General features: G+C 39.4%; 50 protein-coding genes and 1 tRNA gene (2 of these 51 cut by a window edge). 28 read left to right on the top strand and 23 right to left on the bottom strand.

Translation table 11 applies throughout. The features are described from left to right. The 3 genes from ACAY00_RS00500 to ACAY00_RS00490 form a co-directional block, all read right to left on the bottom strand. Window positions 1-380 carry the 5' portion of a sulfotransferase family protein gene (locus tag ACAY00_RS00500; RefSeq protein WP_371375745.1) on the bottom strand. 568 nt of this gene lie to the left of the window's left edge, so the window shows 380 of its 948 coding nt (coding positions 1-380); its start codon is at window positions 378-380; the stop codon falls past the left edge of the window. Window positions 381-414: 34 nt separating this feature from the next. After that, window positions 415-1,764: an O-antigen ligase family protein gene (locus tag ACAY00_RS00495; RefSeq protein WP_371375742.1), complete on the bottom strand. Its 1,350-nt coding sequence runs from the start codon at window positions 1,762-1,764 to the stop codon at window positions 415-417. 277 nt (window positions 1,765-2,041) lie between these two features. Continuing rightward, the gene (locus ACAY00_RS00490; protein WP_371375739.1) at window positions 2,042-3,541 is read right to left on the bottom strand and encodes a lipopolysaccharide biosynthesis protein; all 1,500 of its coding nucleotides are present in this window, start codon (window positions 3,539-3,541) and stop codon (window positions 2,042-2,044) included. A 251-nt stretch (window positions 3,542-3,792) separates the two neighbouring features. On the opposite strand from ACAY00_RS00490, the gene ACAY00_RS00485 reads away from it, so the two are divergent. After that, window positions 3,793-4,650, top strand: a complete 858-nt coding sequence (locus ACAY00_RS00485) for a glycosyltransferase (RefSeq protein WP_371375736.1) — start codon at window positions 3,793-3,795, stop codon at window positions 4,648-4,650. Between the two features lie 24 nt (window positions 4,651-4,674). Beyond that, window positions 4,675-5,778: a hypothetical protein gene (locus ACAY00_RS00480; protein ID WP_371375733.1), complete on the top strand. Its 1,104-nt coding sequence runs from the start codon at window positions 4,675-4,677 to the stop codon at window positions 5,776-5,778. A 25-nt stretch (window positions 5,779-5,803) separates the two neighbouring features. Here the strand turns inward: ACAY00_RS00480 and ACAY00_RS00475 are convergent, their stop codons facing one another. The 4 genes from ACAY00_RS00475 to ACAY00_RS00460 all read right to left on the bottom strand — a co-directional run bounded on the left by ACAY00_RS00475 (window position 5,804) and on the right by ACAY00_RS00460 (window position 10,118). Continuing rightward, window positions 5,804-6,601 (bottom strand): sulfotransferase family protein, encoded by a 798-nt coding sequence (locus tag ACAY00_RS00475; protein ID WP_371375729.1) that lies wholly within the window; start codon window positions 6,599-6,601, stop codon window positions 5,804-5,806. 109 nt (window positions 6,602-6,710) lie between these two features. Then, complete coding sequence (locus ACAY00_RS00470) at window positions 6,711-7,700, bottom strand: endonuclease/exonuclease/phosphatase family protein (RefSeq protein WP_371375726.1); 990 nt, start codon at window positions 7,698-7,700, stop codon at window positions 6,711-6,713. A gap of 89 nt (window positions 7,701-7,789) precedes the next feature. Further along, complete coding sequence (locus ACAY00_RS00465; RefSeq protein WP_371375723.1) at window positions 7,790-8,716, bottom strand: glycosyltransferase family 2 protein; 927 nt, start codon at window positions 8,714-8,716, stop codon at window positions 7,790-7,792. Between the two features lie 16 nt (window positions 8,717-8,732). Continuing rightward, window positions 8,733-10,118 carry a TIGR03013 family XrtA/PEP-CTERM system glycosyltransferase gene (locus tag ACAY00_RS00460; protein WP_371375720.1) on the bottom strand — a complete coding sequence of 462 codons (1,386 nt, stop codon included), beginning with the start codon at window positions 10,116-10,118 and terminating at the stop codon, window positions 8,733-8,735. Window positions 10,119-10,343: 225 nt separating this feature from the next. Here ACAY00_RS00460 and ACAY00_RS00455 point away from each other — a divergent pair, with 225 nt between their 5' ends. The 5 genes from ACAY00_RS00455 to ACAY00_RS00435 are packed head-to-tail and all read left to right on the top strand — an operon-like array spanning window position 10,344 to window position 16,204. Beyond that, the gene (locus ACAY00_RS00455; RefSeq protein WP_371375717.1) at window positions 10,344-11,003 is read left to right on the top strand and encodes an XrtA/PEP-CTERM system exopolysaccharide export protein; all 660 of its coding nucleotides are present in this window, start codon (window positions 10,344-10,346) and stop codon (window positions 11,001-11,003) included. A 17-nt stretch (window positions 11,004-11,020) separates the two neighbouring features. Next, window positions 11,021-12,598 carry an XrtA system polysaccharide chain length determinant gene (locus tag ACAY00_RS00450; RefSeq protein ID WP_371375715.1) on the top strand — a complete coding sequence of 526 codons (1,578 nt, stop codon included), beginning with the start codon at window positions 11,021-11,023 and terminating at the stop codon, window positions 12,596-12,598. 1 nt (window position 12,599) lies between these two features. Next, window positions 12,600-13,595, top strand: a complete 996-nt coding sequence (locus tag ACAY00_RS00445; RefSeq protein ID WP_371375711.1) for an XrtA-associated tyrosine autokinase — start codon at window positions 12,600-12,602, stop codon at window positions 13,593-13,595. Then, window positions 13,576-15,168 (top strand): TIGR03016 family PEP-CTERM system-associated outer membrane protein, encoded by a 1,593-nt coding sequence (locus ACAY00_RS00440; RefSeq protein ID WP_371375708.1) that lies wholly within the window; start codon window positions 13,576-13,578, stop codon window positions 15,166-15,168. The genes ACAY00_RS00445 and ACAY00_RS00440 overlap by 20 nt, the downstream gene beginning before the upstream one ends. Window position 15,169: 1 nt before the next feature. Next, the gene (locus ACAY00_RS00435; RefSeq protein WP_371375705.1) at window positions 15,170-16,204 is read left to right on the top strand and encodes an XrtA/PEP-CTERM system-associated ATPase; all 1,035 of its coding nucleotides are present in this window, start codon (window positions 15,170-15,172) and stop codon (window positions 16,202-16,204) included. A 29-nt stretch (window positions 16,205-16,233) separates the two neighbouring features. Here the strand turns inward: ACAY00_RS00435 and ACAY00_RS00430 are convergent, their stop codons facing one another. From ACAY00_RS00430 to ACAY00_RS00410, 5 genes are all read right to left on the bottom strand, one after another. Beyond that, entirely contained in the window at window positions 16,234-18,180 is a 1,947-nt protein-coding gene (locus ACAY00_RS00430; protein ID WP_371375703.1) for an acyltransferase family protein, read from the bottom strand. 15 nt (window positions 18,181-18,195) lie between these two features. Then, the gene (gene prsR / locus ACAY00_RS00425; RefSeq protein WP_371375701.1) at window positions 18,196-19,569 is read right to left on the bottom strand and encodes a PEP-CTERM-box response regulator transcription factor; all 1,374 of its coding nucleotides are present in this window, start codon (window positions 19,567-19,569) and stop codon (window positions 18,196-18,198) included. An 11-nt stretch (window positions 19,570-19,580) separates the two neighbouring features. Continuing rightward, the gene (gene prsK, locus ACAY00_RS00420; protein ID WP_371375697.1) at window positions 19,581-20,945 is read right to left on the bottom strand and encodes an XrtA/PEP-CTERM system histidine kinase PrsK; all 1,365 of its coding nucleotides are present in this window, start codon (window positions 20,943-20,945) and stop codon (window positions 19,581-19,583) included. Further along, on the bottom strand, window positions 20,867-21,631 hold the full coding sequence (locus tag ACAY00_RS00415) for a hypothetical protein (RefSeq protein WP_371375694.1): 765 nt from the start codon (window positions 21,629-21,631) through the stop codon (window positions 20,867-20,869). Before ACAY00_RS00415 ends, prsK begins: the two co-directional genes overlap by 79 nt. A gap of 247 nt (window positions 21,632-21,878) precedes the next feature. After that, window positions 21,879-21,953, bottom strand: a tRNA-Arg gene (locus tag ACAY00_RS00410). A 422-nt stretch (window positions 21,954-22,375) separates the two neighbouring features. Between ACAY00_RS00410 and ahpC the strand changes: the two genes are divergently transcribed. Further along, window positions 22,376-22,939: an alkyl hydroperoxide reductase subunit C gene (gene ahpC, locus ACAY00_RS00405; RefSeq protein WP_371375691.1), complete on the top strand. Its 564-nt coding sequence runs from the start codon at window positions 22,376-22,378 to the stop codon at window positions 22,937-22,939. A 73-nt stretch (window positions 22,940-23,012) separates the two neighbouring features. After that, window positions 23,013-24,569, top strand: a complete 1,557-nt coding sequence (gene ahpF / locus ACAY00_RS00400) for an alkyl hydroperoxide reductase subunit F (RefSeq protein ID WP_371375687.1) — start codon at window positions 23,013-23,015, stop codon at window positions 24,567-24,569. Between the two features lie 80 nt (window positions 24,570-24,649). On the opposite strand, the gene ACAY00_RS00395 is transcribed toward ahpF, so the two are convergent. Next, window positions 24,650-25,948 (bottom strand): hexokinase, encoded by a 1,299-nt coding sequence (locus ACAY00_RS00395; protein WP_371375684.1) that lies wholly within the window; start codon window positions 25,946-25,948, stop codon window positions 24,650-24,652. Between the two features lie 401 nt (window positions 25,949-26,349). Between ACAY00_RS00395 and ACAY00_RS00390 the strand changes: the two genes are divergently transcribed. Both ACAY00_RS00390 and ACAY00_RS00385 read left to right on the top strand, forming a co-directional pair. Further along, window positions 26,350-27,018 (top strand): single-stranded DNA-binding protein, encoded by a 669-nt coding sequence (locus ACAY00_RS00390; RefSeq protein WP_371375682.1) that lies wholly within the window; start codon window positions 26,350-26,352, stop codon window positions 27,016-27,018. Window positions 27,019-27,155: 137 nt separating this feature from the next. Next, entirely contained in the window at window positions 27,156-27,734 is a 579-nt protein-coding gene (locus ACAY00_RS00385) for a TVP38/TMEM64 family protein (protein ID WP_371375679.1), read from the top strand. 198 nt (window positions 27,735-27,932) lie between these two features. On the opposite strand, the gene ACAY00_RS00380 is transcribed toward ACAY00_RS00385, so the two are convergent. From ACAY00_RS00380 to ccoG, 3 genes are read right to left on the bottom strand one after another with little or no spacing between them, the layout of a single operon-like run. Then, window positions 27,933-28,568 (bottom strand): thiol:disulfide interchange protein DsbA/DsbL, encoded by a 636-nt coding sequence (locus ACAY00_RS00380; protein WP_371375676.1) that lies wholly within the window; start codon window positions 28,566-28,568, stop codon window positions 27,933-27,935. 42 nt (window positions 28,569-28,610) lie between these two features. Then, window positions 28,611-29,594: a serine/threonine protein kinase gene (locus ACAY00_RS00375; protein WP_371375674.1), complete on the bottom strand. Its 984-nt coding sequence runs from the start codon at window positions 29,592-29,594 to the stop codon at window positions 28,611-28,613. Continuing rightward, window positions 29,594-31,036 (bottom strand): cytochrome c oxidase accessory protein CcoG, encoded by a 1,443-nt coding sequence (ccoG, locus tag ACAY00_RS00370; RefSeq protein ID WP_371375672.1) that lies wholly within the window; start codon window positions 31,034-31,036, stop codon window positions 29,594-29,596. The genes ACAY00_RS00375 and ccoG overlap by 1 nt, the downstream gene beginning before the upstream one ends. A 246-nt stretch (window positions 31,037-31,282) precedes the next feature. On the opposite strand from ccoG, the gene ACAY00_RS00365 reads away from it, so the two are divergent. Then, complete coding sequence (locus ACAY00_RS00365; RefSeq protein ID WP_371375669.1) at window positions 31,283-31,639, top strand: hypothetical protein; 357 nt, start codon at window positions 31,283-31,285, stop codon at window positions 31,637-31,639. Between the two features lie 52 nt (window positions 31,640-31,691). Here the strand turns inward: ACAY00_RS00365 and ACAY00_RS00360 are convergent, their stop codons facing one another. Beyond that, a complete protein-coding gene (locus ACAY00_RS00360) occupies window positions 31,692-33,065 on the bottom strand; it encodes a formimidoylglutamate deiminase (RefSeq protein WP_371375666.1) in 1,374 nt (457 codons plus the stop codon). 20 nt (window positions 33,066-33,085) lie between these two features. Then, a complete protein-coding gene (gene hutG, locus ACAY00_RS00355; RefSeq protein WP_371375663.1) occupies window positions 33,086-33,883 on the bottom strand; it encodes an N-formylglutamate deformylase in 798 nt (265 codons plus the stop codon). A gap of 175 nt (window positions 33,884-34,058) precedes the next feature. Here hutG and ACAY00_RS00350 point away from each other — a divergent pair, with 175 nt between their 5' ends. Both ACAY00_RS00350 and glmS read left to right on the top strand, forming a co-directional pair. Beyond that, the gene (locus ACAY00_RS00350; RefSeq protein ID WP_371375660.1) at window positions 34,059-34,829 is read left to right on the top strand and encodes a DeoR/GlpR family DNA-binding transcription regulator; all 771 of its coding nucleotides are present in this window, start codon (window positions 34,059-34,061) and stop codon (window positions 34,827-34,829) included. A gap of 19 nt (window positions 34,830-34,848) precedes the next feature. Further along, a complete protein-coding gene (glmS, locus tag ACAY00_RS00345) occupies window positions 34,849-36,696 on the top strand; it encodes a glutamine--fructose-6-phosphate transaminase (isomerizing) (RefSeq protein ID WP_371375658.1) in 1,848 nt (615 codons plus the stop codon). Between the two features lie 161 nt (window positions 36,697-36,857). On the opposite strand, the gene ACAY00_RS00340 is transcribed toward glmS, so the two are convergent. Both ACAY00_RS00340 and ACAY00_RS00335 read right to left on the bottom strand, forming a co-directional pair. Continuing rightward, entirely contained in the window at window positions 36,858-38,396 is a 1,539-nt protein-coding gene (locus tag ACAY00_RS00340) for an AbgT family transporter (RefSeq protein ID WP_371375655.1), read from the bottom strand. A 337-nt stretch (window positions 38,397-38,733) separates the two neighbouring features. Beyond that, window positions 38,734-40,887 carry a S46 family peptidase gene (locus ACAY00_RS00335; protein ID WP_371379469.1) on the bottom strand — a complete coding sequence of 718 codons (2,154 nt, stop codon included), beginning with the start codon at window positions 40,885-40,887 and terminating at the stop codon, window positions 38,734-38,736. Window positions 40,888-41,156: 269 nt separating this feature from the next. On the opposite strand from ACAY00_RS00335, the gene zwf reads away from it, so the two are divergent. The 3 genes from zwf (at window position 41,157) to ACAY00_RS00320 (ending at window position 45,546) form a co-directional block, all read left to right on the top strand. After that, entirely contained in the window at window positions 41,157-42,659 is a 1,503-nt protein-coding gene (gene zwf / locus ACAY00_RS00330; RefSeq protein WP_371375652.1) for a glucose-6-phosphate dehydrogenase, read from the top strand. A gap of 63 nt (window positions 42,660-42,722) precedes the next feature. Beyond that, window positions 42,723-44,177: a decarboxylating NADP(+)-dependent phosphogluconate dehydrogenase gene (gene gnd / locus ACAY00_RS00325; protein ID WP_371379465.1), complete on the top strand. Its 1,455-nt coding sequence runs from the start codon at window positions 42,723-42,725 to the stop codon at window positions 44,175-44,177. Window positions 44,178-44,397: 220 nt separating this feature from the next. Next, a complete protein-coding gene (locus tag ACAY00_RS00320; protein ID WP_371375649.1) occupies window positions 44,398-45,546 on the top strand; it encodes an iron-containing alcohol dehydrogenase in 1,149 nt (382 codons plus the stop codon). A 112-nt stretch (window positions 45,547-45,658) separates the two neighbouring features. Here ACAY00_RS00320 and yeiP read toward each other — a convergent pair whose 3' ends face one another. Next, window positions 45,659-46,231, bottom strand: a complete 573-nt coding sequence (gene yeiP / locus ACAY00_RS00315) for an elongation factor P-like protein YeiP (RefSeq protein WP_371375646.1) — start codon at window positions 46,229-46,231, stop codon at window positions 45,659-45,661. A 222-nt stretch (window positions 46,232-46,453) separates the two neighbouring features. After that, window positions 46,454-46,660: a hypothetical protein gene (locus tag ACAY00_RS00310; RefSeq protein ID WP_371375643.1), complete on the bottom strand. Its 207-nt coding sequence runs from the start codon at window positions 46,658-46,660 to the stop codon at window positions 46,454-46,456. Between the two features lie 290 nt (window positions 46,661-46,950). Here ACAY00_RS00310 and ACAY00_RS00305 point away from each other — a divergent pair, with 290 nt between their 5' ends. The 9 genes from ACAY00_RS00305 to ACAY00_RS00265 all read left to right on the top strand — a co-directional run bounded on the left by ACAY00_RS00305 (window position 46,951) and on the right by ACAY00_RS00265 (window position 54,755). Next, entirely contained in the window at window positions 46,951-47,340 is a 390-nt protein-coding gene (locus ACAY00_RS00305; RefSeq protein WP_371375640.1) for an HIT family protein, read from the top strand. 259 nt (window positions 47,341-47,599) lie between these two features. Then, complete coding sequence (locus ACAY00_RS00300; RefSeq protein WP_371375636.1) at window positions 47,600-48,328, top strand: glutathione peroxidase; 729 nt, start codon at window positions 47,600-47,602, stop codon at window positions 48,326-48,328. Window positions 48,329-48,485: 157 nt separating this feature from the next. Beyond that, on the top strand, window positions 48,486-48,713 hold the full coding sequence (locus ACAY00_RS00295) for a VF530 family DNA-binding protein (protein WP_371375633.1): 228 nt from the start codon (window positions 48,486-48,488) through the stop codon (window positions 48,711-48,713). Between the two features lie 64 nt (window positions 48,714-48,777). Beyond that, window positions 48,778-50,583, top strand: a complete 1,806-nt coding sequence (locus ACAY00_RS00290) for a M61 family metallopeptidase (protein ID WP_371375630.1) — start codon at window positions 48,778-48,780, stop codon at window positions 50,581-50,583. Between the two features lie 163 nt (window positions 50,584-50,746). Further along, window positions 50,747-50,941 (top strand): hypothetical protein, encoded by a 195-nt coding sequence (locus tag ACAY00_RS00285; protein ID WP_371375627.1) that lies wholly within the window; start codon window positions 50,747-50,749, stop codon window positions 50,939-50,941. A gap of 240 nt (window positions 50,942-51,181) precedes the next feature. Beyond that, window positions 51,182-52,798: a hypothetical protein gene (locus tag ACAY00_RS00280; protein WP_371375624.1), complete on the top strand. Its 1,617-nt coding sequence runs from the start codon at window positions 51,182-51,184 to the stop codon at window positions 52,796-52,798. Window positions 52,799-52,922: 124 nt separating this feature from the next. Continuing rightward, window positions 52,923-53,792: a glutathione-dependent disulfide-bond oxidoreductase gene (yghU, locus tag ACAY00_RS00275; protein ID WP_371375621.1), complete on the top strand. Its 870-nt coding sequence runs from the start codon at window positions 52,923-52,925 to the stop codon at window positions 53,790-53,792. Between the two features lie 57 nt (window positions 53,793-53,849). After that, on the top strand, window positions 53,850-54,476 hold the full coding sequence (locus ACAY00_RS00270; protein ID WP_371375619.1) for a YjaG family protein: 627 nt from the start codon (window positions 53,850-53,852) through the stop codon (window positions 54,474-54,476). Window positions 54,477-54,539: 63 nt separating this feature from the next. Beyond that, complete coding sequence (locus tag ACAY00_RS00265) at window positions 54,540-54,755, top strand: dodecin (RefSeq protein WP_371375616.1); 216 nt, start codon at window positions 54,540-54,542, stop codon at window positions 54,753-54,755. A gap of 100 nt (window positions 54,756-54,855) precedes the next feature. Here ACAY00_RS00265 and rsmD read toward each other — a convergent pair whose 3' ends face one another. Then, window positions 54,856-55,440, bottom strand: coding sequence for a 16S rRNA (guanine(966)-N(2))-methyltransferase RsmD (gene rsmD / locus ACAY00_RS00260; RefSeq protein WP_371375614.1), 585 nt, complete (start codon window positions 55,438-55,440; stop codon window positions 54,856-54,858). Window positions 55,441-55,585: 145 nt separating this feature from the next. On the opposite strand from rsmD, the gene ftsY reads away from it, so the two are divergent. Further along, entirely contained in the window at window positions 55,586-56,947 is a 1,362-nt protein-coding gene (ftsY, locus tag ACAY00_RS00255; protein WP_371375611.1) for a signal recognition particle-docking protein FtsY, read from the top strand. 186 nt (window positions 56,948-57,133) lie between these two features. After that, a protein-coding gene (gene ftsE / locus ACAY00_RS00250) for a cell division ATP-binding protein FtsE (RefSeq protein ID WP_371375608.1) crosses the window boundary here: on the top strand, window positions 57,134-57,671 show its 5' portion. 149 nt of this gene lie beyond the right edge of the window; 538 of the gene's 687 nt are visible here — the first part of the coding sequence; its start codon is at window positions 57,134-57,136; its stop codon lies beyond the right edge, outside the window.

Genomic DNA, 57,671 nt, shown 5'->3' with positions numbered 1-57,671 from the left:
GGATTAATGTGACTCTTACTAAATACATTCTGCCAAAAAGGTAACAATATGGTAGTCCTAGGATCCTTCATCCCCCAAAGCAATTTGTTTGCATATTCTTGCTTTATTAGGGCTTGGCCAAGTTCAACAAAATCTGAACAACTATTTTGTTGCTCTATATTTAGGTGTACAGGATTATCCCAACTCGACTTTAATCCATCCAAAATCAAGTCATTTAATTTGACTACTTGGCTGTTTTCCCAAAAGCCTTTTTCATTTACTCCTGCTTGTGCTTTAAACAACTTTCTTCCCATGAATACCCCAAAGCGTGATAGCTCCCCTGACAAAGCAGACGTACCACTTCGGTGCATTCCAATAACGATGAGAGGGCGGCTAAACATATGAACTCCTAGGGGTTGTCGCAACGAGCATATATTACAAACCTAATTTTAATGAAAGGTAGACCATGATAATAATAACCCAGGCTAGTAACATACTATGCAATATGTAATTACCGAGGAAAAACTTAGCAAGCTCTGGCACCCGTTTAATGATGCGATAATTGGCAGCAACACACATCCCCATAAAAATGGCAATTAAAACCGTATCAGAACGACTGATAAAGAATGCGGTAATGAAATAGCCAATCATCGAAAATAGTAGAGTTTTATTTAATAAAATTTCATCTTTTTGTTCTTGATTAAGGTTATTAACTAAATCTGTATGTTTCTTTAAATGGTTAATAATAAGATATGAAGGTAAAATACTAGAAACTAATGCTCCGCACCATAAGCTATAACCAGGAACGCCAAGTTCGGCGGCAACTTGTATAAAAGAGTTGTGTGCTACACGGCCATGATGTTCAAAAAATTGATATTTACCAACCCCAAAAATAGGATTATCAATTAACATCTGAAGTCCATGATACCAAGCCCAAAGTCTTTGGTTAGCAGAGAGATCAATACTAGATTGTAAACTTGCAATCGCTATCATGCCCAATGGGGCAATAATAATACACCATAAAAAAAACTTAGCCCCTGCCCGAGTAACTAAATAATAAGACATAACAAGTCCAGCTAAACCTACAGCTGTCCCCCTTGAGCCAGTTAAATATACGCCATAGCACATACCGCTTAAAGCGATCAGCATGATGGTCTTTGTTATCGCTCCACCTTTAATAAAGAAATAAAAAATAAAGGGGATATTCATAATCAAAAATTGACCAATATCATTTGGATCTCTAAAGAAACCAAGATAAGTGATCCTTCTTTCATCAAGCTCAAATTTCCCAACGGAATAAGTGCCAAGAGCCCAGCCAGAGCCATCTGATGTAATTTGTTGAACGTATCCATTATGTACCATCAAAGATGCAGCAATTAATGACACCAACATAATTAACTGTTGTCGTTTAATTGTTGAAAGGCATAAGCTAAACATAAAAAACGGGATTACAAAGGATATGAAAAACACTTGAGCAAAAGCTAATCCCAACATCCCTGAACCATTCAAAAAACCAGAAAAAACAATGAAAGGAAAGAGCACTAAAAGCATAAAATGCTGAGGAATAATTTTAATCGGCCTTTGAAAAGCTGCCATAAAGACGAGAGCTAAAATAGCAAAAACCTTTATTGCGATCCAGAACCTGGTCTCAATAAACATTTCATGTGGCCTAATTAACACTGATACGGTATACAAAAATAAAAACAAGTAAGCTAACAAAGAATCGTTTGTGCGTACCTGTTTATGAATGCCTTGATGTAAGATGGTTGAACTCTCTGTTTGCATGTTAATCCCTTGATAACATTACAATAGTGAACTAATACTCATATTCACACTTAACTTGTTGATATTCATTTTCGTTATCAAAACATTTGAAATCAGACACTTCTATACTCCCTTCTAACAAGTCACAGTCAATGAAAAACTTTATTATCTATTGGGAATTGTTGTATCAAAAAAATTAAAAAATAACAGATGATGGTTCTGATCACTTAATTATTATTGTTAACACTTTCAACCTAGCAAAAAATATCTACTTTTCAACCTAATAGTGTTATAAAAATCAATAAATTGCTCTAAGACAACGATGTATTTGCTTATTAAGCATTTGTTTTAAAGATTGATTTAATAGTAAAAAGTAACATGGCAATATGTTGGCTAAAAATACTCCTATGCTAACGAAAAACAAATTTCCCCAAGTTTTAATTAGGGCATTGAGTTGTATGTATTGAAAAAACAGAAAGAAAAATAGGATCAAAAAAAATGCCATAGCTAATGTCTTGCATAAACTTGCAATAGCAAACCCCGTGAACTTTTTAATTAACAAAAGGCTAACGCCAAATTCAAACAATAAAAAGCTTACACTAGCAGCAAAAACAATACCTTTTAGGCCGAAGTGGCTTCCTAAAAATATCGCTGAGATAATAGAGACAATAGCTGAAAATAAATTGGTGCGAGCAATCAACTGATGCTTGGCTTGTGCGAGTAACACCTGATTTATTGGAATACTAATGGATTTAAGTAACAAGACAAATGCAGAAAAGTACAGAATATAAATATGCTCAGAAAATGCACTACCAAGCCACAATAAAACAAAACTTTCCCCTAATAACACCAAAGGTAAATAAAACAAGGTTGCGCAAAATATATTGACTCTGACATTTAAATCAAACAATGACTGCAAGTCTTCCTGTTGCGCGAATTTTTTATTAAAGACGGGGATCAGAGAATCATTCAAAGCATAGATAAAACTAGAAACGTAAACGGCCAAATTATTTAGTACGCTGTACACTCCCACCAATGACACATCCAATAGCTTAGTTATGACTATTGGCATACTTTTAAGGTTTAATGTTCGGGCAACAATATCGAGCCAAACATGTTTAGCAAAATGAAACAGATGGTTCAGTTTCTGTCGATTAGCCAACAGAATATTAAAAGAAAGTGCTGGAAAAGCGTTTTTAATCCATAAAATTTTAATGGTATTGCTAATAAAATCAGCTCCCAAAGAAGCGATTAAAGCCCCCCACAATCCCAATTTAGGGATTAAAATGAACATTGCGATTGTTTTCAAAAGAATATTAAGGGTAGATAATTTATGATCTATATCCAATCGTAAAATAGACATCAAAAAGGCATGATAGGAATTGAAAAGAAAGTCATAGAGCAATTTAAGAGATAAGAGTAGTAAACATGTCTTTATGATCTTTGCATTACTGTATTCAGATAAAGCCAAAACATCGGTCACAACCAATAAAACCACAACAAAAATTGCCAATACGCTTAGAGCTAAAAACAACAATAAGCTGGTTGAAAATAAACTTTGAAGCTCGGTGCTATCTTCTTTCACCATAGCGATGGCGACTTCTCTTTGTAACGCTTCAGGAAAGCCGAATTCTAGAATGAATAACCAAGAAATCACCGATAATGCCAATACCCAAAGGCCATAATCTTCCATACCTAGGTGAGTCACTAAATAGGGCGTAAGAAACATCGACGAAGCAAATAAACATGCGACTTCTATGGTCTTGTAAAACGAGCTTGAGACGACTTGTTTTTTCATGCTTTTTTCTTATGCTTTTTACTTGGTAGATGATTTTTTAAATTTATTAAAAAGAAAAGTCATATAAAAATAACAGGTTAACCTACTGTCTTATTAACCTTATTATTTTCTAAATGCTCATTAGCATACTAGACTATAAAAATAAAAAATAAAAAGTTACGGCAATTTCAATGTCTCATACACAAATCCACGCGACGATTGCAGTCATTACTTACAAGAGGCCTTTATGGTTGAAAAGGCTTTTATTTGCATTGCAAAAACAACAAACAAAAGCCGATATCTTGCTAGATATTTTGGTAGTAGATAACGCCTGTGATCCAGATTGTGAAGCGGATATCGCCGCCATGAATAAAACAGCAACCCTACCTATTTATTATGTTACTGAAAAGCAAACCGGCATTGTTGCAGCGCGCAATAAATGTGTGCAGCATTTTTTAACAACATCTGCGCAGTATCTACTTTTTATTGATGATGATGAATGGCCAAAAGATAACGACTGGGCCCTTAAGTTATTGGATACAGCAAAAAATTATCAAGCCGACGTTGTTACCAGTCATGTGATATCTGTGGCTGGCAAAAACACTCCCCAGTGGGCAACCGAACTAATATATGGCGAGAATCATTTTAAATCAGGTCAAAAGCTACCGACATTTTATACCAATAATGTGTTAATCAAACGACCAGTACTTGAACGTTTTTACCCTCCTTTTGATTTTCGTTTTGCTAAAACAGGGGCTAGCGATTTTCATTTCGCCCTGAAATGCGCCAAACAAGGGATTTATGCCATTTATGCTGATGCTCCTGTACTGGAAGAGTTTCCAAATTCAAGAGCCACACTGAGTTGGTTTTTAAAGCGGGGCTTACGTTCAGGTATCGGTTATACCCGCAGTCATTTGTTTGAAGATAGCCTGTTAAGGGTACTCATTAGAGCGGTTGTATTTAGCATACTTAGAAGCATTCGTGGTCTTGGGGATGTTCTTTTGGGCACTTTATCACTAAAAAAATCAAGGCTTTATCGAGGGCTTTTTCGCATCAGTTCTGCTCTTGGTACTCTTTTAGGCTTATTTGGTTTTAAACACAATGAATACGTAAAAGTACATGGCCAATAACCATCATATCAATAACTTAATACTATGAACGAGAGCAATAAAAACAATTCGACTATTTCATGCCAATTGCAAATTGTCAGTGACAGCATTCATTTGCAGCAACTTTATACTGGTTTTGACTTACTGGACAAGCAAGGCCTTATAAACCTAACACAAAATATCAACAGTCAGTCTAGCCACTATCAAAACAATAAATACAAGGTGGCAGGGGTCCACACAGGAGGGTTAAGGGCTATCGTCAATCAAAACATAAAAGTATTTTACGATGCCGTTGACGCCCATGCCCTTGATCATCAGGCTTTAGCTTGGTGCGATATCTATTTTAAAAGAAGTTTCAATCATTCCATTCACCAACAAATGTCGGACAAAGTCGCACCTCTTGATCTTAACTTCATGGTTCATAACGATTTTACAACATTAAACTCGATTCAAAGGCGATGGGCCTTTGGTAATGTCAAAGACAAAATTAAAGCCGTTATTCGAGAGCTGGATACAGCAAGTCACTTGTCTTATCTCCCTAGATTAAAAGAGCTACATTGCCCACCACAACCTGAGTTGCCGTTTAATATCCTATTTATCACCCGCTTATGGGAACCGCAATTTGATCAAGATTATGACCTAACGCCGAAACAAATAGCCGACAGAAAAGCGATAAATGATATGCGCATTGACTGCATCAGAGCTTTGAAAAAAGAATATGGGGCACTCTTTACAGGGGGCGTGATTAACAGTGCATATGCGCAATCCATTTGTCCTGATATCGTCTTTAGCCAAAGCCAGCTTACCCAAAAGAGACAATACCTCAATTTTCTGAGGCAATTTTCAGTCTGCATAACGACAACGGGCTTAGCGGGATCAATTGGATGGAAGTTTGGCGAATATATCGCGCTCTCTAAAGCGGTGGTGAGTGAAGAGCTATTATCGCAAACCTTTGGTCAAATACAAGAAGGTAAACATTACTTGGCCTTTAACAATACTGAGCAGTGTTTAGAGCAGGTGAAAAGCTTAATGAACGATGAAAAAAGGTACGCCATGATGCAAAATAACTATCAGTATTACTTAAAGTTCCTAAGCCCTGACAAGTTAGTGCTTAATTCATTAAAACGGGTATTATCAATGCCAAGATAACACCTACAATTCCAATAATTTGATTTTAAACCAAATCCATTTCTTGGTTTGGCGACAATACCTGTTGGTTTTTAGTCAGATAATGATAGACCTGTTCAAATACCTGCTGCCCTTTTTGTCGTTGTGATTCAGGCAAGCTGATCTCAGGATAACCTTGGGTTTTCTTGATCTCGCCCCGCAAAATTTCTGCCGACGGATCGCCGTAGCCGATTTTGCCCGTCTTATCAAATTTCTTATATTGTTTTACTAAAGGTTTTTTCAATTCTAACCACTGGCTTATCTTGGGAAGAATATCGTCCGTGTTATCGACAAGCTGTTCGGAGTCTAAGACATAATAACCCCCATTCAACCACTGCCCATACTCCTTGAGTTGCATTAAACGAGAACAGTAATATTCTGTCGCCATCTTAGGATCCTGATACCAATCAACATTGGTTTTTCGCCCCATATTGATAATACTTTTGATCGTACTTTCTGGCTCTCTCAGTAAAAATATTACTTTAGGTTCAATAAAATCAAGCATGTTTTTAGTCATGACCAATCTATTGTGCAAAATTTTATCGAGAAAATATTGCTCATTAAAATCACTTTCAAGCTCTTGAACTAAAGCGGTTTTAAATTTAATTAGGTCATAATAAGACTGATAACTATTGTGTGATTCGCTATAGCCGCAAATACCTTCATTGCTGCCTAGCACATGTGAAAGCAACGAAGAGCGACTTCGCATATGGCTCAAAATAAATAAGCATTGGGGTTTATTGGCAAAAATTTTCGGATTTAACGCCAAAGTTGTTAGTTTTTTGATTTTACTTTTTATTGTCACGAGAAATCCCACTACTAATTTATAAAATTATTAATGACCATATGTAATCGATTTAAAACTTTTAAAAATAACGCAAAACATTGTTATAGTTGCCATTTTCAAAATGAACTTAATTATTATATATCAGTTCAGCATACACTGCTTTATGATCACTACCAAAGTTATCACCGACATTAGCAACGACGGCTTGAAAAGAATGATCATACAAAATATGGTCTATTCTGAGCCCGTGAAATCGAGTAAATTTAGTTCTACCAAAACCAAAACCAAGTTGACTAAAAGCATTATTAAATCGACCAAATGCGTTTCTGTATATGGAACTTTCTACAGTCATATTAAAATCACCAACAATAATTAAAGGGGCTATCAACTGAGCCCAATTTGACACAATCTTGGCTTCTAAAAATCGGTTTTCACTGCTTTCCAATAAAGACCTGAAGTTTAGTTTTGACCATTGGAACTGCTCAAAACCTTTTCTTGGTGTTTCTAAATGCACATTCATTATATAAAGCGTTCTTTGTTGCCATTTTAGTTGATATAACAACCCTAAATTTCCCCAACCACCCAATGATTTTCTCGCTATGCCATCAACAAAAGTAAAATTATACATACTGCCTAAGCACATTTGACCTCGGCAATGTAAATACCAATTTTTTGGGATAAGTTGACGAGCAACTTGGCCCGGTGTTTCCTGAAAAGCGATGATTGATGGTCTGTTCTTGGCGATTTCAGAGATGATCTCCGGATTATAATTACCACCGCCCATATTAACGCTCATCAAACTCAAGGCTTCTGGCTTTCGCTCTGGAGTTGATAAATCATATGCAGGAAGTTGAAAATCCAAATAACTAATTAATATTAATAGACTAACAAAAACAATCTTGTGCCTTTGCTGAAAAAAGAAACTTGGATAAAAAACACCTGACAACACCAAGGGTAACCAAATAAGCCACCTTGGCATATACAAAAGTAAATCTTCAATCAACGACCAATATTTAGACCAAGGCAAAACCCAACAGGTTAGCGTAGCAACAAAGAGTAAAAAGAAAGTTCCCAAGAAAAACTGAGAAAGCTTTTTGCAAACAGAGCTAGTACTCATAAAAAAGATACCAACGCAATTTTATCGCCTTTGCATATAATGACTTAAAATTTATTAGGTAAAAGTATATTGATATCATCAATTTAAAATTAACAAACTCTGCGATATATCGATTGAAGTTGTGTAAGTAGGGGCACAGGTGTTGTTCTGTAAATTATTGCCTTAAATAGTGCATATGTATCAGAATAACATTCATGAGCCTGCCAAAATGACATAGCTCCAAGCCTAAAGTTACCATTATTTATATATGAACTGGCATAACGTTTATGAATTTGATTTTTTAACTTGGGGTAATTAACTTTGTGATGGTAATTAGCAGATAATGTCTGTATTTTATCAATACAGGTAATTTCGGCCTGATGCATTTTTTCTTCAATTAATGAGTAATTATCACCGTGTATAGTTCTTACAGCTAAATAGTCTTGAACATAACCGACCTTACAAGCTAAAGAAATTTTTAACCAAGCAAGCCAATCATCAACCCCCATAATCGATTTATCTCTGTCAAAAGCATTACATTGTTGTAACAATGATTTACGAGTTACAACAGTGCAACTGACGATACGATTTTTTTGAACCAATTGGTCAAAAATCTGCCCTTGTAATTCAGGGTGTAACTTAGGCCTAAATGCAACCCCTAAATTAATATCATCCTTAATTGCACCACAATGAACCAACCCCACATTTGGGTCTTCAAATAAAGGCATTTGCCGACTTAACTTATCCTTCGTCCATAAATCATCTTGATCACAAAAGGCAATAATATCGCCTTTAGCTCGCTTAATTCCGAACAAACGTGCGTCAGCAACTCCCCCATTTGATTTATGGAAACACTTAATTCTTTTATCCATTGCCGATATCTGTTCAATAATAGTTCCGCTATCATCAGGACAACCATCATTAATCAATAGCAATTCAAAGTTTTTATAGTCTTGCTCTAGGATGCTATTTACAGTTTTTGTAATAAAACGCTTCCCTTTATAAATAGGTATAATAATGGATACTAGCCCACTCATTTCTGTGCACACCTTGCTAACGCCCTTTACCAAACAAAACAATTTCTGCTGTTTGCAGTAATATTAATATATCCAAAATAAAGCTTCGGTGCTTAATATAGTAAAGGTCATATTTCAGCTTTTCTTGAGCATCTTCCATACTGGCGCCATATGGATATTTTAGCTGAGCCCAACCGGTAAGCCCTGATTTAACTTTATGTCTTTCATTATAATAAGGAATCTTTGCGTTGAACTGATTCACAAATTCTGGTCTTTCAGGTCTTGGTCCTACAAATCCCATATCACCAGAAAGCACATTGAAAAGTTGAGGTAGCTCGTCTATGCGATATTTTCGGATAAAACCTCCAACTTTAGTCACTCGACTATCACCTGTTTTTGCCCATTGGGCACCATTTTTTTCGGCACCTTGAATCATACTGCGAAATTTAATGATCTGAAAGACTCGCCCATTTTGACCAACTCTGTTTTGCACATAAAAGCATGGTTGAGTGATTCCATCCTCTATTTTAATCGCAATGATGGTTAATAACATAAGAGGCCATGTGAGAATGAAAATAATAGTTGCTAAAACTGCATTAAATAACCAATCTAGCGCATTTTTAAAGTCGTTGTTATAAGTAAAACCATTCGAGTAAATAATCCATGATGGATACATTAAGTTGACGGCAAGTTGACCAGTTTCATTTTCAATAAAGTCCAATATTTCAGATATTTGAACACCTTTTAAGCGACAATAAAATAGGTCTTCAATAGGCAGATTATCTCTTCGCTCATCATTAGCAACAACGATTTCATTCACATTGTTTTGTTGAATAAATTCAATAAAATCATCAGGGTAAGAGATTATTTTATCAGTAGAAATACAACCTTCTTTATCTCCTTTCATTGCTATAAAACCCAGAATAGTAAAACCATGCTGATCAACTTTACGGCGCATTCTTTTTTCAATAATTTCGGCTCTTTGCCCAGTTCCTAAAATAACAACGGTTCTTTTATATATATTAAACACATCATACTTAACAAAGATTCCCCTATAACCAAAACATAAGATGCCACTAAACAATAAAGTCAGAACTATCGAACGGTTGTTAAAAATAGTTTCAAAAATAAGAAAATTAACCAATGAAAAAACAACAAAAGTACACAAGGTTGCTAAAAAAATACGACGGAACATACCACTGTAACTTTCCCTAAGTTTTACTTGATATAAGCCCAGACTTAACAGAATTAATTGAAAACACATTATAAAAGTAGCTATCTGACCATAGTTTTTATAATTAGCGCTATTTTCAAGAATAATTTGCCAGTGAAAGACGAGGGTAATGACAAAAATGATAATGATATCTAGCAAGACCAATAATTTGACGGAGGAATGGTAACGATTATAAAAATGAGACTTCACGACTTAGATCCTTTAACAACAATTGAATAGTTTTTATCTGCCACAAATGCTGATGATGACACTCAACCTTTTGTGAGTATCTTTGTGAGCTTTGTTTATATCAACTGTAAGTAATAATAGACCAATCAATTAGATAGCAAATTTTTTTGTCTAAATTTGTGCATATTTTTTTCTTTAGTCTAGTCTTTTATTAACAACAAAAATTACTATTTAAGGTTTCCTAAGATGTTAAATTCCAATGCATTCAGATACCTAAAGGTTAGATTGCAATGCTTTGCCATATGTTTTATTACCATTTTATCGTTAGCAGCCTGCAACTCCAATAACCCTTCGCTACCGAAAGCAACATTGCATCAAGCTAAAACAACAAACGCCGACAACTATGACTATTTAATTGGCCCTGGGGATAGGCTTTATATTTTTGTTTGGCGAAATCCTGAGGTCTCTGGTTCTTTTATTGTTAGACCTGACGGTAAAATAACCACATCGTTAGTTGAGGACATTGAAGCTGCGGGTAAATCACCGACTCAATTAGCTAGGTCGATAGAAAAACAACTCAGCGTTTATTTACGAGAGCCAATTGTAACGGTGTCAATGTCTGGTTTTGTCGGCCCTTATAGTGAACAAGTCAGAGTTATTGGTGAAGCAACTAATCCGAGCGCTGTAAATTACAAACAATATATGACCTTACTTGATGTGATGATTGCTGTAGGCGGTTTGACCGAATATGCTGATGGAAATGATGCAGTCCTAGTCAGAATTGAAGATGGAATTCAAAAAGAGTATACCCTTCGCATTGAAGATTTGGTGAGAAGTGGCGAGATCTCTGCAAATGTAGACATTCTCCCTGGTGACATAATTGTTATTCCAGAAGCTTGGTTTTAAGTTAAAAGAGACTGCTAATGCAAGAACAAATCATACTAATCAAAGAAATGATGCTAGGAATATGGTCTAAAAAACACTATATCATCATAGTAACTTGGCTTATCTGCCCGTTAGCATGGTTCAGTATCACTTTAATGCCAGATCAATACGAGTCCGAAGCTCGTGTTTATGTTGATACACAGTCATTACTAAGACCTTTGATGAAAGGCCTGATGGTTGAAACTGATCCCAATATTCAAATCCAATTGATGGTAAAAACTTTACTTTCAAGGCCAAATCTCGAACGCATCGCTAGAATGAACGACCTCGATTTAAATGTCGATACTTCAGAGCAATTTGAACGAGTAATTGACAGTCTTGAAAACAAAATAGAGGTATCTCGCACTGGCAGAGAGAATATATTTACCATATCAAGTTCACAAGCCAATCCCGAACTTGCTCAAAATATTGTTCAATCCGCCCTAACGGTCTTTATTGAAAACACTCTTGGCGAAAGCAGGCAAGATTCGGACACAGCTCAAAAGTTTCTTGATCAACAAATAAACGAATACGAACTTAGGTTGATTGCGGCTGAAACTCGCTTGAAAAACTTCAAACAAAAATACCATTCTTCATTACCCGAAAATGCTCGTGATTACACTGGTGCTCTTGCCATCAATAAAGGCAAGCTTAAAGAAGCCGAATTAAAACTACTAGAAGCTCAGACCAGACTCGATTCCGCAAGAGCTCAGCTAAATGGTCAAAAAAATCTACAAGGTGATGGAACTGGATCTGGGATTCAAATGGTAACCCAGTTCGATGAAAGAATTAAACAACTTCAAGCAGATCTCGATACCCTATCTTTGCGCTTTACCGACCAACATCCAGACGTAAAAGAATTAAAACGTCGATTAGAGCAATTAAATATTGCCAAGAGTGAAGAAATTGAGCAATTTAAAGCCGCTTCACAAGACAACCCTGATGCCCTTCAAGTACTCAATGAAAACCCTGTTTATCAAGAAATGAAGATTCAAGTTAACGAACTGGAAAACGATGTAGCTTCATTGACCGTAAGAGTTGAAGATTATAAGAACCGAATTGCAATTTTGGAACAGCAAATACTAACCATCCCTGAAGTGGATGCCGAGTTTATGTCTTTAAATCGAGATTACAGCATAGTCAAAAAGCGTTATGAAGAGCTATTAAACAGGCAAGAAAGCGCACAACTGGCGCAACAAGCAGAACGAAGTACTGAAAAGATCCAATTTCGAGTCATTGACCCGCCTAAGTTTCCTATTGAACCTACAGGTCCTAAAAGAACCTTATTTGCTATTTTAGCTTTTGTCGCCAGCATTGTATTAGGGCTTGGGCTTTCATTCTTACTAAATTCCATCAATCCAAAAGTTATCTCTGCATCACAGCTAACGAGAGAAACCAATTTACCTATATTTGGAATCGTATCCGCAAACTCAAATTTAGGGATAATCCCATCATTAAAACGAAAAAAACGATTATTTTTGGCATCAAATTTAATGTTAACTTTAATGCTGTTCGGTCTAATTAGCTACTACCACTTTTCCGACCAATTGTTGCCATACATTACGAGGTTTTTTTAATATGTCGACGATAGAAGAAGCCATTAAAAGAAAGAAACTCCAGCAACTGGCTCAAACTGCAGACACTGAAATAGCGCCAGCTACCGAAAACGGCGTTGCTATTGAACAATCACAAGATAAAGAACTAATATCTAAAACCAACATCCCATCGGATAAGAGCGAATCCGAAAAAGTCGCTGAATCAAAAGAGGTTAGTTCGCTCTCAAAACCAAAAGAGACAATAGAACTAAATGCTCATTTATTAGGATCAAAAAATTATTTAGTGTTCAACCCTGACCACGAATCCGACAACTTAGCATCAACAAAAGAACAACTGTTATTAAAAGAAGAATTTAGGCAAATAAAAAGAAAGTTGTTGAACAATGCTTTTGGGGTAATTTCTAAAACCATAAAGAACTCAAACTTGGTCATGGTTACAAGTTCTCAAGCTAATGAAGGCAAAACCTTTATCTCCATTAACCTCGCATTAAGTATTGCGTTAGAGCAAGATAAAACGGTGATGTTAGTAGATGCCGATGTTCTAAAGCCCAGTATTCCTAGTGAGTTAGGCTTCACTCAAAAGCGAGGTTTACTCGATTATCTTAATGGAAAAATAAAAAATTTAGCTGATGTTATCCATCCAACCAGTTTTCCAAACTTAAAAATTTTACCGGCAGGGACCCCGCACCACCTGTCCAATGAACTTCTTGCTAGTGAGAAAATGGCTTCGTTATGTCAAGAATTGCAGCAACGCTACCCTGACCGAATTGTGTTATTTGATTGTCCTCCACTTTTGGGTATAAACGAAACCTCAGTTTTAGCCCAACTGATGGGGCAAGCACTATTGGTAGTTGAAGAAAATCATTCTAGTTTGGAGGAAATAAAAAAAGCCAATGAACTATTACCAGATACAATGGCGAAAGGCGCGGTGTTAAATAAAGCAATTTATGCCCCAAATGCTGCATATGGTTATTATGGATATGGATATGGATATGGCTATGGCTCGAAAAAAGCTTAAGTTTGGGGCTCTACTTTATTTATTGTATATCACCTATAACCATGCTTCAGAGATAAATACAACGCAAAAACTCTCCCTAAAGGAAACATATTCTGACAATATAACATTGTCAAAATTTGATAAGAAAAGCTCTTTGGTGACTCTCGTTTCACCAGGGTTTAGCAGTCAATTGAACACATCTAAAGTGAGTTTAGACTTAAACTATACCCTAACTCGAGCCTATTACAGTCATAACCATAATATTGATAGTGGTTATAACGAAGGCAATATAGATTTTACTTATTTTACTCCCGTTGATGGACTATCAGTAACATTAAAAACTGGTATCAATAATGTTAGTAAAAATAATGCCCGTAATTCACTTGCTGATATCGTTACTGGTGATACCACGGAAACGAGATCTGTCGAAGCTGGGTTAGCTTACAACCTTAATTTTCCCTCTTGGACTTTTAACTCTGAAACCATATTGTCAAAAAATAGCTCGGCGGATGGTATAGGAGAAAGAGAAGGTTATAAAATTAAACTTAATTCTTCTAATGGGGTAAGTGCAAGAGACATTTTTTGGAATATGGATAGCAATTATTCTGATTATGAAAATAGAAATTTGAATGGAACCAATTACCGCTTCGAATTAACCACAGGACTAATCACTAACTTAAAAATAAATCCCTTTCTAAGGTTCTATGATGAAAAGCTGGAAGGAAATTTAAACCGACGCAGAATACCGGAATATTCATCAATTGGAGTTGGAATTCGCTGGTTAGCAAACGATCATTTATATTTAGACCTTGCTTACAATTGGGTTAACAATGTCAATGATTCGATTTCGACTCAATCAGAAGATCGGCAGAATGAAAACAACATTTCTGGTAATTTGTCGTGGCAACCTAGTAAGAGAACCCAATTAAAAGGGGGTTTCTCAAACCGATTTTATGGTGATTCCTATGACTTTAATTTCAGCCACACTTTCAAACGCCTAAGCACTAACATTAACTATTCAGAAAGCATCACCGCATTTGATCGATTAGAGCTTGAAGAATCGATGGCTGAGGTCTGGTGTTTAAGTGAGACCCAAACTGATTTTTCTGATTGCATTATCGACCCTCAAATTGACATTGACCTCTCTGATTATACATTGATCGATAGCATCACCGTTTTAAACCCAATTGAATCTGAATCATTTTCTTTAGTAAAAGCGCTAAGTATAAATATTGGCTACCATTTTAGACGCAGTAAAGTGGAGGTTAACGCTAGCCGTAACAAAAGGCAGAATCTGTCAGTAAATAATAATGATTACTACGACAGAGCCAGCGTTTCTTTTTATCGCGATCTAACGCCAAGATCATCACTGAGTGTTAACGCATCTTTTAATCGTAATGACTTTAACCAGAATCAGATAGATAACACTCAACGAGAAAGTCTTTATCGGTTTTATTCGCTTAATTACTCTAAAAACCTAACCCCGTCGTTGAATCTAAATGTGCAAACATCCCATTTAAATCGCTCATCTGGTGGTCGATATAACGCTTATAAAGAAAATAGACTGTCATTACTAGTGAATAAAGAGTTTTAACATGTACGAAGATTTCTATGGCATCAATGCTAAGCCTTTTCAACTTAGTCCAGATCCCAAGTTCTTTTTTCCGTCGCCGAAACATAGAGAAGCTTTATCTTATTTAGAGTACGGTTTAGATCAAGCAGAGGGCTTTATTGTAATTACCGGCCCTATTGGAACCGGTAAAACCACCCTAGCGCAGAACTTATTAAATCGTATTCAGGGCGCACACATTGAAGCGGTTCAAATTGTTTCAAGCAATTTATCACCGACCGACTTATTATCCTTTGTCGCGAAAGAGTTTGGCTTAAAACCTGAATTGAATACCAAAGCATCGATTTTAGAAGCCATCGAACAACACTTAAACCATGTTCATCAGCAGGGCAAGAGGTGTTTACTTATTGTGGATGAAGCGCAGAATTTACCCATAGATACCGTTGAAGAGTTGCGGATGTTGTCGAACTTTCAACACAACAATAAACCTCTATTACAAAGCTTCTTGCTTGGCCAAGAAGAATTAAAAACCCACCTACAAACACCTGAAATGGAACAGTTTCGCCAACGGATCATCGCGTCTTGTCATCTAAAACCGTTAACAACCGAAGAAATTGAGCAATATATTGGCCATCGCTTAACCACTGTCGGTTTAGAAAGCCCCAATATTTTTGATCCTCAGTGTTTTCAATTAATCCAACAAATCACCCGTGGAGTTCCTCGCAAAATAAATTTGTTAGCAGATAGAATCATGCTTTATGGTTTTTTAAATGACTTACAACACTTTACCGCTGAAACAGTGCAAAAAGTTATCAATGAAATGAAACTCGAACTCACTGCATCACTTAATCAACTGGAACCGAATATTCAAACAACCAGAACACCAGAACAACCAAACGATAAATCAATTTTAAACACCAGCCACAACATCAGCACGGCATTGACTAAAATAGATGATTTTTTAACTGAGGCGTTAGAGCCCAAAATAAAAATGAATCGCTATTTAGATAAGTTAATAAAACTCAAAAACCTGACGATTTCTGAGGATGACAAGTCTTAATTCGTCCATTTCAGCAATCATTTAACATATTATTGAAACACTGTGTCCAATGATTGGCGGTATTGCACACCAAGCTCTTTTGAACCCAATGCACTTAAGTGATTGTCATCTCGATATAAAGGGATATTGTTTAAGACCATTTGACAGCTTGTTTGATCGCAAAATAAATCCATTGGTCGAATCACTTTCACCTGTGGATATTGCTTTTCAATGTTATGGATTACATCAGCCATCAGTTGGTTTTTGGGCCTTTCGATAGTGCAATCTAAATTGTCATTGAATATTCTCTTGCGGATAGGGCACTTAGGGCTCTTACCTTGCAGCGATGGAATGTCTTCAATAAGAATAGGGACTGACCCTGCGTTAATAATTGCATTTATCGAGGCAAAAAGCTTTTGCTGAAAAAACATTTTCTTTTGCTCTATGGACAAAGGCTCATCGCTGATAATACGTCGTGTTGTAATATCAGGCCAAGATGCTGCTAGCACCACGTATTGAAAGTCATTATTTTGAATGTATTCAAGTGCTTTTAAATTACGATCAATACATCGCTTGGCAAAGACCAAATTGGTACCCCAAGGTAAATCAAATACAGGCAGACATCTATCCAAAGTATAATCTTGGGTATCGATATTTAAATCTTGAGTTAAAGCTTGAATAAACGGCAGTAAATGATTGGCATGAGAGTCACCAATCAAAAAAAGCTTTTTATCGCTTTTTGTCGTTGCAGACCCACTTGTTATTACGCACTCCTCACTGGGTAATTGTTCACTCTCACGAAAACTTGCATGGCACCCCTTACGCAGTGCATGGGTATTTGAATTTATTGACCTGTCCATTAAGACGACATCATCGGAAAAACGTGAAGGGAACCCCTCATTGGCAATATTAAACGTTGCTAAAGCCGTCAGGAGTATGGTTGGTAACGCATAATAGCGCATTAACACTTGCCGAAATGGTCTTATTTGCGCAACCCTAAACGGACATTCAATATATTTCCATGAAAAATATGACAAAATGTAAATAATGACTATCGCCAATGTTGCGTTTAATAACGACAGTTCAATAGACTTATACCGCATAAAGGTAAACACTGGCCAGTGCCAAAGATATAGCGAATAAGATATTTGACCTGTAAATACGGCAAATGGTTTACTCAGCAGGTGGTTACCAATTCCGCGATAACTGATGATCAGTAAGCCTGTACCTAATACAGGAAATAGCGCATTAAAACCGGGAAAAGGTGAGTGTTCGCTAAGCATGAAGGCGCTAGCAAAAATCAAACTTAAGCCACTTATAGACAAAAAGTGATGCGCCAAGATCGGTAAAGCAAAATACTTACGCCAGCCCATGGCAATAACAGCACCAATCAATAATTCAAAGAATCGAGTGGGCAGTAAATAATAGGCCGCTCCAATAGTATTTATGGTGCCCCATTGCGAAAATAACGTCGCAAAGATACACAGCGCAATAACGAAAGCAAGACATGCTTTGGGTTTAACCAATTTGACCAAAATAACCAACATCAATGGCCAAACAAAATAGAACTGTTCTTCTACCGCTAGGGACCAAGTATGCAGCAATGGCACATCTAATGAATTACCATCAAAATAACCTCCATGATGAATCCAAAAGAAAAAGTTTCCTATATAAAAGCTTACCCAGACAACACTTTGATATAATTTTGTTAAGTCGTTTGGCAACAGGATAAAACTAAAGGCAATACAGGTCACCAAAATGACAAAATATAATACTGGCATCAGTCGCTTTAAACGACGAGTAAAAAACCACTTAAAGCTAAACTCTTGAGCTAATATTCTAGGGTAAATAATGGAAGTGATGAGAAAGCCTGAAATAACAAAAAACACATCAACACCAACAAACCCGCCAGAAAAATAGCCAAAGCCCGCGTGGTGAAAAATGACCAATAGAACGGCAACAGATCTTAAGCCATCAATATCTTTACGATATTCCACATCTACCCCAATATTCTATTTGCTTTCAACGTTAGGTAAATCAAACGTTATTTTGTACTTATCCACCAAGCCATATAGGGTGGGACGAGTAACTCCTAATAATTCTGCAGTCTTACTCATATTGCCCTCGGCAAGAGCAAAGGCTTGTTCAACGGCTTTTGATTCGGCTTTTTCACGTACCATACGTAAATTAAAATCATACAGTTCTCGGTCATCATTGACCTCTGTCATAAAGCCTAAATCGATGGCCGTAACTTGAGGAGTTTGAGCCATGATTGCCGCCGATTTTACTTTGTTTTGTAATTCTCGAATATTGCCTGGCCAATGATGGGCTTTTAACGCTTTTGACGCACAGTCAGAAAACCCTTTCACTTTAACATTGTAATCTTTGGCATATTGCAATAAAAAATACTGAGCTAAAATAAGTACATCAAACTCCCTGTCTTTTAGTGGCGGAATGGGGATGATCATTTCACTGATGCGATAATACAAGTCTTCCCGAAACGTTTTATCATCAACCATTTGAGATAAATTTTGATTGGTGGCGCAAACAACTCGTACATCCACTCCTATTTCTTGACGCCCACCAATACGCTCGATCACCCGCTCTTGGAGAAAGCGCAATAACTTTGCCTGTAAATTAAATGGCATATCACCAATTTCATCTAAAAATAAAGTGCCACCTTGAGCCATTTCTATTTTGCCCTTCGTGGTTTTATGAGCCCCTGTAAACGCACCTTTCTCAAAACCAAAAAGTTCACTTTCAAGTAAAGATTCTGGAATTGAGGCACAGTTTATCGCGATAAATGCTTTTTTATTACGATTACTCTGCTTATGAATCGCATTGGCCACAACCTCTTTACCGGTGCCACTTTCACCAAGTAATAACGCTGTGATTTCGGTTGGAGCAATACGACGAACCATCGTGCGTAATCGGTCCATCACTTCACTAGCACCAATAATGCCGTGTTCGGCGCCAGCAAACTCGCGCATTTCTCGATTTTCTAATTCAATAGATGCTAAGTTAAATGCTCTATCGACAATGACGTTTATGACTTCAGGGTCAACCGGCTTTTGGTAAAAATCATAAGCGCCCTTAGCTATAGCATCCAATGCCACCTTATGATCATCATTCCCCGTAATCACCACAATTTTGGTAAAGGGAGCAAGTGCTAATATTTGCTCTATGGCTTTAAGGCCCTCACTGGCATTAGCAGGATCTGGCGGCAAGCCAAGATCGAGTAAAACCACTTTCGGCTCATGCAAACGCAATTCATTAATTGCCTGCTCTCTACTATCTGCAAACAAACATTTGTATTTAGAAAGACACCACTTGAGTTGCTTTTGAATACCTTTATCGTCATCTACAATGAGTAATTTTTCCGTCATAATTGCTTCCTTTAACTCACACTCGATACTGGTAAATTTACCGTGAACGTTGACCCTTTCTCCAAACAGCTTTGGACCGACAAATCACCATTATGCTGTTGAATAAATTGTTTTGCTTCAAAAGCGCCAATCCCCATACCTGCATTGCCTTTTGTGGTCACAAAAGGTTTAAATAACTTTTCTTTAATAAACTGTTCTGACATGCCACACCCTGTATCGATTATTTTAATGATCACCCGTTTATTGCCATTATGCTGACCATTAACATCGGCGAACACTTTTACTTCGCCTTTACTTTCACAGGCATCTTGGGCATTTTGTATCAAGTGCAATAACACGCTTTTCAATCGCTCTTTGTTCATTTGGATTTGGATCTCTGGAGCGCACTCAATATCTACTTTTGGTTTTCTTTGATTACATAACTCACTGATATTTCGCAACAACAAACACAAATTAATATTATCAATTTCATGTGGCTGAATTTCTGAGCCTTTATTTCTCAATTGATTTATCACTTTATTTAAGCGCTGACTGGCGGCATTTACCGTATCAAACACATCAAGAATAAATTCTGGATTGTTTCGATGGTGCTTAGAGTTTGTAATAATTAATGCCAATTGTGCCTCAATATTTTTTAGGTCATGTAACACAAAAGCCGACATTTGATTGAACATGGCAAACTGCTGAGTTTGCGCCAACTCTTCTTGCGCCTGTTGTAAAAATAAGTAATTAGCTAATTGTTTTGATACCGCAAATAAGAAATCTCGATCTTCCCAATTCAGAATGGGCGCTTCCGTTAAGCGCGACAAAACAAATAAACCATAAAGCTTATCGCGTTGATATATTGGCACCATTATTGCCATTCTTGCGTTTTTAAGAGGTTCAATATCTAAAGTTAAGGGCTGATAGAGCGCAGGATTTTGTTCATACTCTGAAACATCAATAATCCACTGCTTAGCTTGGCAAAAGCTCACAATAGACTTTAATTGCAGAAGTTGCTCGTCGTTGCACGCGAGCGTTTTTTCACTGATCACGGTTAATTGTCCGGTCGCTGAGGCTTTTAACAACATACAATCCGCTACCCCAATACTATCCGCCATCACCTTACATAAATTATCGGTGACACTGCCATGATGGCAAGTTTGCAAAGCCTTAGTAACCTTTATCCATTCATCTCGATATTCATATTTATTGGCAAAAAAGTGTTTTGATATGAATACCTTAACCCTTCTTCTAAAGCGATTGGTGATTAATAAAACGGTCAACACGACAAAACCAACAGCCAAAAATAAAACGCTTAAAAATTCACTCCATTGACCGTCCAGTAAACGAATAATGTACCAGCAAACGCTAGTAATAATAGGTAAATACCACAAATGGCGAGCATTGAACTGTAAAAAACGACTTCTCTTGAAACAAAAATATCCGCGTTTAAATTCTTTATTCGTTTGCTGCTCAACATAAAAAATGGCACCGCCAAACTTGCAATATAGCCCCTTGAATACCAAAAATTAAAATCAAGACTTTTTATTAAGGCGCCTTGAGCGAATAAAATAAAATCAAAGACAAACAGAGCCCCTAAAGCAATAATAAGCGGCCATAAAGACCAACGGATTTTATCGCTGGCATTACGATATAGCTGCTCCAATAACACCAAAGGGTATAGGTTGAGAGAAAGAAATGTTAAAAACATCAAAGAATAGCTTTGTTGATAAAGTACGCTGGCTAAAGACAAGGCCAGTGCAACAGTCATCAATGATAAGTATTTAATAACGGTAGGATGACTAATAAGCTGTTTGCTATTTTGCGGTGTATAACGGATGGACAAAATAAATATGGTAAACAATGCCAGCTTCACAGCTTCGACAAAGAAAGCGACTAATAAAGAAAAGCTTAAAAATAATTGCAATGCGGTTGTCACCGACGCAGCAATACCAGCCACAATTGCAAGTAAAAGCAAATGACTGATCATGGTTTTTTGTTTGGTGACAAATAGAAGTAGAAAAAATACGCCGTAGGCAAGGGTTGCGAGGACATACCCTACCAAGCCAATTTGTTCCATTAGTTTCTCTTTTTATTATCTATGAAATCAACTATTTGTTAATAATAGTTGATTTCAAAAGTTTTGCTCTTTTCGCGTTCAATATTTTGTTAGAGAAAGGTGTGAAAACTGTTTTTATAATCTTGTTAATTAAAATACCACGAATACAAGCGCATTAATCTCGAACGCTCATGAGTAAGAGAAAAGGTAGCAGAGAACAGATAGAATAAAGAGGGAAAATAACCAGACAATAACCAAAGACAAACAATGGCGCTCTCGGCAGGAATCGAACCTGCAATTTAGACTCCGGAGGTCCACGTGATATCCATTTCACCACGAGAGCAACGCTCGGATTATATGCGATAACGTTATTGATTTCCATAAAGATATCAAGTCACTGAAGAAACAACCCACAACTGCTCAATATTACAGCAACCCTCAAAGTATCTTGTTGATTTAATATACAATCTAGCCAAAAACGATTACTCGATAATGTCATTATTGCTACCGCTTAGCTTATCGTCATGATGGCTTGTCGATTAAAATACTACGTTGTGATCTCAACATGCCCAATATGGGCACTAAACATTGAATAGTGCAAACAATCATATTCACATTCAACCAACCTGTTATTCTAAAAAACTGAACGTGATATTCTCATTATTTAATTTTAATGAACGATAAGATTTCTCTATGATAACCCCATCGCAGCAATCAAGTTGCTGAATATCGAACATTAACCATAGAAACAAGAGGAATCTACATATGGCATTAATAGGCAAATCTATCCCAGAATTTAAAGCACAAGCATTTCACAATGGCCAATTTACAGAAGTCACATCAGACAGTGTAAAAGGTAAATGGTCTATCTTTTTATTCTATCCTGCAGATTTCACCTTCGTTTGCCCTACAGAATTAGAAGATATGGCAAACCAGTATGAAGAATTACAACGATTGAATGTTGAAGTATATGCCGTGTCAACAGACACTCACTTTTCACACAAAGCTTGGCATGACAGCAGTGACGCTATTAGCAAAATCAAGTTTCCAATGCTTGGCGATCAAACAGGGCATCTAACTCGTGGCTTTGATGTGATGATAGAAGAAGATCATATGGCTCATCGAGGTACCTTTTTAGCCGATCCAGATGGAATTATTCAAGTAGGGGAAATTCATGCCGGAGGGATCGGACGCTCTGCTAAGGATATGTTACGCAAGGTGAAAGCCGCACAATACGTTCGTGATAATGATGGCGAGGTGTGTCCAGCAGCTTGGGAGCAAGGCGAAGAAACCCTAACACCAAGTTTAGATCTGGTTGGAAAAATCTAACCTTAATCCGTTTTTAGTCACGGCTTGGCCGTGACTTTAACCCACTTTTGCTCATCCGTTTAAGGACTCTCTTATGCTTAATAATCAGATATTAACCACACTAAAAACCTATACTGCCAATATGGCAAAGGATGTGACCCTAGTTTTACACCCTGGTGAGCATACTAAACGCTCTAACTTAAAACACTTTCTCACTCAGTTAGTTTCGGTTTCAGAAAAGCTACATTTGATTGAGTCTGAATTACCATTAGGCCTTAAAAGCCCGATATCTTTCGCTTTAAAAGTAGATGATAAATTCAATGGGATAGCCTTTTCAGGGATCCCAAGTGGCCATGAATTCAACTCTTTAGTACTGGCTATTTTACAATCTTCAGGTGCAAAATTAAAACTCGATACAGCGATTATTCAAGCATTACAAAATATCGACAGGCCAATGCACTTTGAAATATTTGTAAGCTTGAGCTGTCATAACTGCCCTGATGTGGTTCAATCGTTAAATCAATTTGCTCTTGTTAATCAGAACGTTAGTTCTGAAATGATTGATGGTGGCCTTTACCCTGAACTCATTAAACAAAAAAACATTCAAGGTGTTCCAAGTGTCTATCTTAACGGTGAGCCTTTTGCCAACGGTAAAATTGAGATCAGTGACATCATTCAAAAATTGAACCGTCGCTTTAATGATCAATTGCAATCGAAACCAGTTAAAACATTACCATTGCAAGATGTTGCTGTGTTAGGGGCAGGACCTGCCGGTGTTGCGGCAGCGATTTACGCAGCTCGTAAAGGCCTAAACGTTACCCTCATTGCCGATCGTATTGGTGGCCAGGTCAAAGATACCGTTGATATCGAAAATTTAATCTCTGTATCTCAAACGACAGGTGCCAAATTAACGCAGAATATGCAGTCCCACTTACACGATTACGACATTACGATTAAAGAGCATGTTCGAGTTGAGAAGATTAATAAAGGGACAATTAAAACATTGTATTTAAGCTCTGGTGAAATCATTGAATCAAAAACAGTGATCATCGCTACGGGTGCTAAATGGCGTGAACTGAATATTCCAGGGGAAAAAGAAAACGTTGGTAAAGGCGTTGCTTATTGCCCTCATTGTGATGGACCATTTTTTAAAGGTAAAAAGGTTGCCGTCGTTGGTGGTGGGAACTCGGGTATTGAGGCAGCTCTCGATTTGGCCAATATGGTTGAAAAAGTAACGGTTCTAGAGTTTTTGCCTGAACTAAAAGCAGACAAAGTATTGGTTGATAAGGCTATAGCCCACGACAAAATTGAAATTGTGAAAAATGTCATTACCAAAGAAATTGTTGCTCAAAATGACAAAGTCAGCGCCATTCGCTATCAAGACCGAACCACAGGAGCAGATTTACAATTGGAATTGTCAGGTGTTTTCATTCAAATCGGCTTAGTTCCAAACAGTGACTTTGTTGAAGGTTTAGTAGAACGCACGCCATTTGGTGAGATCATCATTGATCAAAAAGGGCAAACATCGGAGCCTGGTATATTTGCTTGTGGTGATGTGACCACGGTTCCTTATAAGCAAATCGTTATTGCCATGGGTGAAGGCTCTAAAGCGTCACTTTCAGCCTTTGATCACATACTAAAAGCCAGCTAATTCAATGCACTAATACTAAAACCAAAAAAAGCACCAAAGTAGATAACAGAGGTGCTTTTGAGTGTTATGGTGCGGTTAAATTAACTTCTGATCACCCCCGCAATCGCGGTGCCAATGGTTGGCGCATTATCTGTATTAATCACCACAAAATGCACTCCTTGGGCAGATAAAATGTCATCTAAATAAGCTTCACAAGTATTTTGAAAACCCGTTAGTTTAAAATACGTAGAGCCATCTGCATTAATACACACTGGATGTAATGGGTTTTTACCACAACCCATTTTAAGCGCTGTTGCTGCGACATTAATCGCTGTAATCTTAGCCGCTCTATCTCTTAGCGCAGTGGCTATATGCAGTAACACGTTTAAATCTGTTTCAGATAACTGCCCATCAAATACGGTTTGGTTAAACTCAAAAGGGTTAGCTAATAGTTGGCTCAGTTGTGCGGAGTTAAACTCTGGAGCAGCTTCAACGATGGCTCTGGCATCGGCACTAAAAAGTTCAGCTTGCGCTGCTTGTCTAAACGCAATGCTTGCGGTTGGTCCAAGATAACGACCTGAGATCATCTTTTCTAATAAGTATTGACCTGGATTGGATGTTGTCTGGTCATGTAATGTATCGATTTGGCCAAGTGGCAGTTGATCAAAGTTGCCCGATTCAATATTGATAATTTGAGCACCCGAATCAACGGCTAATTTACCAATGTTAGAATTGCTCTCTACATAGGCGGTATTAGTCCCAGTTCCTAAAATCAAACCAACATAACCATCACATTGACGCTGTTCACCATAGGCTTTACCGGCTAACAAAGTGGCAACCGTGTCGTTTAACAAGGTGATTTTTTTATCTGTATGACCTCGTTTAGCCAATGCAGCTAATAAACCTGCACCAACATATTCACCAACGACTTCCGGAACTTTCACTTCCTTCGTCCAATACAATAGCTTACCATCCTGATTTTCTGAAATTTCAGTTGGGTAAGAGAAACAGAAACTGATGGTATCACTTAATGTAATTACGGGTTCTAAATAGTCACAAATCAGATCATAAAATTGATCTGCGCTCAACTCTTGGTCAATACCCGGCATCATATAAGCAGAAAAGTTTTCAACCGAGGCCACACCGGCATCGTTAAATACAACGGTACAAACACGTAAATTAGTACCACCAGCATCCAAGACAATAACGGGTTTATTGGCGGAAATATCTTTATCGATACCAATATGCGATGCCAACATTGCTAAAGATGAAGGCTCGGCATTTAAGCCTTTTTGCATTTCGTCAATAAATGCGTTTAACAAGGCTTGCGTATCTAACTGCTCAGCCAGCAACTTGTTGTCTTGCAAAAACTGATGTAATGGTGTGTTTTCAATGTTCATATAATTTCCAGGTTGCTATTGCAAAGAATAATTTTGCCAACAATCGAGTCAATAAATCGCAGCTGATTGTAGGGCGAAAACTTTGCATCATCTGACGCAAAAATACAAGTGTAAGGTTTGACTGCAACGATTTATTAATAAAATTTCATTAAGGTATTAATGATTCAACGGCTAAAAAGCTTTAAATCGACTCATGTGCAATACAGCAAATAATATATCAGCCTAAATTGATATTATTTGCGTAACATCATCTTTTTAAGAGTTCATCATATTAATTATGTGCCCTTTTATTTATGCATTATCATTTGTTAGAAAGTAGAAACGCTTTTTTAATAAATAACTTGGTATTATCCGTTGATTTTCTTATCATGATCTTAATGTGCCCCTTTTAAATCAGCAAAATGATTGACCCCCCTGTAATTGAGCAAAAACAACAAAGCCGACTGATACTAGCCGGAAATTTAGTGGCTAAGCCACACATCCGTTATCGTGCCAACCCTGTGATCCCTGTAGCAGAGTTTGTTGTTGCAACCAATCACACATGGTTTGACAAAAAAACCAATAGCTATAAAGACTGGACAACCTTTCATCCGTGCCATTTTGAAGGCCAAGATGTGGAGGAGCATTTTTTATACGCTGACAAAGGCCAATTTCTCTTTTTACAAGGCAATCTGGCGACCATTACCCTAGCTAAGGGGCAAAAAACCAAAGACTTAGTGCAAGTCGAAACGTTAACCGTGCTTGGTCGGGGTGTTCACAGTGGGATTAATCAACTGTTTTGTCACGCTACAATTTCTTCGTCAATAAAGCTTGTGACCACTGAGTCAAATTCTCTGTTGGCGGAATTTCAAGTTACGGTGAATCAAGCGGGTTTTCAAAACGATGCTGTTAAAGTGAGTGGGCAAAAAATTGAACGCAGTGTCCATTTATGGGGCAAAAGTGCTCAATATATCCACGACAAGTGCCAGCCTGGTACTGAAGTGTTAATTGAAGGCGCCCTAAACTATCAAGCCAACGACAAATCAAAACAATTTATTGATGCCAAAAAAGTCATCATTTGTCCCAAATAGCGCTCGCCATCAAATTAATGCCTAACTTATTTAACATTCGACCTATATGCTCGAATAAACTAACTCAACTTTGGCCTTACATTAAAGTGATGTTGTTGTTTTTACTTTGTGGTGGAGCCCTCGCTGCGTTATTGCATGTGCTTAATATTTTTGGTTTCCTCAATCAATACTGGATTGATCAGCACATAAAGAACTCAGGAATAGAGGGGGTTTTGACCTTATTAGCAGTACTCGTATTTGGCATGAGCTTTGGATTACCAAGGCAAATAGCGGCATTTATGGCGGGCTACGCGTTCAATACATTATATGGCACCTTACTCGCCACATTTGCTGCTATGATGGGTTGTGCTATTACTTTTTATACTGCAAGAATATTTTTTAGACCAATAATCATGCGCTTTTGGCCCGAAAAAGTGATTTTAATAAATCGTTTTTTGCAACAACAAACATTTACTAAGACCCTCATTCTACGCTTGCTCCCTGTCGGCAATAACTTTCTGCTTAATGCAACTGCAGGTATAGGGCAGGTGCCTTCAATACGTTATATTTTTGCTTCATATATTGGTTTTTTCCCGCAAATGATCATTTTTGCATTAATGGGCAGTGGTATCTCTGTGTTGTCCGGCTGGCAAATTGGCTTTAGCCTCATTTTAGTTTTGATTGCTACCGTGCTAAGTCTGCGCTTATATCGCCGGCATAAACTCACCCAACACTAAGCTAAATTAAATGAAAATCACAATAGGGTAATAAGCTTAGTTACCCTTTAAGACGATGCTGACCACATTTTTAATTCGACATAGCATCGATTGGTATCGATAAGTAAACCCTCAAGATGAAACCCCATTTCAGGACAGGACAGTAAAACAAAAAAGCCGGTCAATATTGACCGGCTTTTAATCTCTTGTCAGGGAGCATTACTTAAGGGTTAATAAGTAATGAACCACGTTTTTATAATCATTTAAGAAGTTATCACGATCAAGTTCTTGCGTGTTTACACGGTACTTACCATTTACCACAATGGTTGGTACGCCAGTTAACGCTTTTTTACGAGTTAACTCATCTTGTAGTTTCTTCATTTTTTTAGCTTTCGAGTTAACCCCAAAGCTCTTCATCATTTTTTCAAATTTATCACCGTCAACACCGTTCGCTTCGAAAAGTGCTCTTAACTCTTCCGTTGAAGCTAATGGCTTACGTTGAACTTGAATGGCATCGAAAAGGGCGGCAATCAGTTTATCTTTTTGCGGTAAAGATTCCGCTACAATCATTGCTTTAGTGATACCAAACTGTACGTCAGGGCTTGCTACTCGTAAAAAATCAACGTGATTTTTTTCAAAAGTGGCACCTTCCGGTAAAGATTTAGCTAAATCTTTCATAAAAGGTTCAAAGCGTAAACAATGTGGGCAGTAAAACGAAAAGTACTCACGTACCTCTGGCTTTGCCGAAGCTTTATCATTAACAATAGTGTATTGCTTACCTTCAACATAATCCGCTGCCTGCGCCGTTAGTGGCAACATAAAAGCAAGCAGAATCAAACTAAATAATTTTTTCATCGGTTTTACATTCCTATATTAGGTATTCTTATTGGCCACTCGTTATTGAGATGGCATTAAACTTAACGCAGGTTCCTGCAATATTGCAAACTGTTCTTTTAACATTAAGATTTGCTGTTCCCAGTATTTCTCAGTATTAAACCAAGGAAAATTTCTTGGGAAAGCGGGGTCTTGCCAGCGTCGCGTTAACCAAGCCATGTAGTGAATTAAACGCATTGACCTAAGCGATTCTATCAATCTAAGTTCCTTTAGATCAAATGAAAAAAACTCTTCATAGCCCATTATCAAAGTGTCTAATTGTAACAACTTATTTTGCCGATCCCCACTGAGCATCATCCATAAGTCTTGCACCGCAGGGCCGGTACGACAGTCGTCTAAGTCAACAAAATGAGGGCCTGCATCGGTCCATAAAATATTACCGGCGTGGCAATCACCGTGCAATCGTATTTGTTTTTGAGGTTGATATTGCTCTGCGGTTAATGCAATTACCTGATCTAAAATGGTGCGAAATGGCGTTTGCAAGCTCAAAGGCACTGTGTCCTTGGTATGTAACAGAATATCTCGAGCTTGATATAAACTTTCGTCTAGATTCACTTGTGGGCGGTGCTCAAAGCCTTTTTTACTTGCCTTAGCATGTATGCGACCAACAAACCGCCCCATCCACTCCAACTGGTCAAGATTATCGACTTCAAAAATTCGCCCCCCTCGACAAGGAAATACGGCAAAATAAAAGCCCTGATGCGAAAATAAGGTTTCACCATCACGGCTAATAGGCGCAACGACAGGTAATTCCTCAGCGGCCAATTCTAAGGCGAAATCGTGCTCTTCTTGAATTTGTTCTCGCGTCCATCGAGCGGGTCGATAAAACTTGGTGACGAACTTTTGTTTGTCATCATCGTGAAACTGATACACTCGATTCTCATAGCTGTTAAGTGCCAGTAATCCACTGGCAACATAAAAGCCCGCACTTTCCAAGCCATCAATAATGGTTTCTGGGGATAGGTTTTGAAAACTAAAATCTGTCATTATCGTTTGTTAAAAAACACACTCTCTTGTTTTAAGATGACACTGTTATCTTTTGGTTCAATCTGTTGGATCACAAAGTCAATGTTGGTCATATAATTGGCTAAATCATATGGGTCGACCGCCAAGCTAATAGCGATAGTTGTTATATTGGCGCCATCAACGCTCACTTCAGTATCTCCCTGCCAAGTGTACTTAGGTAAGCCTTCGACATGAATTTTATAGATGTTACGCTGCTGCGACTTATTAAGAATTTTTAAGGTGTAGACATTCTCTATTAAGCCATCAATGTTTTCACGAGCTAAGGTGTTTCTATCGCGAATGATGTCTAATTGCAAGGGCACTCGAGTAGCTAAGTTGGCCACAAAAAAGCCACACATAACCAATAGAATCACAGCATACATAAATAATTTTGGTCGCAGAATTTTAACTTTTTGCCCTAGCAAAGCGGTCTCAGTACTGTAACGAATTAATCCTGGCTCATAGTTCATTTTCAACATGGTTTCATCACAGGCATCTGCACAAGCACCACAGTTTATACATTCATACTGTAAGCCATTGCGGATATCTATTCCGGTTGGGCATACCTGTACACATAAATTACAGTCAATGCAGTCTCCCAAGCCCTGTTCTTTTGGATCAACTTTACGTGAACGAGGTCCACGCGTTTCGCCTCGAGCCGAATCATAAGAGACCGTTAAGGTATTTTGATCGAACATCGCCGACTGAAAACGAGCATAAGGGCACATGTGCAAGCACATGATTTCTCGCATCCATCCCGCATTTCCATAGGTACAAAAGGTAAAAAATAAGATCCAAGCGGTTGCCAATACGGATGCATTAAAAGTAAAAAAATCTAACGCCAGCTCACGAATAGGCACAAAATAACCGATAAAGGTTAACGCTGTGAGCATCGAAAAAATCAACCAACAGCCATGCTTTAAACTTTTACGCCAAAATTTATCAAAGTCCATTGGCTTCATATCAAGCTGCTTACGCTGATTAGCCGAACCTTCAATTTTTTCCTCAAACCAAATAAAAATAAAAGTCCACACTGTCTGTGGACACATATAACCACACCAAACTCGGCCCAAAAAGGTCGTCACAAAGAATAGTAAAAACGCTAGAATAATGAAGATCCAAGCCAGTAGGGTCAAATCTTGAGGCCAAAGGGTTAAAGAAAAAATATTAAAACGTTGCTCGCCAATATCAAAAAGCACCGCTTGTTTGCCATTAAAGTTAAGCCATGGCAATAATGCAAAGCCAATTAAAAACACAAAATTCATTTTGCGTCGTAATGCTTGAAAATAGCCCTTAACCTTACGCACATATATTTGATCCCTCGGCTTATATTCTTTAACCGTTTCGGATTTGGGTCGATGAATCTTTATGTTTTTAACTGGAATTGTTTGGCTACTTTTGCTTGGAGAAGGTTTTTCTTGCATTACTATTGTCCTAAAGTGAACACTAAATACGAAAGCCGTAAGGACTTGGTTATAATATCAGACAAAAAGCCCTACTTGTCATTATATCAACAACAGCCTGCAATAATATGATTTAGGTTAACTTATCTTATTTTTTAAATATTTGTTATATTTAGTTAGAGGGATAAAAGAGCTGTGAGTATATTTTTGAGTCAATGCCTTCTAGGCATGCTCTAACGAAGAACCATAATAACAAGAGACGTCGCTATGTTTAAAAAAATATTTATTATCTGTGTTGCTGTCATCGTCTATTTTCAGTTCTTTCCCAACCCCAAAGTTGATGCTTTTATCGATGAGCAAATCACCCTACTGACAACAACATTAGATCAAGTTTTTGGCACTCATGCTCAGGTCAGTCCATCAAAATTAAAAACGGAATTAGTGGCTTACAAAAGTAATTTAACCAGCAGCGAATGGGCTGTGGTAGAAGTGCTCGCCGACTCTCGAGAAAATATAAAGCAATATTACCAACAATATTGTGAGGTCAATAAGCGCCATCCGATCTTACAAGATCGCAACGCTGATTTAGTCTGTAACAAAATTGAGGTATTTAAGATTAAATAAAAGCGCATAGCCCTTGTAGGTTATGCGCTGTTAACAGCAACCCGGTACACGGTTAAGTGTTTGCTAGCTCGGTTAAGGTTTTAGCATACGCATTTGCTATGGCGTCTTGCTGAGAATGCTCGCCATTAGAAATGACCCAACGCCCTTTCACCATCACATCTTTTATTGGATTTTGCTGACTCGCAAAAACCATACTATCAAGCAAATGCTTAGGTTGATGAGCAAATAAACGAGTTTGTTTTGAGTCTAATACCAATAAGTCCGCTTGCTTACCTATGGCTAACTCCCCGACATTTGCATTGGTCGATTGTGCACCGGCAATGGCCGTATGTTGCCATAAATTTAACCCTACCGATGGCGTCTTCTGAGTAGCTAAAATAGCGCGTTGTTGACGTTGTAAACGCTGTGCATACTCCAACAATCTTAATTCTTCAATCGCCGACACACTAATATGACTATCTGAACCAATAGCAATAACTCCCCCTTGTTGAGCAAAATCAGTGGTAGGAAAAATACCATCGCCTAAATTCGCTTCTGTCGTAGGGCAAATTCCGGCCACAGCACCCGTTTTAATGATGCCGTCAATTTCCTGCTCATTGATATGCGTGGCATGAATTAAACACCAGTGCCGATCAACAGACATATGGTCTAAAAGCCATTGCACCGGACGCTTACCATAGTGCGCCAAACAATCGTCCACTTCTTTTTGTTGTTCACTAATGTGAATATGTATGGGCGCTTTTGCATCGAGCGATCGCACATGCGCAACCACGCTTTGCAAAGAGCTTAAGTCAACCGCTCGTAGAGAATGTGGGGCAATACCAACATTACTGTTGTCATAATCTTTTGCTAATTGTACACACGCACTCACTAATTGATTAAACTGTTCAGTGCTATTTATAAAGCGTTTTTGACCATCGGTCGGTGGCTGTTCACCAAAACCACTATGGCGATACAGTACCGGCAGCAAGGTTAAGCCAATTCCACTGGTTTGAGCAGCGTCAAATAACGCTCGACTCATTTGAGCTAATTCAGGATACGCAGTGCCATCAGATTGATGGTGCAAGTAATGAAACTCAGCAACTCGCGTATAACCCGCTTTTAACATTTCAATATACAGCTGAGAGGCAATCACATTGGCCTGCTCAACATCGATTTTATCAAGAAACTGATACATGATTTGGCGCCAAGTCCAAAAGCTATCCTTGCCCTCACTGCCTTGTTCCGAAAAACCGGCAAAAGCACGCTGAAACGCATGCGAATGACAATTAACCATGCCCGGAATAACCGCGCCCGCAGCGACATAGGCATCAGCATCTTGACCTGAAGTGATGTCGACTAATAAGCCATCTTTTATGTGTAACGTTTTGTCTTGTTGCCAACCGTCACTTAACAGCACATCGGCGGCGTATAATTTCATTTCCATGTTGATTTCTTCGATCTTGTTTAAACGTAATTTACTTGACTAAAATCGGCGATTGCGGTCACCATCTGCACTAATTTTTTCTTAACTTTTATCGCTTTTTCTTCCGATAAGGTATTACTCGATTCATCCATGTAGGTGCGTTGTGATAACTCTAATTGCAAAGTATGAATATTATTTTCAGGTTTTGCATAAGCACGCGTAATATAGCCTCCTTTAAAGCGCCCGTTAGCGACCGATGTATAAGGGGCATAATCTATCGCAGTCACCATGTTCAATAATCGAATATCGCATGATGCCCCGTCGTTTGTGCCAAAGTTAAAGTCCGGTAGTTGGCCCTGAAAAAACCTCGGTACTCTAGAGGCAATAGAGTGCGCATCAAGCAACATGGCTTTGCCAAATTGTTGATGCATTTGCGCTAACGTGGTTGCGATTTTGTCATGATATGGTTGCCAGTAGGTGTTGATCCGATAGTCAATTTCGGCCTGATCTAGGGTATAGCCATCTTTATACAAAGGCTCCATGGCGAAATTCGTAGTCGGACATAACTCCGTGCTATTTGCGCCAGGGTATAAATCAATACCGTTGGGGTTTCTATTTAGGTCAATAACATAACGTGAATAGGTGGGCTTGATGATTGTGGCACCAAGCTGACCAGCAAAGTCATATAAGTAATCCATATACCAGTCGGTATCGGCTACGGATAAACCGGCCTTGGTCATCTTCTTTTGTATCGCGTCGGGAATTTCAACACCGTTATGCGGCATGCTAATCAATAAGGGGATATGACCTTCACTAAAGGAAAAAACAGGAGCAGACATCAAAAGTATCCTTATCTAGTGATGAGACTAAAGTTGTATATACAAATTTTAAGCTAATTTAACATTTTGCTGGAATTCTAGCAAAGGTATTTGCCTTGCAATGAAAGTTTTGCTTTAATAGCTAACTTTCGAATCGAAACCTTAAATCAAGCATAAAACTTTCACTGTGAAATATATGAGCAAACGAAATACCCAACAACGTCGTCATAGTATCCTTAAAACACTGGAGTTAGAGGGCGAAGTTAGTGTTGAAAAACTTGCAACAGCGTATGCGATTTCAGAGGTTACGATTCGAAAAGATTTGGCAGCCTTAGAGCAAAGTGGCTTATTACTGCGCAGATACGGTGGTGCTATACCTTTACCTACTGAAATAATTAGCGAAAAGAGTAGCCAAATATCAAGTCAAAAGTTAGCAATAGCAGAAGTTGCGGCAAGTTACGTGAAAGATCATAACCGCATCATCATTGACAGTGGTGCAACCACGGCAGCAATGATCCCACATTTAAACGCCAAAAAAGGCTTAGTGGTGATGACCAACGCGCTTTCAATTGCCAACAAGTTACACGAATTGGAAAATGAACCTACGTTATTAATGACGGGGGGTACTTGGGATGCAACGTCAGAAGCGTTCCAAGGGCAAGTTGCAGAGCAAGTATTGCGCTCTTACGACTTTGACCAACTTTTTATTGGCGCCGATGGCATTGACTTGACCAGAGGTACCACAACGTTCAACGAATTAACCGGTTTATCTCAAGTGATGAGCGAAGTGGCGCGTGAAGTGATCGTGGTGATTGAATCAGAAAAAATCGGTCGTCGTATTCCTAACCTTGAGTTACCGTGGCACGTGGTCAATACTTTGATCACCGACAGCAATATAAAAGTTGAAGATAAACAAGTAATTAAGTCTTTAGGCATCAATCTTCTTTGTGCCAAAGCAACAGATTAAATCAAAATAAGGTTTTATTATGTGTGGAATTGTAGGTGCTGTTGCACAACGTGATGTCGCTGACATCTTAATTGAAGGGTTACGTCGCCTTGAATATCGAGGTTATGATTCAGCCGGTATTGCTGTGGTAAACGCACACAACCAATTACAACGCGTTCGTCGTCTTGGTAAAGTGCAAGAACTCGCCAATGCGGTGGCCGAGTCGCCTGTATCGGGTGGTACGGGTATAGCTCACACCCGTTGGGCGACACATGGCATCCCCAGCGAAGTGAACGCTCACCCTCATGTCAGTGCCAACACCATTGCGGTTGTTCATAATGGCATTATTGAAAATCACCAAGCATTAAAAGATAAGCTTATTGGTTTAGGGTATGAATTTGTTTCTCAAACCGATACCGAAGTTATCGCTCATTTGGTTCATCACGAACTTAAAACCGCTGATAGCCTACTTGCGGCTGTACAATCTGCAAGCAAACAATTTGAAGGCGCTTACGGCACCGTGATCATGGATACCCGTGACAATGAGCGCGTTGTTGTTGCTCGCTCAGGTAGCCCATTGGTTATTGGCTACGGCTTAGGCGAGAACTTCCTTGCCTCAGATATGATGGCGTTGTTACCTGTTACCCGTAAATTTGCTTTCTTAGAAGAAGGTGATGTTGCCGAAATCACACGATTTGAGGTGAAAATACTTGATAAAGAAGGTAACAGTGTCGAACGCGACATTAAAGAAGCCGATGTGAACCATGATGCCGGTGATAAAGGTGAGTTTCGTCACTACATGCTAAAAGAAACATACGAGCAACCGACCGCCATCCGTAATACCTTAGAAGGACGCTTTGACGCTGGTAAAATCAGCAATAACGCCTTTGGTAGCAGTGAGGCGGGTGTTAACGCCGATGATATTTTTAAAGAAATAGAACATGTGCAAATCATTGCCTGTGGCACCTCTTATCACTCTGGTATGGTCGCACGTTACTGGCTAGAAGAGCATGCGGGTGTAAGCTGTAACGTGGAAATTGCCAGTGAGTTTCGTTATCGCCAATCGTTTGTGCCAAAAAATGCATTGATTGTCACGATTTCTCAATCAGGTGAAACGGCTGACACTTTAGCGGCATTAAGATTAGCAAAAGACTTAGGCTACAAAGCCAGTTTAAGTATTTGTAACGTACCGGGGTCGTCATTAGTGCGAGAGTCTGACCTTGCTTTTATGACCAAAGCGGGTGCTGAAATTGGCGTTGCCTCAACCAAAGCCTTTACTACCCAACTCGTCGGTTTAATGATGATGACCATTGCTATTGGTCAACACAAAGGCATGAGCGATGAAAAACACCAAGAAATGGTGGCATCGTTAATGAGCTTGCCAAATAAGCTTGAGGAAGTATTATCTCTAGCGAAAGAAATTGAAGACTTGGCAGAAGATTTTGCCGATAAACATCACTCTTTGTTTTTAGGTCGTGGCGATCAGTATCCGATTGCTATGGAAGGGGCGTTAAAACTTAAAGAAATTTCTTATATTCACGCCGAAGCATATGCTGCTGGTGAATTAAAGCATGGTCCGTTAGCCTTAATCGATGCCGATATGCCGGTCATTGTGGTGGCACCGAAAAATGATTTAATTGAAAAGTTAAAGTCCAATGTTGAAGAAGTGCGTGCTCGCGGTGGCTTGATGTATGTTTTTGCCGATCACGATGCCCACTTTGCTTCTGATGACACGATGAAGGTTATTAACGTACCACATTGTGACGATATCATCGCGCCGATTGTCTACACCCTGCCGCTACAGTTATTGTCATATTATGTGGCGATTATTAAAGGTACAGATGTCGACCAACCAAGAAACTTGGCCAAGTCGGTTACCGTTGAGTAATAAAAAACGTAGAAAATGAGGATTTATCCCGTCATTTGAGCGATAAAAAAGGCAACCTATTTTAGGTTGCCTTTTGTTTAGCGGTTCATTTTTACAACGCTAAAGAACCATGCCGACACCATCCTGTCTGAACAAGACAAGTAAAGGCCACGCTGTATGCATTAATTTGCGAGATATTCATAACTTGCTTGTAAGCCAAGCGGTAAACCTAGACCCCAGTACAGCATCAAAAATAGGGTCCAAAGAATTAAAAAGCTAATTGAAAATGGCAACATCATCGCCGTTAACGTACCGATCCCCGCACTGGTCACATAACGCTGACAGAATACAACAACCAATGGAAAATAAGGCATGAGTGGGGTAATGATATTGGTACTGGAATCACCAATACGATAAGCAGCTTGTGCTAAATCCGGCGAAATACCAAGTTGCATTAACATTGGAATAAAAATTGGCGCCAATAAAGCCCATTTCGCAGAAGCACTACCGACAAACAGGTTAATAAAACCAGTAAGAATAATGATCCCAGTAATGGTAATACCCGCAGGTAAAGCCAATTCTTTTAAAAGTGCTGCGCCTTTAACGGCCAACAATATACCCAAGTTAGATTGGCCAAACGCGTAAATAAACTGGGCGATAAAGAACATGATCACCAAGTAATAGCCCATACCAGACATGGCTTTACTCATACCTTCGATAAAATCTTTCGAGCTTTGGAATTTACCAATCACAATGCCATACACCAAACCTGGCACTAAAAATAGTAGAAAAATAAGCGGTACAATCGATTGCATTAATGGTGCTGAAAACGCCGTTAAGGTACCGTCGTCGCCACGCCAAGCCGAGCCTTCAGGCAAGGCGGTTGCAAACAATAAGACTAATCCTGCAACAATAGATAATACTGACCAGCGTAATGCTCGGCGCTCATTTTGCTCTAGTGGCTCCATCGTGGGTAAGTCCGATAAATCCCCATCTAACTCATTTTTTGCAAGTTTAGGCTCAACGATTTTGTCGGTAATAAACCAACCAAGTGCTGTCACCACAAGTGCTGATGCGGTTGTAAAGTAGTAGTTATTTAATGGGTTAAGAACAACATTTGGGTCGAGTAGTTGCGCCCCAGCTTGCGAAATACCTTGCAGCATAGGATCAAGCGCCGAAGGGACAAAGTTGGCAGAAAAACCACCCGAAACCCCGGCAAACGCAGCGGCAATACCGGCAAGCGGATGACGACCGGCAGCATAGAATATCACCCCGCCTAAGGGGATCACCAAGACATACCCCGCATCGACAGCAGAGTGACTGACAATACCTACCAAGATAACCATAGGGGTCAAAAGCCATGTTGCTGTTTTTGCCATAATGGCGCGAAGACCTGCATTAATAAAACCACTGTGTTCGGCAACGCCAATACCCAGCATAGCCACTAATACCACACCAACAGGATGAAAGTGGGAAAAGTTGGTGACCATTTTAGAAAAGAATTCTGTTAACGAAGCGCCAGTTAATTGATTATTAACGAGCAAAGCTTGGCCGCTTCTAGGATCAATGGCATTAAAGTCAACGCCAGATAATAGCCAAGAGAGAAACCAAACGATAAACAGTAAAGAAATAAACAATGCAGCTGGGTCGGGGAGTTTATTTCCCACTACTTCGACTTTGTCGAGAAATCGCTGCACCATAGAAGGTTGAGAGTTATTCATTGATGCGCCTTATTTATTATTATCTGACCTAACACCTTGATGAGAGTTAACGGCCAGTGTTTTTGAAAGTGAACCGGCTAAATATTTTGCCTAAGTAGCGATATTAGCCACCACTTTATTAACAAAAAATTTACCTACCTTATTAAGCCTAAATTATTGTTATATCGCAAGCCTTAAGCACCATCTACGGCATTTATTTTATCTTTTCGTTAGGACTTACATCCCTGCTCCAGAATTAAAAATCCGTCTTATCGGTTTCGCTTTTAAACAAGCAGAGCAAAACGGCAAAAAAAAGGGTAAACCTAAGTTCACCCTTGCAATAACATAATGATAATAATTAATCGTTTACGACACGCATCTCGTTAATTAAATTTTCAGCGCCATCAACGTGTTCCATCGTCCACAACATGAAAGTTGAGGTCACACCTATTGAACGATTAAGCTTTTGGTCATAGTCCCAATCGCCAATGATTGACTCATAAACACCGTCAAACAACAGACCAATTAGCTCGCCTTTACCATTTACAATCGCCGAACCAGAGTTACCACCTGTGGTATCTAAGTCACATAAAAAGTTTAATGGAATGGTGCCGAGCTTTTCATCCATATAGCGACCATATTCTTTCGCTCTTGCCGGCTTTAACAGACTTTCTTGTAAGTCAAATTCGGCATCACCTGGAATATATTTCGCCAGCATACCTTCTAAGGTTGTAAATGGACTTGCGTGCAAACCGTCTTGCGGAGAATAACCTTGAACGGTACCAAAGGTAATACGCAAAGTACTGTTGGCGTCAGCATAAACGGCTTCACCTTTGCTCTTTTTATAGGCAATCAACGCCTGCATGTATTGCGGCATTAACTTGCGGATTTCACCCGCTAGATTTTCACTTTGCGTTTCTTCGTTCATGTCATGGTCAAATGTGGCAACAGCAAATTGAATATATGGGTCGTCACTGTTTTTAAAGTCTTCCACAGACTTATTCATCCAAGCCATACGCATTTCAACATCGTCTAACTGAGTGTTGCTGTGCATGTTGTCTAAGATCTTTTCAACCTTGGCCTTATCAAAGCCATTTTTTAACTCAAAGATTTCATCGTAAACCGCAACACGCTCTGATTTATCTAGCGCTGCGTACTGCTCTAAGAAATGTAGCATGACTGCTTTGTCGACTTTCGCCACATAGCTTTTGTTCATCGCTTTAAGACCTTGTTCAATACGTTTTAAATCACGTTCTTGATAGCCGGCTTTACGCTTTGCATCATCTTTAGTGCGCTCATGCGCTAAACGGTATAAACGCTTGCTGACACTCCACAAGTTGGTTCTGCCGATGTAACCTAATAATAAATCACGTTCTTTATTGGTTTGTTGCTGGCCAATTAAATCATTTAATTGCGCTATCACATCACCGTATTGTGCTTTTCGTGAAGTCGATGCATTAATCCAATCGAGCAATTCTTGTTCCAGAGTATCTTTGCGCACTTGAGTGCCCGACTTTTGGTAACTGTTAATCATACCACCATAGTTTTTAGCGTAGTTAGCAAGACCGGCAATGGTAGACTGATACTTAATACGCTCGTCACTTCCCTCTTCGGTTACAGCTTTGATCACATCAATGTACTCTTCACGGTATTGTTTTGCTGTTGGGTAAGCCCACGTAAAGGTGTTGCGCATCGTATCGGCTAGACGATAACGATTAGTGCTACCAGGAAAACCTAACGCCATTACAAAGTCGCCTTTATCAATGCTGTCTGCGTTGACTTTTAAGAACGATTTAGGTTGGTATGGGATATTGTCTTCACTATGATCTGCAGGACGTCCATCAGGACCAACATAGGCACGGTACATAGCCCAGTCGCCTGTATGACGTGGCCACATCCAGTTATCGGTGTCACCACCAAATTTACCAACCGTATCTGATGGTGCATACGCTAAGCGTACATCTTTGATGGTTAAAGATTTAATCAGGTAATATTCTAACCCGGCATGAAAACTGCGCACGCTACAACGGTAATCTTTATCTTCTTCACATTCGGCAACTAACGCTTTGCGACGATCTTCAATTTGGTCAAAGTACACTTTACCGCTTTGAGATTTATCAATATCACCGGTAATTTTATCGGTCACATCAACAATGTCCTCAATGATATACATCCGCGAGCCAGGACGTGCTGGTAATTCTTGGTCCAAGCTTTTGGCTACAAAGCCATTTTTGAGCAAGTTATTGTCTTGCGTTGAATTGTAGCCAATGGAACCATACGCACAGTGATGGTTGGTCACCACTAGGCCTTTAGGCGAGATAAACGAGGCACTACACCCCCCTAAACTCACGATGGCATTCATTGGAAATTGATCAAACTGTTGCATGCTTGACGGGTCAATCTCTAACCCTTTTTGTTTTAGCTGTTGCGCAATTTGTGGTAATTGATTAGGTTGCCACATACCTTCTACTGCATAAGATAATGCTGGAACTGCCATTAAACCGGCAATCATAACTGAGCTTAACTTCTTCACGACATATCCTTATATGTTCTATTTTATTATGTTCTTCAATAGCCTATCACAACATATTAGCTTGGCGAAAACTAATATCGAAGAGCGATGTTTTGAAAGTGTATTTTTAATTGGTATAACGAAAATAACTATCTATGCTGTTTATATTCCAATTTTATGTAATACTCCCCAATTGCAAATAACAAAGACAACTAGCGTACCAAGTCATTCGCTTATATTATCTTTGAATGAATACGACAGGAGAGCAAATGGTTATCCCTGAGAACAGCAGCATCGTTATTTTTGGCGCTTCTGGCGACTTAACATTTCGTAAATTAATCCCAGCGCTGTACCACCTCTATTCCTATAACCAATTACCAAAGGTTTTTCAAATTATCGGGGTCAGCCGTACCGAGTATAGTGATCAATCATTTCGTCAGAAATTAAAAACATCATTACAAGAGCTTGAAAAAACCGAACCCGACATATTAGATGCTTTTATTGAGCATTTGCATTACCAATCGGTTAACACATCGGACAGTGACGATTACCATCGCTTAGTTAATCGACTCGAAAGCTTGGCAACAGAGCGCGGTATAACCGAACTTAACACCCTATTTTATTTGGCCACCCCGCCAAGCCTTTACAGTATCATTTCGGCAAGTCTCGCTAAGCACAAGCTAAATAAGGAAAACAATGGTTGGAAGCGTCTGATCATTGAAAAGCCATTTGGTTATGATCTCGCCTCGGCAAAAGCGTTAGATATAGAAATCCAGCGACACTTTCAAGAACATCAAATTTATCGAATCGATCATTATCTCGGTAAAGAAACGGTGCAAAATTTATTGGTCTTTCGTTTTTCAAACGCCATGTTTGAACCGCTGTGGAATCGAAACTTTATTGATTACGTAGAAATTACCGGTGCAGAATATTTGGGGGTTGAAGAAAGAGGCGGGTATTACGATGGCTCTGGTGCCGTTCGCGATATGTTGCAAAACCACTTATTACAAGTATTGGCAATGGTAGCGATGGAGCCACCAGCACAAATTAACGCTAATTCGATGCGCGATGAAGTGGTTAAAGTATTGCAGTGTTTACAACCCTTATCGCAACACGACTTAGAAAATAATTTGGTGCTTGGGCAGTATACGGGCTCTGATGTACGAGGTAATTTTTTACCCGGTTATCGTGAAGAATCTGGGGTTGCTAAAGACTCTCGAACCGAGACCTATGTTGGGTTAAAAATGCACATCAATAACTGGCGTTGGAACGGGGTACCTTTTTACGTTCGCACCGGCAAACGTTTACCCACTCGAGTAACCGAGGTGGTTTTGCATTTTAATAAAACCCCGCACCCAGTCTTTGGTCAAGATGCGCCCAAAAACAAACTCATTTTAAGAATTCAGCCCGATGAAGGTATTCAAATAAGCTTTGGCCTAAAAGAACCCGGCGCTGGTTTTCATGCCAAAGAAGTCAAAATGAATTTTCAGTATGCTTCGCTAGAAGAAACCCAAATGCTGACCGCATATGAGCGTTTACTTTTAGATGCACTTAATGGCGATGCCACCTTATTTGCGAGAAACGATGCAGTGTTAGCGTCATGGGATTTCGTGCAACCGATCTTAGACTTTAAGCAAGACCCACGCGCCTTATTTGGATACGCCTGCGGTACTTGGGGACCAAAAGAGTCGGATTTATTGTTAAAAAGAGATCAACGAAAATGGCGTTTTCCATGTAAAAACTTAACCGATACAGACTATTGCGAGCTGTAACGAATATATTCAAGTCAATAATTTAAGCTCTCAAATAGAGAGTAGATAGCAACATAATTGGAGATAAAAATGAAAGGAGATATTGGGGTTATCGGCCTAGCCGTTATGGGGCAAAACCTTATCCTTAATATGAACGATCATGGCTTTAAAGTGATCGCCCATAACCGTACCACAACCAAAGTAGATGAGTTTCTGCAAGGGCCTGCTAAAGGCACCAATATTGAAGGGGCATACTCTCTAGAGGAGTTGGTAGAAAAATTAGAAAAACCTCGTAAAGTCATGCTTATGGTACGTGCTGGTGCCGTAGTAGATGCCTTTATTGACAACCTAGTACCACTATTAGACCAGGGTGATATCATCATCGACGGCGGTAATACCAACTACCCTGACACCAACCGACGTGTAACCACACTTGCTGAAAAAGGTATTCACTTTATTGGTACGGGTGTATCGGGTGGTGAAGAGGGCGCTCGCTTTGGTCCGTCCATCATGCCAGGTGGCTCTGCTGACGCATGGCCAAGTGTGAAACCTATTTTCCAAGCCATCTCAGCGAAAACCGAAGCTGGTGAACCTTGCTGTGACTGGGTTGGTAACGATGGTGCGGGTCACTTTGTGAAAATGGTGCACAATGGCATTGAATACGGTGATATGCAGTTAATTTGTGAAGCCTACCAGTTTATGAAAGATGGCCTTGGCATGACTGCAGATGAAATGCAGGCTGTATTTGCGAAATGGAATACGACCGAATTAGACAGTTACTTGGTTGAAATCACCGCCGACATTTTAGGCTTCAAAGATCAAGATGGTGAGCCTTTAGTTGAGAAAATCTTAGACACGGCGGGCCAAAAAGGTACAGGAAAATGGACCGGTATTAACGCCCTGGATCTAGGCATTCCACTGACTTTAATTTCTGAGTCTGTATTCTCTCGTTGTCTATCCGCATTGAAAGATCAGCGTGTGCTTGCAGAGCAGCAATTTAGCCCGAAAAGCACCAAGGTTGATGGCGACAAGCAAGCGTGGGTTGATGCCCTACAGCAAGCGTTACTGGCGTCAAAAATCATTTCATATGCACAAGGCTTTATGCTGATGCGCGAAGCATCAAACGAGAACAACTGGGATCTTAACTATGGTAATGTTGCCCTCATGTGGCGTGGTGGTTGTATTATCCGCTCTGCATTTTTAGGTAATATTCGCGATGCATTTGAAGCAAATCCTGAGTTGGCTTTCTTAGGTTCGGATCAATACTTTAAAGAGATTCTAGAAAACTGCTTAAGTGCATGGCGAAAAGTCGCGGCCAAATCGATGGAAGTTGGCATTCCAATGCCTTGTACCACATCGGCATTAACCTTCCTCGATGGTTACACCACTGCCCGCTTACCAGCGAACTTATTGCAAGCGCAACGTGACTATTTTGGTGCTCACACCTATGAACGCATTGATCGTGACCGTGGTGAGTTTTTCCATACCAATTGGACAGGTACTGGTGGTAACACGGCATCAACCACCTACGATGTTTAATATAAAAAATTGATTAAACACAAAATGGGGCGTTAAGCCCCATTTTTATCGCAAATGCTGCCATATTAAAGCCCAAGCGCACTATATAGAGCAGCTTATCTACGAATTTTTACCTATTAATGAAATACCCTTTGTTTTTGTCATAATGCCCCCATCTAAGCTATATCGGCAAAACGAATCCAATTGGATTCAAACATTTCCCAAACAGAAAGGTATCATAATGAAATTTAGCTATCTAAATCCTACTCAAATTCAATTTGGCCAAGGCCAAATTGCTAGCATCGCATCCCTTATTCCTCAAGACAAAAAAATCATGGTGATATATGGTGGTGGCTCGATAAAACACAATGGTGTTTACGATCAGGTTAAAGACGCTTTATCAGATCATACTTGGGTTGAATTTTCAGGTGTTGAGCCAAACCCAACAGTAGAAACGCTCGATAAAGCAGTTGCGATATGTAAGTCTGAGCAGGTTGAATATGTGCTTGCAGTGGGTGGTGGCTCGGTTATAGATGGTGCCAAATATGTTGTCGCAGCCGCTCACTATGACGGTGACGGCTGGGACATATTAACCGGTAAATATCACGTTAAGACCGCCATTCCTATGGGGTGTATTTTAACCTTACCGGCAACCGGTTCTGAGTCAAACTCAGGCTCTGTGATCAGCAAAGCAGCCACCAAAGATAAACTTGCCTTTATGCATCCAGCGGTGCAACCTAAATTTGCGGTTATGGATCCCGATGTGATGAAAACGTTACCTGAGCGTCAGTTAGTCAACGGTCTGGTCGATGCCTTTGTTCATATCTGTGAACAATACCTTACTTTCCCAGCAGGGAATATGGTTCAAGATGGCTTTGCTGAAGCCTTACTGAAAAACTTACTGGTATTGGCAAAAGACTTTGACCATAGAGACCAAGATCAGTGGCGCGCAAATTTAATGTATACCGCAAACCAAGCATTAAATGGTCTGATTGGTTCAGGGGTGGCGCACGATTGGGCAACACATATGATAGGCCACGAATTAACCGCGCTTTATGGTGTCGATCATGCTCGTAGTCTGGCCATTGTACAACCGTCATTATTGCGAAATCAGTTGTCGCATAAACAAGCAAAACTCGAGCAAATGGGCAGAAATGTCTTTAACTTGCCTAGTTCCGACTCGTTAGCTAATGACACCATAGATGCCATTGAAGCGTTTTATCATAGCTTAAATGTCGCCACTCAGTTAACAGAGTATCAAGGGGATAAAAACGATGCTGTTGACGCCATTTTAGTTCAGCTAAAAAACCACGGTATGACGGCCTTAGGTGAACATCAGGCGATTACCCTAGCGCATTCAAAACAAATTTTGCAACACGCCGTTGCGTAACGTTACTTTTAGCTTTTAGCTTTTAGCTTTTAGCTTTTAGCAAGACCAACTAAAAAGTCAGTGCAATGCACTGACTTTTGTATGATAAAACTGTTTATCAATGATTTAACGATTATTTATCGCCACGTCCCATAAACTTATGCTCGGCGGTATTTACTTTCACTCGATCGCCCACCGAAATATGCTCAGGCACTTGAATTGTTAAGCCTGTCGACAATTTAGCCGGCTTGGTGCGAGCACTTGCTGAAGCGCCTTTAATGGAAGGATCTGTTTCAAGCACTTCTAAATCAACACTGGCTGGTAAATCAATACCAACGGGATTGCCATCAACAATAATGACTTGCAACCCTTGCGTATCTTCGCTGATAAACAAAGCTTCTTCTTCAATGTTCTCTTTGTTTAAGCTGTATTGCGAATAATCTTCATTGTCCATAAAAACATATTCGTCACCGTCAAGGTAAGAGAACATCACTTGGCGGCGAATTAAATCGGCAAGATTTAACATATCGCTGTCTTTAAAAGTCTCATCCACTTTTGCTCCGGTCACCACATTGTACATGCGCATACGGTATAAACTACCACCGGCGCGCCCTTGCGGGACTGAGCGTTCAATATCTCGGATCACATACACACTGTTATTGTATTCAATTGCAGTATTCTTTTTAATTTCACTGGCCTTTGGCATGATCTATTTCCTTTCAAAATATATAGCCAAAAAGGTACCACGAGAATGATAAACTGCAAGTTATTTCAATCAAAACAATGAATATCAAGCCAATATTTGCTCAATAAGGAAGTGACTTAAGGGCGAATGTTAAAATAACCAAACTCGCTTATGGGTTGATGAACAAATAAAAAAAATGCCAAGCTTAAAGCTTGGCATTTTTTAACCGGCAGTGGTAACGACTTAACATTGGTTACTTTTGTTGGTATTGCTTAATGCTTGGTTGTGACCATTAATGGTGTAAGCTTGTTTATCAAGCAAGCAAGCATCTTGCTTTGCATCTGCTGATAATACTTTAACACCGTTTAGGCTCGAAAAATGTTGTTCTGTTTGATGGGTATTGGCACAACCACTCAACACAGTTGCAACAAGAATGGCATATAGTTTCACGATTCATCTCCTTGAAAACAACCAGGCTTAAAATTGATTATTGTAAAGTAAAAGCGCCCAGCCGTAAGCCTTGTAGATTACATTTAAGACCCATTCTATTCAAGCTTTTGAATCAGATGTAACGCCAAAACAACATTATTGTTAATGCAGGCTCGCGCTCTTCGCTTAGTTTCGTTCAGAGTTTCGCCAGTTAAAAACCCCAACGCCGTTTTAACAACCCAAAGCCCCCTAGAAATCTTGCGGTCTTTGGTTACAATGATACCAAGTTAACAAAATCAATAGGAAAAACCATGGCCAGTGTATTTACTCACATTATTGACGGCAATTTACCCGGGCACTTTGTTTACCAAGACGAATTAGCCATTGCTATTATGACCATAGAGCCGATTCGAGCAGGGCACGTTTTGGTGATCCCAAAACAGGAAATCGATCATTTCGATGATTTACCCGAGTCGTTAGCGGCGCATTTAATGAATGTGAGCCAACGTGTCAGTAAAGCGATTAAAAAAGCTTTTCCCGCCAAACGGGTTGGTTTGTTTATTGCTGGTTTAGAAGTTCCTCATACCCATATTCACTTGGTACCAATGGATAGTATGTCTGACTTGGACTTAAGTAGAGCGACTCCTACCGACCATCAGGCTCTAGCCGAAGCAGCGAAAAGCATTGCCGCCAACCTGTAACATCTAGTATTAACAGGCTGACATTTATGAGTGAAGACAGGCGCTTTAATCGGCGTTGTCTTCACCACCCAAAGGGCTAACGCCAACCGCTCCCCAAAATTGACTTGTAGCTGCTCACCAAAGCTTGTTTATATATCTATTGCCTTAGCGCATTTTCATTATTCTATTTTATAGATTATCATCTTTAGTATTAATAAATTTCCCTTTGCAGTTCGGATCCATAATATAGCCAATTAACCACTTAGCCATTGGAGCACGTATGTTCAGTAACAAAGAAGGTCAACACGTCCCGTCATCAGAATTTATTACTCGAGAGAATAATGAGTGGGTGAAATTAACTACAGATCAATTATTTAAAGACAAAACCGTGATTGTTTTTTCATTACCTGGGGCGTTCACGCCAACCTGTTCATCAACGCATTTACCAAGATTTAATGAACTGGCACATACCTTTAAGGAAAATGGTGTCGACGATATTATTTGCCTATCGGTGAACGACCCGTTTGTCATGAATGCCTGGTGGGCAGCGCAAAACGCCGCCAACATCCGGTTGTTGCCCGATGGTAATGGTGACTTTACCGATGGCATGGGCATGTTAGTCGATAAACGAGATTTAGGCTTTGGCAAACGCAGCTGGCGATACTCGATGCTGGTCAAAAATGGCGTTATTGACAAAATGTTTATTGAACAAAATGTACCTGGTGACCCATTTGAAGTATCGGATGCCGACACCATGCTTAATTACATCAACCCAAATGCCGTTAAGCCATTACCGGTTAGTATCTTTACCAAACCAGGTTGCCCATTTTGTTTAAAAGCCAAACAGTTATTAACTGAAAAAGGCATCGGATTTGAGGAAATCACCTTGGATAACAACATCAGTTTAACATCGCTTAAAGCCATTACAGGGCGAGACACTGTACCGCAGGTGTTTATCGATGGAAAACATATTGGTGGCAGTGATGATTTAGTCCAATACCTAAACTAATATCGCCCCATAAAAGCAAACTAAGCCTTAATCAATGACCACAACTGATTAAGGCTTTTTTATTTGCTAAGGAATAATGTTAGACTCAAGTTATATTTTATCTGGCTAGGAAATAGGCCTATACAAACGGTCCCCTGGTCAAGTTTGGGAGAGTCCGATGGACAACCAACCTTATAATCCATTACATGGCATTACATTAGCCAAAATCGTCACCGATTTAGAGCAACATTTTGGCTTTGAACGTTTAGCCAAAGAAATAAACATCCGCTGCTTTAGCGATCAACCTAGCATAAAATCAAGCTTAAAATTCTTGCGTAAAACACCTTGGGCGAGAGACAAAGTCGAGCAGTTTTATATCAAAAACAAGCACAAAATTAATGGCTAAGCTCAACTAAAAAACCTAAGCCAATAGCAACAAATATCAATAGCAATCAACATAAGTTATACCCATGAGCCAAATTCCTGATCACATTGTTTATCAAATTCGTCCAGAAAAACCTAACGCTCACTTATATGAAGTGAGTATTGAAATTGCCGAACATGCACAGCAACATTTAACCTTGAGCCTGCCGGCTTGGTTGCCTGGATCCTATATGATTAGGGATTTTGCTAAGAATATTGTGACATTTAACGTCTGCGATAAAAATGGCAAGCCTATAGCGTATCAAAAAACCGACAAACAAACTTGGCAGTTATGCACCAATGGAGTGGCCATTATTGTGCGTTATCAAGTCTATGCCTTTGATACCTCAGTAAGAACAGCTTATTTAGATAATCAGCGAGGTTTTTTCAATGGCAGCTCCACCTTTTTATGTGTTGAAGAGTTTAAGCATTTGCCATGTAAAGTTAACCTTCTTGCACCTTATGATCACAGCGCTTGGTGTATAGCAACAGGGCTGACTCGAGCGACCTCGACAAAAATAGGTGAATTTGGTGCATATTTTGCCGATGATTATGCCCACTTAATTGATTGCCCTGTTGAAATGGGCAACTTCGATGTTATTTCATTTAACGTCTATGGGATTGATCATTATCTGGTATTAGCCGGTAAAAATTATGCTGATCACGAACGATTAAAACGTGATTTAACCCTTCTGTGTCAGCATCATATCGATCTCTTTGAACAGGCACCTTTTAGCGAATACTGGTTTTTAACAAATGTGGTTGAAAGTGGCTTTGGTGGCTTAGAGCATAAAAACTCGACCGCGCTTATTTGCAGTCGTTCAGACTTACCCAATAAAAACCGCCCCGAGCAACTCAGTGATGGCTACAAAACCTTCTTATCGCTATGCTCACATGAATACTTTCATGCTTGGAACGTTTGTCGCATCAAACCTGCTGAATTTAGCACGATGGATTTAAGTCAAGAAATACATACCACCCAACTCTGGGCCTACGAAGGCATCACTTCGTACTATGACGACTACTCTTTATATCGCACAGGCATCATTACCCAAGAAGACTATTTCGAACTACTGTCGAAAACGTTTACCCGAGTATCTCGTGGCCAGGGTGAATTAAAACAATCGTTAACAGAATCTAGCTTTGACACTTGGACTAAGTTTTACAAACAAGGCCCTGATGCGGTCAATAATATCGTCAGTTATTACACTAAAGGAGCGATGTTTGCATTATGGTTAGATTTAACCATACGCCAACACTCAGATCATAACTACAGCTTAGACAATGTGATGAAGCTACTATGGCAACATCATGGCAAAACCAATATAGGCACGGTAGAAGAAGACTTTATCAGCTATGCGAATCAACTTTGCCAAACGGATATCCGGGCAGATTTTCAGCAGAAAATCTATCAATCCGAGCGTATTGACCTAACCGAACTGTTGGCCACACAAGGTATCACCTTATCGCGAGTACCGTATCTTGATTTAAATTCACCAACGTCGGCTAAAGACGATGAAGCCAAACCGTATTTAGGTTGCTTTTATCAACAAACACCATTGGGTTTAAAATTGACTCAAGTGGAAGAAAACTCGCCGGCAGAGCAAGCAGGACTCGCGGTTAATGACACCATAATTGCCATCGACCAGATTCAATTAAGTCATCAAAGTTTGACCGACTTATTAACGCAAGTGGGTGTAAATACCCCGTTAAGTTGTCACTATTTTCGTGACAACGCATTAATAGAAACGCGGATCACCCCAATAAACGACCCTAAACTGGCGGTTCGTTTATCTTCTGACAGCAGCAACCTAAGTCGTCACTGGCCGACACCAACAAAAGTTAACAACTAGCAAAAAGTGAGCATTTGCAAACCCAGAAGCAGCCTGATAATCGAAGAAAAACGCATTTTAATCCCTATGTAGCCTTAATTGGGCGCGAATAGGGCATGAAGTTGAGCTGAATCAAGCGAGCGCAACCGCCAAAAATGTACTCTTACGGGTTCTGGAGGTTGCAATGATTATTCAACATTTAGAAACATCGATAAAATCAAAACAGTTAGAGCTAAATGAGCGACTGGCAGAACTTACTGAGCAATTAAATCAACACCAAACTGGTCGGTTGAATTTACACTCGATAAGTCAATTAAAGCTACAAACCGAAGAAGAGTTAAAGCGTTTAGCTGAGACTTTAAAGCTCATTAGTAATTAATATTTTGTACAGCCTGTTTCCAAGGCTGTTTTTTTTATTCCTCGACGTTATTTCCCCCGCCACAATAAAACATCAAAGATATTTGATTTTATTGTGAGTTTTAAAAAAATTCTGCTATTTTAAGTTAGTGTGTGTTAGATTTTTATTTGGGTAATCCCATCTGTACTTAACTCAAGTGTCAGCTCATTGTTTGCTGCTAGACGTCTTGGCACTGGTTTAAAAATAAGAATAAGTCTGATTATGGCAAAAAAACCTGATTTAACGAATGAAGTAGACGAGCAATTACAGTTGCTCGCTGGTGATATATTTATCCAACTAGAAGAGCGAGTGAGCGCTATTCTGGACAAACTCATCGAACAAGCCGATGCCGATAAATCAGCGGCTTTAGAAGCACAAAGAATTGAGCTTTTACAATCTAAAAAAGCCAACGACTCGCAACAAAAATACAGTCAAACATCTCAGTTACAAGCAGAAATTGAGCAACAAAAGCAAACTAACCTTGAGCTCAGCGAAAAAGTAGAAAACCTAGAGCAAAGCCTTCTGCAGTTTGAAACAGAAAACCAATCCTTAAGCGATGAAATAAAACTAACCAACGACAACAGAAAATTATTGCAATCTCAGCTCGAGCCGTTAAATAAAGACAACCAACAGTTAAACAAAGATAAAGAAAAACTGAGTCAACAGCTAAACGACATTCAACGTCAGTTTGATAACTTAAGTGAAAGTAGCCAACAACAAATCGAAGAGTTAATCGCTCAAGTGTCGACATATCAACAAGGTAGCGGCGATATTGAAGCCCAACTATCACAAACATCTGATTTATTAAGCTCTAAAACGGCGGCCTTAACTGAGCTCAAGAACGAGCACCAACAATTATTAGAAGACTTTGAACAACACAAGCGCTTATCAGCAAAGCATGATGACCAAGATAGTGAATTTAAAAAAGAGATCCAGGCATTAAATAAAAACATTGCGACCAAAACCCAAAAAATAACGTCGCTAACAAAAAAATTAGAAACGTCTAAAACTCGCGAAAACAAGCAAAAACAAAAAATTAGCACGCAAGATAAACAGCTTGAACGTTTAAACAACGAACTTGAACAAGCACAAAAAGAACAAGACAAACAGCTGAAACAGTCAAACAACGAATTAAAGCAAGTTAAACAACAACACGAGCAACAAGCTAACCTGTTAAATAGCGAATTGGAGAAGCTCAAGAAAGAGCACAAATCGTTATGGCTAAAGCACGACACATTAACCGACCAATTAGCTTTAAGTGAAGAAAAAGTAGCCTCCCTGACCAGTCAAAAAGACAAGCTCAGCCAAAAGCTCAGTGTCACTCGTCAAGAAAGCTCTGATACCTTACTGGAAACCAAGCAAGCACATCAAAAACAAATCAAACATATCGAAACCACCTTAGGTCAACAAATTGAAGAGCAATTGCAAGAGCTTGATAGAACTCAAAAACAATTGAGTGATAGTCAGGAAACGTTGAGCGAATACAAAGCCGATATGGAAAATAAATTGGCAAACTTAGAACAACAAAACAAACGCTTAAATCAACAAATAGAGCAGCAAAAAGAAGATCATAAACAAAGCTTTAAAGAAGTAGAAGAGCTTACTCAACAGCTTCAAAAACAAGAAGATAAGTTCAATCAATACATTGAAAAGAGCGCCCAAATCAAATCCAGACAAGATGAAGATTATGATAAATTTAGGGAAACGATGAAAGATTTGCGTGATGAGAATACCGAACTTAAACGCCAGCTCAATGACACCGTTAGTGACTTAGAAAACAAATTGACGGAATATCGATTAAAATTTGAATACGCCCAAAAACAAATTGCATTAAGTTAATGCAATCTCCTGCCAATGCAATTAAACGGATACTTTTGAGGTATCCGTTTTCGTTTTTGCCGTCTTCATCTATGATCTAAGATCAGGATTTAAACCAGACAACTCAATTAAGGAGCTAACAAACATGAGCGAATATACTCCCCCTAAGATTTGGCAATGGGAGCCTGGTAATGGTGGTGCTTTTGCCAACATCAATCGGCCGATTTCAGGCGCGACTCATGACAAGCCCTTACCTGTTGGCAAACATCCGCTGCAATTGTATTCTCTTGGCACCCCAAACGGCGTCAAAGTCACCATTATGCTCGAAGAGTTGTTAGCACTTGGCATCAAAGAAGCCGAATATGACGCTCATTTGATTCGGATTCAAGAAGGTGAACAGTTTTCTAGCGGTTTTGTTGCGCTCAACCCCAACTCCAAAATCCCAGCCTTATGCGATACCACCACAGAGCCGGCAACGCGAGTGTTTGAGTCGGGATCTATTTTACTTTACTTAGGCGAAAAATTTGGCCAGTTTATTCCGGCACAATTAGCACAGCGCACCCAATGTTTAAATTGGTTGTTCTGGCAAATGGGTAGTGCGCCTATGCTAGGCGGTGGTTTTGGTCACTTCTATGCCTATGCCCCTGAAAAATTTGAATACCCAATTAATCGCTTTGCCATGGAAGTAAAACGCCAGCTAGATGTTTTAGACAAGCATTTGGCCATGAACCAATTTATGGCTGGTGACGAGTACACCATTGCAGATATGGCAATTTGGCCTTGGTACGGGGCTCTGGCCACCAATAAAGTCTATGAGGCGGCCGAGTTTCTGCAGGCTCATGAATATAAGCATCTGCTAAGGTGGACTGAAGAAATAAACCAACGACCCGCGGTAAAACGTGGCCGCATGGTAAATCGAACATGGGGTGAGCCAGAAGAGCAACTGCATGAACGTCATCATGCCAGTGACTTTGAATTAAAAACTCAAGACAAAATCGCACCAGAACAAGATTAAGCAAGTAATTGTATTTATTGAGTTCAAGCTTTTTGAATACTGTATTTAGGTATATAATTGCAGTATTCATTTTTAGCCTTGGAATATAAGGTGTCGATAAAACTCCCATTAAATACGTTGTCTTTTTGGCAACAAACCGCTTTTGCCGCTTGCCTGCTTGAACGTATGCTTCCAAATTATGCGATGTTCTCTGAAGCCGTTGAATTTGGCGATGCGAATCTTTTGCGCAACCAATTAAACTTAATTTGGCAACGATTAGAACAAGGTCAGATCAAAATTAATTACGCTGCCCAATTAGAAAAGCTCGAAGACATTATTCCTGATGTTGACGATTATGATTTTTTTGGCGTCTATCCGGCTCTTGATACATGTATGGCAATGGGCTCGCTACTTCAAGGAATGCAAGATAACGACGATAGCACCTTATTAAATGTGCCTTTGCTATCTATTAACAGCGTTCGTCATTATGTTCAGTTACTGTTAGCACAAGAGCATCAACAACAAGAAGAAATTGTTTTAAAAGAAGCCGATATAGAAGAGCATCCGCTAATGGTTTGGGAGCGTGAGACCCAACAAGAAGCGTTTGACGTATTGCAGCAGGCCGCACAAAATAAAAGCACCTGCCAACAATTGAAAGCCTTGGTGTTAGAGGAAAAAATCAGTAACTTAGGCATTGAGTATTAAATTGACCGATATTTTTTCGACTATCCTTAACATAACCTCTGTTATTTAATGATAGGAAAAACAATGTCAGATCATCATACTTACAAGAAACTTGAAGTGGTAGGCTCTTCCCCTAATTCGATAGAAGAAGCCATTGAAAATGCCTTAGCCGAATGCGCTAAAACGATTTCTCATTTAAATTGGTTTGAAGTGGTCGAAACTCGAGGCCATATTGTTGACGGCAAAGTGGGTCATTATCAAGTAACCATTAAAGTTGGTTTTCGCCTTAAATACAGCTAGTAAAAGTACAAAAATACAGGTTGAGCAGCTATAAACAGCCCTATTCAACCTGTATTTTTTTCAGCACTTCTAGGCCATCGACTATCAATAAAACAACGTTTTAGCCACCTTGATACAAGCGGTAGGTTACTTGTCCTGCGACTTTTTGTTTTAATAACTGCCAATGGGCAGGCACCGCCAATTCTCCTTTTTCCGATTCTGTCTCTATGTAAATCAACGCATCGGGGTTTAATAACTGTTGTTGCTCTAATAGGCTTACAACTTTTTCAACCAGACCTAAACGAAAAGGCGGATCAATGAATACCAGATCAAAACCTTGCTTTGCTTGCAGTAAATATTGATTTACATCTTGATTTAACACTGTCGCATTATCAGCTTTAAGTAACGCTATGTTTTGTTTAAGCTGGTTCGCAACTTTTGTCGACAACTCAATAAAGCTGACCTCTTTAGCGCCACGAGATAAGGCTTCAAAGCCTAAGCTACCAGAGCCTGCGAAGCAATCAAGACAGCGTGCATCGACAATGTCGCTAGTGAGCCAATTAAATACCGTCTCTTTGACTCTGTCCGTAGTTGGACGCAGCCCATCACTTAATAACACAGGCAGTTTTCGACCACGATGCTTGCCTGCAATAATCCTAACTTGGCCCGTTGGTTGCGCCGTTTTCGCTTTAGAATATTTCGCCATAAACCTTTTTTATACAGTATCCAGATATAATGGTATTATAACGGCAATAAAGGGAACTTTATGCCCATTTATTTAGATAAAGCGAAATAAGGCGACTTTTTTCGCTTAAACGACACGTCAATCATCAACTAGAATACGAAGCATTATGGCAAAGAAAAAAGGTTTTTTTTCCTGGTTAAAAAAAGATAAAACGGCAGAACACGTCGAACAAACAACATCTGAGCAACAACAAAGCCCTGAGCAAACCGAGGTTGATTCGAGTTCTGTGTCGCCGGTAAATGAGCCGCTAGAGACGGTTGATGAAAATGCAAACCCGATGGCCCCAGAAAGTAGCGATGCTAAGGTAAACCCGACGGCAGCTCACAAAGCAGAAGCAGAAGCAGAAGCAGAAGCAGAAGCAGAAGCAGAAGCAGAAGCAGAAGCAGAAGCAGAAGCAGAAGCAGAAGCAGAAGCAGAAGCAGAAGCAGAAGCAGAAGCAGAAGCAGAAGCAGAAGCAGAAGCAGAAGCAGAAGCAGAAGCAGAAGCAGAAGCAGAAGCAGAAGCAGAAGCAGAAGCAGAAAAGTCTAAACCTGAACCCCTACCAGAACAAGAAAAAACCGGTTTTTTTACCCGCCTAAAACAAGGTTTATTTAAGACGCGCCAGTCGCTTGGTGGTGGAATTTTCGATTTATTTCGTGGTAAAAAAATCGATGATGAGCTGTTTGAAGAGCTCGAAACTCAGCTTTTACTTGCCGATGTCGGGATGGAAACAACCCAAAAGATCATTGATGCGTTAACAGAATCAGCTTCACGCAAGCAACTTAAAGATGGTGAAGCACTTTATGAGTTGTTAAAAGCAGAAATGCAAAAAATTCTCGACAACATTGATGCGCCTAAACACCCTGAACCTGAAGGCTTAAGAGTTATTTTAATGGTAGGTGTTAACGGTGTTGGAAAAACCACCACCATTGGTAAGCTAGCAAAACAGTTTCAAAGCCAAGGTAAATCGGTGATGTTAGCGGCCGGTGATACTTTCCGTGCGGCAGCAGTAGAACAACTGCAAGTATGGGGTGAGCGCAATAATATTCCGGTAGTTGCCCAACATACCGGTGCCGACAGTGCCTCAGTTATCTTCGATGCCGTAAACTCAGCAAAAAGCAAAGGTTGTGACATTTTAATTGCCGATACCGCTGGTCGTTTACAAAACAAGGCTCACCTAATGGAAGAGTTGAAAAAAGTCGTTAGGGTAATGAAAAAGATTGACCCACAAGCACCTCACGAAGTGATGCTGACCCTGGATGCGGGGACCGGACAAAATGCCCTTAGCCAAACCAAGTTATTTGACCAAGCCGTCGGCTTAACCAGCATTAATTTGACCAAACTTGATGGGACGGCCAAAGGTGGTGTCATCTTTGCACTAGCTGATCAGTATAAGTTACCCATTGGCTACCTTGGTGTCGGTGAAGGTATTGATGACTTGCGCCCATTCAACAGTAAAGAATTTATCGAAGCCTTATTTGAAAAATAACCCCTCTTTTCGCCGCCACTCTAGTGTTAAAGATTGGAGTGGCGCCTTGTCATCCTTTAAATATCTACCCTTATTATTAAATCGGAGCTCGCTAATCACCGAACTTGGTATTTTTTTGTTCAAATTTCATTGGTTTTTCAGTAGGCTATAACAGCATAGACCTCAACAACAAAAATATAATGGCTCATGATTCATTTTAATTCGGTAAACAAAACCTACCCAGGCGGTTTCAGCGCTTTAAAAAATATCAATTTTAAAATGCAAAGCGGTGAAATGGCTTTTTTAACCGGTCATTCTGGTGCAGGTAAGTCTACTTTATTAAAATTAATATCATTAATGGAACGCCCAACCTCTGGCCAAGTCGCCATTAATGGGATGGACGTCTCTCGTGTTACCTATAAGCAAATTCCTTACCTGCGCCGTAATATTGGCATCATATTTCAAAATCATAATCTGTTAACCGATCGCACAGTGTTTGACAATGTTGCCCTACCTCTGATTATTGAGGGGGTGAGCGGTAAAGAAATTCGTAAAAGAGTCGAAGCTGCCATTGAAAAGGTTGGTCTTAGCGATAAGCTCAAATGCTTCCCTTATATGCTTTCAGGTGGAGAACAACAACGAGTGGGGATTGCTCGGGCCATTGTTAATAAACCACCAATCATCCTAGCCGATGAACCCACAGGTAACCTCGACCCTAAGTTATCATTGGACATCATTAAATTAT

It is taken from the genome of Thalassotalea sp. 273M-4, assembly GCF_041410465.1.
GTDB lineage: Bacteria > Pseudomonadota > Gammaproteobacteria > Enterobacterales > Alteromonadaceae > Thalassotalea_A > Thalassotalea_A aquiviva.
Note: the sequence above shows the minus strand (reverse complement) of the source record. Positions and strands in the feature narration are given on the sequence as shown.

Bases quoted from the DNA above. Each gene is read 5' to 3' on its own strand.
- ACAY00_RS00455 (WP_371375717.1), top strand. From the start codon at position 10,344: ATGTTAAATTCCAATGCATTCAGATACCTAAAGGTTAGATTGCAATGC.
- ACAY00_RS00480 (WP_371375733.1), top strand. From the start codon at position 4,675: ATGAACGAGAGCAATAAAAACAATTCGACTATTTCATGCCAATTGCAA.
- rsmD (WP_371375614.1), bottom strand. From the start codon at position 55,440: ATGGCGAAATATTCTAAAGCGAAAACGGCGCAACCAACGGGCCAAGTT.
- ACAY00_RS00450 (WP_371375715.1), top strand. From the start codon at position 11,021: ATGCAAGAACAAATCATACTAATCAAAGAAATGATGCTAGGAATATGG.
- zwf (WP_371375652.1), top strand. From the start codon at position 41,157: ATGGTTATCCCTGAGAACAGCAGCATCGTTATTTTTGGCGCTTCTGGC.
- ACAY00_RS00320 (WP_371375649.1), top strand. From the start codon at position 44,398: ATGAAATTTAGCTATCTAAATCCTACTCAAATTCAATTTGGCCAAGGC.
- ACAY00_RS00375 (WP_371375674.1), bottom strand. From the start codon at position 29,594: ATGACAGATTTTAGTTTTCAAAACCTATCCCCAGAAACCATTATTGAT.
- ACAY00_RS00380 (WP_371375676.1), bottom strand. From the start codon at position 28,568: ATGAAAAAATTATTTAGTTTGATTCTGCTTGCTTTTATGTTGCCACTA.
- ACAY00_RS00395 (WP_371375684.1), bottom strand. From the start codon at position 25,948: ATGAACATTGAAAACACACCATTACATCAGTTTTTGCAAGACAACAAG.
- ACAY00_RS00280 (WP_371375624.1), top strand. From the start codon at position 51,182: ATGGCAAAAAAACCTGATTTAACGAATGAAGTAGACGAGCAATTACAG.
- glmS (WP_371375658.1), top strand. From the start codon at position 34,849: ATGTGTGGAATTGTAGGTGCTGTTGCACAACGTGATGTCGCTGACATC.
- ACAY00_RS00285 (WP_371375627.1), top strand. From the start codon at position 50,747: ATGATTATTCAACATTTAGAAACATCGATAAAATCAAAACAGTTAGAG.
- ACAY00_RS00390 (WP_371375682.1), top strand. From the start codon at position 26,350: ATGATTGACCCCCCTGTAATTGAGCAAAAACAACAAAGCCGACTGATA.
- ACAY00_RS00490 (WP_371375739.1), bottom strand. From the start codon at position 3,541: ATGAAAAAACAAGTCGTCTCAAGCTCGTTTTACAAGACCATAGAAGTC.
- ACAY00_RS00295 (WP_371375633.1), top strand. From the start codon at position 48,486: ATGGACAACCAACCTTATAATCCATTACATGGCATTACATTAGCCAAA.
- ACAY00_RS00470 (WP_371375726.1), bottom strand. From the start codon at position 7,700: ATGAGTACTAGCTCTGTTTGCAAAAAGCTTTCTCAGTTTTTCTTGGGA.
- ACAY00_RS00360 (WP_371375666.1), bottom strand. From the start codon at position 33,065: ATGGAAATGAAATTATACGCCGCCGATGTGCTGTTAAGTGACGGTTGG.
- ACAY00_RS00300 (WP_371375636.1), top strand. From the start codon at position 47,600: ATGTTCAGTAACAAAGAAGGTCAACACGTCCCGTCATCAGAATTTATT.
- hutG (WP_371375663.1), bottom strand. From the start codon at position 33,883: ATGTCTGCTCCTGTTTTTTCCTTTAGTGAAGGTCATATCCCCTTATTG.
- ACAY00_RS00265 (WP_371375616.1), top strand. From the start codon at position 54,540: ATGTCAGATCATCATACTTACAAGAAACTTGAAGTGGTAGGCTCTTCC.
- ACAY00_RS00495 (WP_371375742.1), bottom strand. From the start codon at position 1,764: ATGCAAACAGAGAGTTCAACCATCTTACATCAAGGCATTCATAAACAG.
- ccoG (WP_371375672.1), bottom strand. From the start codon at position 31,036: ATGCAAGAAAAACCTTCTCCAAGCAAAAGTAGCCAAACAATTCCAGTT.
- yeiP (WP_371375646.1), bottom strand. From the start codon at position 46,231: ATGCCAAAGGCCAGTGAAATTAAAAAGAATACTGCAATTGAATACAAT.
- ACAY00_RS00340 (WP_371375655.1), bottom strand. From the start codon at position 38,396: ATGAATAACTCTCAACCTTCTATGGTGCAGCGATTTCTCGACAAAGTC.
- ACAY00_RS00465 (WP_371375723.1), bottom strand. From the start codon at position 8,716: ATGAGTGGGCTAGTATCCATTATTATACCTATTTATAAAGGGAAGCGT.
- ACAY00_RS00415 (WP_371375694.1), bottom strand. From the start codon at position 21,631: ATGGAACAAATTGGCTTGGTAGGGTATGTCCTCGCAACCCTTGCCTAC.
- yghU (WP_371375621.1), top strand. From the start codon at position 52,923: ATGAGCGAATATACTCCCCCTAAGATTTGGCAATGGGAGCCTGGTAAT.
- ACAY00_RS00305 (WP_371375640.1), top strand. From the start codon at position 46,951: ATGGCCAGTGTATTTACTCACATTATTGACGGCAATTTACCCGGGCAC.
- ACAY00_RS00445 (WP_371375711.1), top strand. From the start codon at position 12,600: ATGTCGACGATAGAAGAAGCCATTAAAAGAAAGAAACTCCAGCAACTG.
- ACAY00_RS00435 (WP_371375705.1), top strand. From the start codon at position 15,170: ATGTACGAAGATTTCTATGGCATCAATGCTAAGCCTTTTCAACTTAGT.
- ftsY (WP_371375611.1), top strand. From the start codon at position 55,586: ATGGCAAAGAAAAAAGGTTTTTTTTCCTGGTTAAAAAAAGATAAAACG.
- ACAY00_RS00350 (WP_371375660.1), top strand. From the start codon at position 34,059: ATGAGCAAACGAAATACCCAACAACGTCGTCATAGTATCCTTAAAACA.
- prsR (WP_371375701.1), bottom strand. From the start codon at position 19,569: ATGACGGAAAAATTACTCATTGTAGATGACGATAAAGGTATTCAAAAG.
- ACAY00_RS00335 (WP_371379469.1), bottom strand. From the start codon at position 40,887: ATGATTGCCGGTTTAATGGCAGTTCCAGCATTATCTTATGCAGTAGAA.
- ahpF (WP_371375687.1), top strand. From the start codon at position 23,013: ATGCTTAATAATCAGATATTAACCACACTAAAAACCTATACTGCCAAT.
- ahpC (WP_371375691.1), top strand. From the start codon at position 22,376: ATGGCATTAATAGGCAAATCTATCCCAGAATTTAAAGCACAAGCATTT.
- ACAY00_RS00365 (WP_371375669.1), top strand. From the start codon at position 31,283: ATGTTTAAAAAAATATTTATTATCTGTGTTGCTGTCATCGTCTATTTT.
- ACAY00_RS00290 (WP_371375630.1), top strand. From the start codon at position 48,778: ATGAGCCAAATTCCTGATCACATTGTTTATCAAATTCGTCCAGAAAAA.
- ACAY00_RS00440 (WP_371375708.1), top strand. From the start codon at position 13,576: ATGGCTCGAAAAAAGCTTAAGTTTGGGGCTCTACTTTATTTATTGTAT.